The sequence below is a fragment of the Candidatus Aquiluna sp. UB-MaderosW2red genome (assembly GCF_900100865.1).
Taxonomy (GTDB): Bacteria; Actinomycetota; Actinomycetes; order Actinomycetales; family Microbacteriaceae; genus Aquiluna.
In genome coordinates this window covers 397,822-455,492 of the sequence record NZ_LT627734.1, presented here as the reverse complement: position 1 = coordinate 455,492, position 57,671 = coordinate 397,822, and the positions used below count along the sequence as shown (strand labels likewise).

Sequence of the window (57,671 nt, the reverse complement as noted above, 5' to 3'; positions counted from 1 at the left end):
AGGGCCGCCCCTGCCGCAATCGGGATGCCGCCGGCAACAATGCCGTTGGCTCCCAAATTGCCGGTTTCGACATCGGCGATGTGCATACTGCCCCCGCGGCCACGGCAGTAGCCACTTTGTTTGGCTAGTAGCTCGGCCATCATCCGAGTTAGATCTGCACCCTTGGCGATGCAGTGGCCGTGGCCGCGGTGAGTACTTGTTATGTAATCGGTGGGCAGTAAAGCAGCACAGACCCCCGTTGCAGAAGCTTCTTGGCCAATCGATAGGTGCATGGTTCCGTGCATCAAGCCCCGGGCAAATAGCGCATCCACCGCCTCTTCAAATGACCTAATGGCCAATAGTGACCCGAGGGCCGCTTTGGCGGCAGCTGGGTCCTGAGAGATCAGGCTCGCTTCCGGTGAGATTAGGGGATTTATCGCTGCCATTTCGCATCCTCGCTGATTTGAGATTGGTGTCCAAAGTAGCCTGAATCTCTCACAAATGCCTGTTAACAACAGCAATCATCACATACGTGAGCCAGCTAGAAAGGGGGCCAATGGCCAAGAATATGACAAATGATTAGAGCGCCAGAAACTACAGACTTGGCTAACTAGCCCGCATCGGCAATCAGAGCCAAAATCTCAAAGTCTGGCTCGTAACTAAAGGTCCCAGACCAGGAACCGTCAAGCGCCCCACCAGACACAATCAACCCGTCCTCAATCACGACCTCAAAGGGGCTTGAAACATCATTGGAGATAGAAAGACCAGTCGGTGTCACCAAGACCTCCGAGCTGCCGTCTTGGCTAAATAGCCAAGCGGCATAAACGGTGAAAAGCTCTTTTTCTTCAACCGGAATTGCGTCATCGAAGGTGAGGTTATAAAGCGCTGCTACAAACACCGGGTTAGCAGGGTCATAGCTAAGGATATATTTATCCTCACCAGATAAAACAGTCTCGGTCATCCCAGCATTTTGAAAGAGTTCATAGCTTGCCTCAACGGCCAAAAGCGCCAAGCCCATTTCATCTGCCCCACTAGGTGCCACAGTCCCTGAAGAACTCTCAGGGACTGTCTCTGAGGCTGCAGAAGAACTTGTCGTGTCAGTAACAGCGCCGCAGCCCGTGAGGGCTAGGAACACAGAAACAACCAGCGCACTTGTGGCAAAGACTTTGATTTGAGATTTGAGCATTGCATAAGCCTAATAAACCCAACTGAGGGATTGATGGGGCGGGGACTTGATAAAGAAAAAGGGCTGCCGACCAAATTCTGGTCGGCAGCCCTCTTGCATTCAAACTACCTAGTCAATGTTGTAAGCGATGAAGATGTTCACTGCCCTGAACCTTGGCCCTATTCCTGCAGCAGGTAAACTGCGGGTCTCGATAATTGCATCAGAAGCGAAACGCTTTGCCAGATCACAGGCTGCGTTTGCTCTCAGGTTTGCCAACTTCTTGTCCTGGGCGCTTGGCCTGGATGCAGAAGTGAAGCCTCGGCAAACCACTCGGTTCACATCCTCGAGCCTAATTAGAGTTTTAGTGATGCCAGTTCTGGCAGCTCTAGGGAGGCTGAAGGAGTCACCCCCAAAGTTGGTATATCTAAGGGTTCTGGTTCCTATGGTTTTGGGCAGCGTGTCAGTGGGAGGAGTTTGGTTTCCAATATCCCCCGCCTTCAAGATGATAAAGGCATTGATATTGGTGATCATTCCACCACCTTCAAAACCAAGCCGCAGATCATATTTACCTTCGGCCAAGGCCGGGAGGCTAAGAATCAGCTGCCCCTTATCGTTTCTGGTGAAGGTGATTTTGGTCTCACCGACCCAGACGTCTGTGACCAGCGACAACCGAACACCATCCAGCACAACGGTCGCAGGCTTATCACCAGGCAGCTGCCTGGCCGAGAAGTCTGTAATTTGTGGGCCGGTATAAGGAGCTGGTGCTACCGAGGGCGCTGGGGTGACCGTAGCTTCAGGAACAATAACTGGCGCAACGTACTCCAAGATGCTCAACATTCCCCTGGTGGTGGGTGCGTCACAGTTGCCATCAAGAAATAGCTCGTATTCGTATTCGCCGATATCAAGTGGCAACTCGAAGACCACCGAACTCGAAGTCACCTCTTGGCGAATCGGATTGGGTTCATTGATGCCATCCAGAATGATCAGGTTTGCAAAGCAAATCCGATTCACAGGAGCAATACCGAACCTAAAGACAGAGTCAGCGCTTATTACATCTTCTGGGAGGCTGGTTGTGATGGGCACATCCGAGCTCACCGTCGATAATGCTGGAACCGTTAGCGTTGGAGAGCTCGCCGGATAAACAAACCGGTAGTTCGAGCCCGGATTTCCGCCGCCACAAGTGATATTGAGCACCGTTCCGCGCGCAGTGTCTGGGTTATAGCCAGAACCGCAGGTTGGCGCAGTCACATCGGAGCTGTCCTGGCCATTAGCAAAACCCGTGATCTGAGGGGTTGGGTAGGTGGGTACCCCAGATCCGTATGGAACAACCATGGTTTCCGCAATCACCGTGAGCACACGGGGCACAACCTCAAGGGTTCCAGCAACAGTTGTGATATTGCTTGAAGCAACCCCGGAGATCGTGGCAGACAATGTAATAGCAGTGCTAGAAACATTCTGATTCGCAGAAGCACCAGCCGAGCTTATGGAAACCGATGGCGTTGGACTGCAAGCACCTTCAGAAATAACAGACCCCGTAGTCACCTTCATCGTGCAGATCCAATCGGCATCACTGAAGGAATAAAGGTTGCCGTAGGTCTTTACCTGAGATTTGGCCGCAATTATGTAGGTCAATTCAGACACCGTCAGAACAGCGTTAGAGCCGGTAACCAAATAGTTTCCAGTGGCACCGATACTCCCAGTGGTTGCCGCTGCCGGAATGATATTCATCGCTCCAGAGCCGGTGTAGGCCGAGGATGCAACTGCTGCAGTACCAGTTTTGGGAGTGTAACCCAGGGTGAAGTGCACCACATCACCAGCCAATATCGAACCGCTAGTGACCATGACTAAAGCGCTGTCAGTAGACAGGGCAGTCGCGGGAGTATCAGTTGTTGGTTGACCTGAGAAGATCGCCTGGTCTTTCGCCCTTACGGTTATTGGCCGTTGTGAGACCGAGTAGGTGCCATCGACGTAAACAACCTTGATTCCAATACCAGTTCCCGATGGGCCGGTGCAGGATGTCTTATAGGCACCCGAAACAGCAGCAGAGGTTGCTAACACATTAGCTCCGTCGGAAGTTACAACAGCCTTGCACTGGACCTCCGAGAGCCAATCCGAAGTTGGCAACGATTCACCGGTGACCACTTTTGTGAACCCAATAGATGGCACTGGCTCGCCGTAGACGTGAGTTGCGTTAGCCGCTGTGATTGTCACGGTTGGTGCGCAGCTGAGCGTTCTATTGGTCTTATCGGTGATTGTCCAGGCTGCGCCACTGGCCGCGACGGTCGCAGCAAGGTCGAGCAAGGAAGCGTGTGCGGTGTCACAAAATGCGGTCTTATCGACAGCACCAAATACCACGCCGGTTAGCGCCCGACTTGCTTCCTGCTCAGCATCGAAGCCTATGATCACAGTTCCGTAGTTATCGTCACTCAAGCCGCTATAGCTGAACATGTTTGCGGCCGTTGTGAGAACGGGTATCTCAAATGCAGTTGCGCTGTTGAAGGCGGTTGCAGAAAAGAACATGCGGTTCATGTTTGAGACCTTGGAAGTCACCCAACTGGTTAGCACCTGATTGAATGAGGAAGCACCGGAGAACATGTCTTCCATGGTGCTAACTTTTGACACATCCCATTTTGAACCAGCAGTGGGCAAAGGCTGATTAAAGGCTCTGGCTTGAGCAAACATGCTATCCATTTTCAACACCTTGGCGGTGTTCCAGTCCTGTATGGCAGCTGAACCACCGTTATTAAACACAGTGGCACCCTTAAACATGCCGGAAAAATTCTCCACATTAGCGGTATCCCAGGTGCCAATGTTTTGGTTGAACACAGCCGCACCGTTGAACATGTTCTGAGTTTGGGTCACCGAACTGGTTTTCCACTTATTGCCATCGGTTGGGATCGATTGGTTAAAGTTCGCAGCCTTTTCAAACATGGAGGAAGTGTTTGTGACCAGAGCCGTGTCCCAGTTTTTGATTGTGTCAGCGTTGCCGTTATTGAAAGCAGTTGCACCATTGAACATGTTGCTCATGTTGGTGGCCTTGGCGGTATTCCAATAAGTCGAATTTGTACCAATGTCTTGATTAAAGGCTTTAGCCCCGGAGAACATGCCGGCGAAATTCACCACGTTATCGGTATTCCAGAGCTTCACATCGGCGTCGTTGAACACCGCAGCCCCTAGAAAAGCGGATTCGAGTGTCGTTACGCCCGCAGGCAAGACTGCAGGCACGTCATTGAGGATCGTCGCATTATTGAAGGCGAAGCTCAAATCGGTCAAAGTGGCTGTCGCGGCACCCCACTGGATGACTCGGCTAAGTCGATCTTGCGAGATACTCGCATTTCCAAAGCCAGCAAATTCACCACAAATATCAATAGTGTAGGTTCCTGCAGTCGGATAGCTTTTGCTGAAGGTGAAATCACCAGTTGCCCAGCTCGCAACCGGGGACTTTGTTCCATTTCCCCAGTCGACCACTACCGGTTTGACTACTCCCGGAGAGCTTGCAGTGGTGAGGTCGAGCCGCACGGTCGTTCCGGCGGTCACTTGATAAACAAGTTTGGTTGGGTTATCACAAAGCGGCGGATCGGGTAAGGCCCCAACCTGAGTCTGGAACGTCGTTCCAAATTCACTCAGTTCTCCGCCAACCAAAGTCGCGACCCGAGTTTCGTAAAGACCGTCACTTGGCGGGATTAGGCTTGCTGTCCGCCCACTTGTGACCTCTTGAAGCACCCAAGGCCCACCGTTGATTCGATACTCCACACGGTAACTAACACCGAGAGTGTTCTGCGGAAAAATTGAAGGGAACTGGGTCGCAACATTCCCTCCGTAAAAGCTACTTCGACCAGAGCCCGCAATTATAGGAATTGGGCAACTTGCAGCCGGCAGGATTCCATTTGCAGTGGTCGACATGGCTGAATCAAGCACCTCCGTCCTAGAAGCAAGCGTCTTAGGATTCAGGCTGTCGACGTTGTAGGTCGTTGCTTGAAAGTAGAGTTTTTCTGAATCTGCCGATAATCCCCGAAAGTTCTGTGTTGCGTACTCCTTAAGCATTTGGCCCGCTTCAGATGTTTTAGATTCACCGCCGCGAGGGTATCCAGGCAGGTTCGCGGGGGTCATAACTTTGGTCCAAATCTTCGAATTAATCGAACTGCTGAGCCCGGTGGTCCAGTAAACACTCTTGCCAATCACCGCTATGCCGGATGACCCATTTGCTTCAGGACTAGCACCTGAAAGCTTAGATTTTGAAAACAAATGAGCAGTTTTGCTTAAAGCGGCAGGCACGATTGCCGCGACTCCTTGAGCGTTCATTCCACTCACTGGAACGGCGTAAACGTCGCTGTAATAGCCAGCTGCGTCTGTGAAGCCTGTCCGATCGCTTGCAATAAACAGGTAGCCAACGCCTTCGAATCTACCGAACGCCATCTCGCCATCCACTTTTGCAATATCACCCTTGTCAATGAATGTCTTCTGATAGTTCTGGGTCAAAGTGTCATACCGAGCTATGCCGGTGTTGTTCCAAGCGTAAACATATCTCTCATCCGCAGTGACCCCCATGCCAGGGGTCGGAAGATCTCCGATAATTGACTCGGTAAGGACATTTCTTGATGCATCTAGTGGATAACGCCTGAGTTTTTGGCGTCCTCGATCCGCAAAATACATCTGATCACCTACGATTGCCGACTCTCCATAAAAGGCAGCCTGCACCGCAATCTGAGAGGACTCAGATCTGATTTGCACTTTTGGGTCAGTTTGAATACCAAAGAATTGAACCTTTGGAACCTGAGTCAAAGTGAACCCGGAATTCACATACAGGCACTTACCGACAAAATCGACAGTCACAATCACCAGGCCGGAGCCGCCGTTGCCGCCAGGGGTCTTAGCGGGATTATTGCAGCCAGAGCCCGCACCTCCACCTCCACCTCTATTGGCTTCACCGGCAGAACCGGTTGTGAAGCTATTGGATGATGATCCAGCTCCCGGGCCACCGGCACTCGTGGGGTGCCCAACGCTAGTTCCGCCACCACCACCAGAACCTACTATGACTCCAAGCATGGTAAGCACCTGACCTGGTAGGCCAGGATTTGGCGCGTCTGAGCAGGTAGGGCTTGCTCCACCTCTGGCGCCTGCAAATGACTCGTCGCCAGCTGGAGGCGAACCGTTCGCTGGGCCACCTAAGGAGGTGTTGGCATTAGTGTCCGTGTAATCCCAACCAGGAAAACCGCCATTGGACTGGATTATTGAGGAAGAGCTAATTGCAGAGACTTGGCCTGAACTGGCGTTAAACTCATCGGGCACGCCAACTCCACCCTGACCAACAACTATTCCAAGCACACGAGAAGAAGGTAAAGCTTTGTTGTTCGCTAGGTATAGAGCACCACCGCCGCCGCCGCTGCCATTATCTGGCCCGCCTCCTCCGCCGCCAGCCAAAATGGCCGCCGAGAACTTAGTGGCCGAATTTGGAGCGCGCCAACCACCGTTCTCGGTTAGGTAGGAACGTGGGAAGGTGAAAACCTGCTTGCCGTTGTGCTCTTGGTAGGTCTTGACATCGGGGAAAGTTGGAGCACCCTTAATGGCTAATCGGTAATTGAAATTAGTTGTAGCTTTTGCGTCGAAAACAAAGCCCCCGCTTGCGGACTTGTCATTAAAGTCATAGTGGGCCCTGAGAGTACTCGGGGTAATCCCCGTGGCATCCCAAGCGTGCATTGATTTCTGAATGTCATTTTGGCTTAGAACACCGTTCCAAACCTTGACCTGATCGATGCCGCCCTTGAACCAATTCTTTGCAGTGGGTCCGCCAGTGGCGCCGATAGAAAAGGCCGTGCCTGTGGCGTTAGCCAGCACAGAGAAAGCGTTATCGCTCTGGCCAACCTGTTTCCCATTCAGCCATATGGTTGTTTTTCCTCCGGTCACGCCAACTTCGGAAGTGACCGCTATGTGAGACCACTGGTTGGTTGGGATGCCACTGCCCGGCAAGGCGTCCAGGTCCGTATTCGCGGTGCTAGAAGAACCATAGTGAATCCCATAAGTCCCATTGATAACCCTCAGGCCGAAATTAACGCGATTGTCTTCACCTCCACCAATTTTCTGATTTTGAGTAATAACGGAGTAATAATCCTGTCCAGTTCGAATATCTGCCGGCCGCACCCAAGCCTCCAGAGTAAATGCCGTAGCGGGGATAACAGCCTGGTTATCGATGCCCCTGAAGTACTGAGTAGTGCCATCTAGGTCCGCATAGTAGTCATAATCATTCTTCAAACCAGCTGAGGTCTGGGCTTGAGCCTCTGGAACACTCGGCACCAGCAAAAACGCAGAAACAATTAGGCTCATCATGGCCATAACCGCAACGGTTGGGCGGAATACTGGTCTGCGCAGTCTGAAAGAAGTCATTTTTATCCTTTTTTATACAAGTTGTCAAAATCCTGCCACAGGGACTTTCTGCCATAGCCCCAGGCTTCGGATATCCGAAGCCTGGGGCTATTTGGATTCAACAAACCGCTCTAAACGGTTGAGATAAAGGGCTGGGGCAGCTGGAAACTCAGCGCCAGAAATGAGGTTAGGAATTAGAGCTGTTTGGAAGCCCGGCAGCGCGAAAGAACCTGGTGGCCGCCTCAACCCTTGGGTTTACGTCTCCATCGGTGTCGATTCCCAACACCTCGTAAATACCTTTTAGCGACTGCTCGACCGCTCGAGAACTAGTATTTCGTTGTTTCGCTATTGCAGCATTGGTGAGCCCCGAAGCGGTCAGCCGGAGAATCTCGATTTGGTGGGCGCTGAGTTCGGCTAAGGGTCTTGATTTGTCTTGGTCTTGCCTCAGCTCCTTCCTACCTGCAATCACAGTTTCGATTGCAGCAATGAAGGCACTCGGGTCATCAATCAAGTCTTTTCTCAAAAACCCGCAGCCAACTGGCAAATCGCTTTTGGAATAACCGGCTGTTCTAAGGTCCGGATGGTTCGTGAGGACGACCAGGGCTACCCCGAATTGCATTTTGTCCATCACAAATGCCAAGTCAACCCCCGAGGGCCCTGGCCCCAAGTTGATGTCCAAAATTGCGATATCTGGATCAAACTTTTTAATAACATCCAGTGCCTGCGCCGCAGAGGAGGCTTGTGCGACCTCAAAACCGGCTTCCTCGAGCGTCAGACACAAGAAGTTTCTAATCAGCACCTCATCTTCAACAATCAAGACGCGCCGCACATAGGTCTTCATTGCCAAATGATAAACCCAATCCCTAGGCTTAGGTGCCATTAACCCGGTGGCCCTTGTCTAAGACTCGCAACTCAAGCAACAGCACTGCGCCAAGGAAATAGACCCGAATCTCGCAGCCGAACCCGACAGCGTTGCCAACGCGCGCTGAATGAAAACACATTTCAGCAATTAGTATCAGGCCAGACTAAAACAGGATTCAGTCCTTGGAATATCCTCGGCAAAGAGCAGGTATCGCCAGAGGGTTTCCACAACACTGAACAGGGGCGCTTAGCGGGGTTGGGCAAGTTGGCTGAGGTGATAACCGAGCATGACTGCCGCCACTTGCATCGGCCTAAGTTGCAGCTCGATTCTGAACCGATCGGCAAAGTTGATATCTACTCGGGGCGGCATGCCTATCGCCAAAACGGAGTCGCCCTGATTCCCCTTGCCCTAATGGGAGAATAAGAGCATAACCATTTGCAATCTCCTGGATTGGATGGTGAAAACCGATGACTTCTGGTGCAAATAGAGCCGATGTTAATGCCAGAGGTGCACTTTTTCAAAAGCTAAGACCAAAATGTATTTTGCCATCCAGTATTCAGAATGATCACCAACTACTACCTACCCGATTCGGCAAAGATGTTGCCCCCTATTCGAGCATCCAATAAACCAGCACTAAAACCAAGAGCCTTTGGACACAGCTGCGCCCAAAGGCATGTTATTAGATGGCAGTTGAAGATTGTGAACTTTTAGGAATCTGCCGTTACCGCGCCCTCAAATTGGCCCGATTATGCGGGACTTCCATCGAAGTTAGACACGCAGATCCTTATTGCCTCCGGGTAGTCGCATCAGAAGGATGATCGAGAGCATGGTGAGACCAAGCAACACCGTGGCCAGCGCCGCAGAGGTACCGAACTGGCCCCTTACTACCTCGACATAGATACCGAGCGACAAAGTCTGGGTGGATGTTGTGTACAAAAATAGTGTCGTGCTGAGCTCTGTGATAATGGTCACCCAGCTGAGCACCGCGCCCGCGAGGATTCCTGGCGCAAGTGCGGGCACAATGACTCGCACCAGTGTTCTGAATTTCGAGGCACCGAGGCTAATCGCCGCCTCTTCAATGCTCGGGTCGAGTTGATACATAATCGCCGTTGTAGACCTCACAGAATATGGCATTCGCCTAATTACCAAGGCGAGCACCATGATCGCGAAGGTGCCAGTGAGAAGAAACGGCGGCTGGCTGAAAGCCGTCACGAGAGCTATACCGATTACCAACCCGGGCACCACGTAGGGAATCATCGTCATCGTGTCTAGACCATTTGAAAGAGCGCCCTTGCGCCTCACAGTGAGATATGACACGAACACCGCAATAATCACGAGGATAAAGAGTGCCGAAAGTCCGATTCTAAAAGTATTACCAACGTAGCGAAGGATGGCGTCCGAGGAATCCGAGTAGTTATCAAAGGAGAACCCGTCGACGAACTGCCCGAACAACGTGTTGCGGAACGAACTGATCACGACAACAACAAGCGGCGCCAACGCGAGAGTGAGGAACCCGTAAACGTATAGGTGTATGAGCCAGCCCCTCCAGCCCGGCATTGGCTTTGGCACTATGGGAACCGCAGCGGTCATCGAAATCTGCTTGCGCCCAACAAAGTACTTCTGCAAAAGGAACACTATGAGCGCCACGATGATGACGATTACGGATACCGCTGCGGCGAAGCCTGTGTCATTGCTTACCTCGCCGACGAATGAACTGTAAATCAGCACCGGGACCGTTCGAAAGCCCTGTCCGATAAGAATCGGCGTGCCGAAGTCGGCGAATGCCCTTACAAAAACGAGCAGGCTGCCTGCGAGGACTGTCGGCCAAAGTAGTGGCGAGATCACCTTGAAGGCGCGTCGCAAACCAGTAACGCCCATGCCTTCGGAGGCTTCGAGCAACGACACATCGATGGTTCGCCATGCCCCCATAAGGTAGGTGAAAATCAGTGGAACTAGCTGCAGCGTAAGAACAAGAACGATTCCACTGAACCCATAAATAGGAGGAGGTTCAATGCCAAAAGTATCTTCAACCCAATTTGTAATCAACCCGTTATTGCCTAAAAGCAGGATCCACGAGTAGGCGCCGATGAAAGGCGGTGACATCATCGAGGCGAGAATCAACATCTGGGCGGTACGGTTGCCACGGACGCGGAACATCGTCATGAAGTAGGCCATTGGGAACGCTATTGCGAGCGCCAAGACAGTTACAGATACGGTAACCAGAAGACTGTTTGTCAGGGTTTCGTAGTACAAACGCGATGAGAAAAACTTCTCGAATCCAGCCAGCGAAAACTCGCCCTCGCTAGTAGCACTCCTAATTAGAACTGTTACCAGCGGCCAGATCACCATCAGCAAATAACCGCCGGTAAGCGCGACCGCTATCGTTGTCCAACCGTCGAACTTACCCCGTGCTATTTTCACACTGTGGCTCCACGCATAATCGACATTCCGCTATCGAAGTCGAAATAAGTCAACAGGTTCGTATCAACCTCAAGAATGACCTTCTCGCCTCGCTCCCACCTAGAGTCGCGTCGCGAGAATTCTAGGAACTCAATGATTTCACCCGTTTCGAGCTTCGCCCGCACTTGCGAGTGCGAACCAAGGAAGGACTCTTCCATAACTTCAGCGCTGAGGCCATCTTTACCAGCACGCACCGCCTCGGGGCGCACCGAAACATGTATGCGTCCAGAGGCCTCGGTGCCAACGATGGAGGAAACATCAATCGAAACTCCCTCGCCAAGATCCACCATCGTGGCTCCGTTTCGGCTGATAAGTTCCCGCTCAATCAGGTTGGTCTTGCCAATGAACTCAGCAACGAATTTGTTCGCAGGGTTTCGATAGATCTCTGCGGGTGAACCGACTTGTTGCACCACGCCCAAGTTCATGACCGCGATGCGATCCGAGACTGCCATCGCCTCTTCTTGATCATGAGTGACATAGACCGTGGTGATCCTCGCCTCTTGTTGGGCGTTGCGGATGACTTCGCGCATTTCGACGCGCAACTTGGCGTCAAGGTTAGAAAGTGGCTCATCCATCAGCAACACTGCAGGGCGAATCACTAGCGCCCGAGCCAGTGCTACACGTTGCTGTTGGCCACCAGACATTGCTCCAGGAAGGCGGTCATGGAGAGCGGTAATGCGCATCGACTCAAGTGCCGATTTCACCCTCTCCCCACTTTCTTCACTACTGACCTTGCGGGTCTGCAAGCCAAAGGCAACGTTCTTCGAAGCTGTCATCTGAGGAAAGAGGGCGTAGTTTTGAAACACCATCCCGATGTCTCGTGATGATGGGGATTGGTCGTTTACTACCACCCCGTCAAACGAGATGGTGCCGGATTCAATCGTGTTGAACCCGGCAATCATTCGTAACAAAGTTGTCTTACCGCATCCGGAGGGCCCTAGCAGGGTGAAAAATTCTCCTTCGAGAATATCTAGGTCAAGGTCGGGTATAACTACCTGCCCGCCATACTCCTTGAGCAGCGAGCGCATTGCAATGCTTGTCATGTTGTCTAGTTCCTATGTGAGTCTAAAGAGCCTTACTGATTCTCGAGGATAGTCCGGTACCGAGCGATGATCGCATCGCGGTTCTCGGAAACGTAAGCTCCATCCTCCTGAATAGTCGGGATTTCGGTTAGTGCCGGCAAGCCTGGCTTCGCAATGCCATCCCGCAGTGGGCGGCCAGCGGTCTCTTCAGCAATGATCGTCTGTGCCTGCTCCGAAATCACAAAGTCAATAAATGCCTTGGCTGCCTCAGGGTTTGGCCCGTCCTTGATGAGCTGAATCGTTGCTGGGAGAAAGGCTGCGCCTTCTTCGGGGTAGACAATCTCAACTGGTGCGCCACTGTTCACAAGGTTGAGGGAAAGCGGTTCGTATGTAAGTCCAACCACGTACTCACCGTTAACAACATCCTGGGCGACCTGGCTCGATGAGCCGATTGAGATGCCATCCAGCTGGGCTACAAGTGCCTCAACGAAACCCCAGGAGGCTTCGGATTCGTAGTCTCCACCAACAGCCTTCAGCATGTTGGTCAACTGAGCGAATGCGGAAGAAGAGTCAGTGGGGTCTCCGAAGGCAATCTTGCCCTTCAGTTCTGGCTGGAGTAGGTCGGCATAACTGGAGATCTCTATCCCAAGCGCTGCAGCCTCTTCGGTGTTAACCAAAAGGTTGGATCCGTCAGCTTGGTAAGGAGTGAAGAAGCCGGTCATATTCTTTCCCCCGTCGACCATGGCACCGTCCTCGGAAGATGTGTACTCACCCCAAAGGTCAAGGTTCGCACTTGCCTGCGCAGCGCCACCGCCAAACAAAACGTCTCCCTGAGGCCTTGCCGCCTCACTGCGAACTCGTTGATATAATTCACCGGTTCCAGCAGTGATCAACTGCACGTTAACTCCGCTTTCTTCTTCGAACAACGGAATAAGGCTATTTAGCATTCCCTCTTCATTCGGCGTGTAAATAATTAGTGTTGTACCAGAAATTCCGCTCTCTACGGGGTCAGCAGTGCCCTGTTCAGGATCGACGGTAACGGAAGAAGAGCAAGCCGACAGCGCTAGAGCTGCAACTGCTACTAAAGCCAGGCCTAAGGTAGTTTTGCGTCTCATCGGACATTCCTCTCAATTGGGATGTTTCAACCTTGAAACATCGAATTAAAACACTGCGTTTCAAATTGACACGCTACCACACATGCACCCGGGGTCAGCGCCCCGCCCTCAATGTCATAGAAAGATCTCGGGGCGCAGCACATCCCGAGTTGGCAGCCACAAGACTCAAAGTTCTAGAGGCCGCCAGCAAGGACAAAGAAACCACGGCTTTTATAGTCGCCAGGTATATCTCACTGCCGGCTCAGCAGGAGCTAAGAAAGTTAGGGATGTCCTTCGCTGATGCGACAGGAAACATATTTATCGCTGCCCCGCAGATGGGTTTGCTAATTAGCAACCGCGGTATGGACATGGATCCTTGGCGAAAGCCTGGGCGACCCAAAGCTTCGCTCACGGGAGTCTCAACTGAATTAGTTATTCGGGCATTGGTAGATAAAAAAGAGCCATATCTCACTGCCGAACTAGCTCGGGAATCTGGCACTTCCAGAGGAAGTGCCTATTGGGTTTTGGACAGGCTTGAGGAAGTTGGTTTCATTACTCGCGATAAGAAACGCTCGATAGAAAAAGTTGAGTGGCAAGAACTACTCAGAGCTTGGTCCACAGAAAGTGATTTCTTTGCAACAAGCTCGACCACAAGCTACATAGCCCCCAGAGGCTTAGAGCAACTGCTGTTAGATCTGAAAACAATCGATAAAGATCTCTATGCCGCCACAGGCACCATTTCGGCAGCTGCCTATAAAAGCTCCACCGACTTATACACAGCCATGCTCTGTACAACCAACCCCGAGGCACTAGCCAATAAGTTAGGCATTAGACAAACCAACCGTGGAGCCAATGTGATGCTGTCCTATCCAAATTCAGATGGTCCCTTTCAAAGGACCACTGAATTTGAGGGCCTAAGAATAGTCAGCGCTCCACAGACCTATCGTGACCTTATGAGCGGCCCAGGTAGAAACCCAGAAGAAGCCAAGAACTTATTAGATTGGATGGTACAAAACGATGGTATTTGGCGCAAAGAGCACTGATGTTGTAGCCAGGCGTACGCTCTTGGGAGCGCTCGAGACTTTGCCACCGCATCTTGACTCATTGATCCTGGTTGGCGCTCAAGCCGTTTACCTAAACTCCAATCACATCGAACTACCGTTAGCCCCTGCGACCTCAGACGCTGATATTGCTTTTGACACTAGAAGCTTGGAAGTAATCCCTGAGATTGGAAAGCTGCTAAAGCAAGCCGGCTATCTAGAAAATGCGCTGGCGGCAAAAAACCCAGGCCACTGGATAAATGCCGAAGGGGTCCCCTTGGACCTCTTTCAGCCACGAATTATCAGTACCCGAGGAGTTAAATCTAGAAGTGCAAATCTCGGACCGCCTGACCAAGACCCGCTGCGAATAATCGACGGTCTAAACAGTGCGTTAGTCGATAATTCAGTTTTGACTGTCAACTCGTTTGAAACCCAAGACATTAGAAGCTTTGAAATAAAAGTGGCCGGACCGGCCGCTTTGATCATCGTGAAAACCGCAAAAATCAGTGACCGACTTAGGGGAAGCGACCACACGCTCATAAGTAAAGACGCCCACGATGTTTATCGGCCACCACTAGCCAAGGAAACCCAACTTCGAGGCCAACCGGGTCAGCACCTTCGCGAAGATCGCCAATGGGGTTTTGCAACCCAACTTTTTCTTCGCCATATCTCAAAACTAATCGGTCCCCGAACTCGAAGCCGCCGGTTCCAGGTTCTCCAGGGTTCAGCATCACCCCGCCACCCATGAAGGTTTAGAGAAGCTGCAAAGGGGTCTCATTCCAAAGCTTCTGCCCGATAATCTCCGATGATTTATAGGAGGGAATGTCCTTGGTGAAGCTAATGTCCTTAGGGAAAGCCTGCAGATTCAAGGCCACCACGCCAGAGGTGGCAAAAAGGCCAAATATTACGGCAAGGACAGCTGCTTTACGCATGCAAACTACCTCCATAACTCGACGAGCCGGAATCATCACCCGAACTATTGAATGCGCTTCCTAGCTGTCATATCCCTAGCAAAACGCTGGAATCCCAAACCACAGCCCGAGTGCATAAAAATAAATAACAGGTATCCAGGGGACACATATCATGACCCAGAACTTTCAGTTGTTATGGCAACCCGAACAACTAATACCCCGCCCGAATTAAAGGGTGTTGGTCTTGAATCGGAGAGCTTGTCTCGAAGTTTGCAAAAACCAGCACTGGGCTTCACAAATCACTTGTCATACGGGGTAGAAATAGTTAACCCCTACCGAGTCGGGGATTTACTTTTGCTAGAGGCCAGGAAAAAGCTTGCGGTGCAGCGCCTAATTGAGCGAGAGGCTCAATGAGGCGGTGAGCTCGGTGGAGCCAGATTCACTTGAGAGAGCGTGCTCTTTGGAGAGCTCTTGAATCGAGCTAAGGCCGTAGCCGTAGGGCTGGGCTTTGCCAAGCTTGCCATTGTCTCGGACCGCTATATAAAGCTCTCGGCTTTTGGGGTCTCTCGGCTTAGTGCTCAGGCTTACTTTGGCCCGACTTGCCTTCCCGTGCCTAACCGCGTTTGACAAAGACTCCCTGACCACCTCGATCGCTGCTGCGCTGCAGAAGGGGTCGGACTCAAGTTCATGCAGCACGATGGGTGTGATGTAAAAATCAATCTCCAGCACCCCGCGCCAGAGTTCTTTGATGTCCTTGGTGAATTTCCCGAAGTCGCTCTGCTGCAGCTGAGTCCCCAAGAGGGTTTCGCACTCTTTTTTTATCGCTTCTAATTCCACATCGGTTGGAGCTCGGTCTGATATTTCAAGCCGCAACGCAAAGACTCGAAGTCTGGACTGCAGATCAGAGTGCACAAAACGAGCGATCCTTCTTCTTTGAACCCCGTCACGCTGAGTCAGTGATGCGGTTTGCCACTCGAGACCCTCGACAACCTCGGCCAACTTATGCAAGTTGTTTTGTGATTCCACACTCAGTGCCCTGGTGACGGCTATTAGAAATGCGGGTATGAGAACGTTTACCGAAAGCGTCAATATGATCGGCAGCCTCTCCTGGTCGAAAGGCCCAGACAAAAGCACTGTTTGAGTAGAGCTAAGCAAGCCGGCTGCCAGCCATACCAGAAGCGCTTTTGGTCCAAAGACCCGAAACTTTTTAGCCAGCACAAACGTCACCGCAATTATCCCTGCGGTCAAAACAGAGTCAACAACACCCATCCAGCCGCCCTGCCAAATTCGCGAATATAGCGAACCCAGCACCGCCAAGAGACTCACCCCCAAAGGGTTATAGGGGGTTTGGTGCAGTGCTGTTTTCAGAACCGGTCCCAAAGCGATTCTTCGCTTTGGGACTTTGTGCTCAAGTTCAAAATTAGGTGCGAGGGAAATACCTGTCACCAAGGGCCTGATCATGGTGTCCAGCGCGTCGTGAATGTCTTTGGCCGAGCTGCCAGGTTTCAAAGCTTGGCTCAGAGTCCCAGAGATCTGCTGCATTAGCTCTTGCTGGGTCTTTTCGAGTTGGGACTGCTCTTGATTTCTAAGCAATTGCAACTTCTGAATTTGTGCAGCGAGTTCTTCGTAACCGGACCGATAGCTTCGAACCCGATCCACCAATATGGCCGAGACTGAAAACCAAACCAGAATCAGTAAAGCGCCCGAGGTCATTCGGTTTGAATAATCAGCTTGGGCCGTTACCCCTAGGGCCTCAAGCCCAAATGAAACCGAGAACCCTCTGGCAGCACCCGCTGCCAAAAAGACCAACACGGTTGCAATTGGCCTGGGCTTCATGGCAACTTTTCGCAACAGCGTGTACTTACCCAGGGCCAACACCAACCCGGTGACAAGGTGACCAATCACCCCCACGCTAATTCCAGCAAGAGCCGTGGCGCCAGCTAGGTAGCCCTCTGGGACCCAGGCCCAGGTGAAAAATATGCTGATTGGTGACAGCAGCGCCCAGGCCAAAAAGGTTATGCCGTTGGGTCCGCCGATTCTTCGCCAATTTGCCATCTAGGGTTTACCTCCCCTAAGACCCATCCCCAATGAATAGATCCGGGCTGCTGCCACTCGATTCGAACCACCACTGTTTTTATGCAATTCCAAGGCCATGTAAATCCGGTGCACGCTCTGCTCAACGGCCCGCAGTCCAACTTTTCGTTCAAGGGCTATTTCTTGGTTATTTAGACCCCTTGCCATCAGCGCCAACACGGCCAGCTGACCCTTGGTTAGTTTGCTCAACACAGAAGGCTTGATTTCCCCGGTGACCTGCCGACCCGTCGACATCACGCTATCCAGCGCCTCCACCACCGTATTGATGTTGTGTATTTCTCGCTTGCTTAGATATCGCAGGTTCGGGGCCGACTTGAGTTCGGAGGCGGTCGGGGTGTAGTTGGTGAGTAACACAAAACCCATCGCTGGATTGATTGCAGCTAAAGCAGCAATCAACTCGGTCCCTGATGGGCCTTCTCCAAGGTCGAGATCCGCCACCACCGCATCGGGGTCGTTTTTTTGAGCGATTTGTTTGGCACTCAGGGCATCATGAGCAACAAATGTCTTGAAACCTGACGCGTCTAGGCGCTCTGCCAAAAGAGTCGTGATTATCGGCTCGTCATCAACCAACAACACCGTTCGAACAAAGTTCTGATCCATCTGGTCATTATCTAGCATCCACACCACATCTCCCCGGGGTTTCTGAATGCCGCCGATGGTTTGTCAGATCATCGAGTCAGAACGCTCTTTGTCATCCGCTTCACACCATCAACAAAGATATCCACCTTCACGGTGACTCCCTTTCTCGGAGTAAGCCTGTCAAATCGATTCAGTGTGTTTCCATCAGCTAAGTCCTGACCCCAGATGCCGCCAACCTTCCAGGTGATGCGAGCCTGGTCAAGACCAAGTGCATAGACAACCAGCTTGCCGTTGAAGGAGCCGACGTTGACCTTGCCTTGTTCTCCAAGTGCTTGCTCCAACACAACCTCAAAGGAATTTTGGTGGGTTACCACTCCGGAACTAGAAACCAAGATTATGTTCTTTGAACCAATACTCAGCTCAGGAAGTGTCACTTCAATCACGTTGTCTGACTTAGAAATAATGGTCAGGGCTTTCCCATCCACGGTCAAAGAACTAGTGCCGCTTAGTCTTTGACCCGATATGGTCAAAGACTTACCAGCCGGGTTGGAAAGCTGAGTACTTGATACCGACATGATTATGGGACCTGAGTAGGGCGCAGGAGGGCTAGCTGCAGGAGGGCTAGCTGCAGGCGAGCTAGCTGCAGGTGTGCTAGCTGATGTGTTGCAGGGATCCGCGCTTGCCTCATGCATCAAAAATGGCAGCCCCTCATTAACTGAAGCACAAATGCCCCAGATGCTCTCATTGACCGGAGTTGGGACATCACTTGTCAAAGAAAAAGCTGCCCAGCCTGGCTGGATTTCCCAGCCGGCCGTCTCGAAGGTTTGAATGTTCTTCATAGCTACCGCACCCGTTGCGGTGACGTCGTAACAGTTCAGGGTTGGTGAGGTGCAAGTGCGTGTGGTGTCGACTCCTAGAAGATAGCTTTTTATAATGTCAAAGTTTGCTACGAATGCACCAGCAAACGGTGCGTCTTTAACATGCGTTGCTGGAGAATCAAGTAACACCTCAACTGCTGCATAGCTGTTCACAATAATGCTACCGGAGTCAGAATTTAGAGTTCCCACGAAGGAGCCGATGCTCATCGGGCTGGAGTACTGGCTACCCTCGGCATCGCTGATGGTTCCGATTGCATAGCTGTTTGAAATTTTTCCGCCGGCTTGGTTCCCGACGAACCCACCGATCTCATTGATATCATCGCCCACTAAATTCAAGTTGACTTTGACAGATACGAAGTTGATTTCACCCGATACGAGCATCCCTACTGCCCCTCCGACTTGCGCTTCACTAGTGATGCTCCCAGAAACAGACGCCTTGGTTAGGGAGGAGTTGCCGGTCATTTGACCGATTAGGCCACCGTGCTTACTCGCGCTACCTCCAGTCGCGCTCATGTTTAGGTTCGACACCACGCTGTCTGTAATTTTGCTGTTGGAGGATTTACCAACAATGCCACCGAGATTATCGTCACCCTCCATAGTGAGCTTTGATATGGCGCTGTTTGAAATGGTGCTGTCGCTGGAATTACCAACAATGCCACCGAGATTATCGTCCTTGCCCTTAATGGTTAGGTTTGAAATGGCGCTGTTTGAAATGGTGCTGTCGCTGGAATCACCAACAATGCCACCGAGATCATCGTCACCCTCCATAGTGAGGTTTGATATGGTGCTGTTTGAAATGATGGTGCTGTTCTCAGAAAACCCAACAATGCCACCGAGATTATCGTCACCCTCCATAGTGAGCTTTGATATGGCGCTGTTTGAAATGGTGCTGTTGGAGGATTCACCAACAATGCCACCAAGATTATCCAAACTGGGGGCTGAAATTTCTCCTGTGAAGCTCAGATTGCTTACATCGCTCTGATTGAGGTTTCCAACGACTCCACCAATGCTGGAGGCTTGTTCGCCTTCTAAGATTATGTTGCCAGAGGCCAACAAATTCTTGATTTCTGCTTCTGAAACATTGCCAAACAGGCCTGCACCGTCGCTCGAGCTGCGACCAAACTGGTCACCTAAGTCGCCGGTAACACTGATACCCGAGATGGTGTGTCCACTGCCGTCGAAGATGCCAGTGAAGGGCTTTTCATTTGTGCCAATTGGGTTCCAGGACCTTCCACTGAGGTCCAGGTCTTGGGTTAGCTTAAATTCAGTTGAAGGATCCGAAGAACAGTTCGCGACCTGTGCAAGGAGATTTGCCGAGTCAACAACATAAGGGTCTGCAGTTGTTCCTGAACCCTCATAGTTGCAGGAAATGACGTTGAGCGAGATGGTTCGGCCTGTGTAGAGGTGAACGTCAGGACGGTCCAGTTTGATACTCACCGGGTAGCTGCCTGCTGGAAGAGTTGCTGAAACCGTCAGGCTAATTTCGTTGTTCACAACCGAGCTAACCCTGAATAACCCACTCGGGTCGCTCTGAATCGAAACAACGCTTTTCTCAACCGCTGGGTATCCAGTTCCGGGAGTGAGCTTGACCGCTACTTTTGCTCGGTCTGAGGGGAAGAAGAGTACAGACTGATCCTCAAAAGTCATTTGACACGGACCGGTGCCATTGAATTGGGAACCAGGGTTCTCGTCATAGCTGAACTGCCTGGAAAAAAAAGACATAGAAACCGGCAAGCCGCGGTTTACCTCGTCACAAAAAATAAACCGAGTGGTATTCGGGTCGATGGTGTATCCGTCTGTTATTGCATTAGGCCAGTAACTGTCGAGCAGGGAAGTTGATACTTGAGACACCTGACCTTCAATGCCAGTCTGATCTACAACCCCGCCTAACACATCTATTGCAACGCGGATCCCGCTGCCGCCCACCTTTGGCAATTTGCCAGAAGCATTGCCAATGAGTCGGTTACTATAGCTAGCGCTTGAGGAGACACTTGCTGACAAGTAGCTGTTTCTCACTGTAAATTCTTTTTCTGTGGGATTATCGAAGCTACCCAAAAACCCGCCTACATACTTGGCTCCACTTACGCTTCCAACCACAGAGCTAATGTCAATGTTGGCGGTGCGGGACCCCCCATAAATTAGATGACCGACAAGGCCACCGGTTATTTCCGCGCTGGAGGAAACTGTACCGTCAAATCTCAAGCCTGTTGGAATAGCTGCGGCCCCCGCAGACTTGCCAATCAACCCGCCCGTGGCTGAACCTGCGGCGGCTTCTCCAGTTACCAGGACACTGCCCGAGGCGCTGAATGTTGTGAGAGAGCTGAATTGGTCGTTTATGAGATTGCCAGCTAAAGCCCCGACAAACACCTGGTGGGTTGGATCTGCCACGGCCACTCGGAGGCTAACCCCACTAAGAATTATCCTCCTAATTTCCGGGTATACATCAGTCCCAGAATCAGCTAGTCCAAAAAGGCCAAACTCCGATGAGGCCGTGGTTCTGGCATCGATAGTCAGATTTTTTATCAGATAGAGGCCGCCGTCATAGTTGTCATTGAATGCGGTTGTGTGATTGCCAATGGGGGTCCAATTTGAGATTGAGCCTAAATCTACGTCAGCAGTTTGCTGGAAGAAAAGGTCATTTCCGGATCCGTGGCAGTTTTGCACCATCACAAGATCTTCCGGCGACCCAACTAGATAAGGACTCACTGAAGTACCCGCACCCGCAGCAAAGCTGCAGGGGGCAATCTGGCTAGCAGCGGCCGGCTGCAAAGCGACAAAAAAAGACCCCATCAGCGCCAGGGCAGAACCCAGCGCCACTAATCTCCTGAACTGTTTAGCCATCAACTTGAAAAACCCGCTCTCACCTCTTGTGTCAATTCCAGAGTCTAGATTGGGTCAATTTCTGGGCTCCGATACAGTCGTGTTTACCGAACGTTTATGACTTCCAACTGCTCATGGATCAGCATGTTGGTTGCCGGTTCAGGACATTCTTTTGCAACAAGGCGAAGAACGATTCCATAGCTGCGTTATCACCAGCTGCACCTACTCGACCCATCGAAGCGACCAACCCGCACACCTCCAGAGCCCTCTGGAATTTCTTACTGGGAAACAGACCACCCCGCTCCGTGTGAACCACACACCCGGTTACAACACCACGTCCGGAAACCGCATTGCTCACAGCATCAACTGCGAGGCGGGTTTTAACCGTCACGGACACTACTCCTGCGTGGTGACATAACCGCCACGCGGGCCCCATCAGCGACTAAGCGGTAACCGAACTCAGGGTCATCACCATGGGCAACCCGGAGGGTTGCCATCCTCCTGTTACGCAACGATTGCACTATCCCGACGGGTTGCCACACCCCGGTAATCAGCGCCACGAGCAAGCTTCAACACCCGACACGACACTGCGACAGGGATCCCGTCAACAGTGAGCTCACTTACGAGCGGGTAGAGCTTTTCCCGGCAGGATGCCTTGCGAAACACACGCCAAAGCGCGACGCGACACTTCCGTTTCTTGTTCCAGCAAACGAATATGTTTATTGGCTTCACGCAGTTGGGCAGGCTCTGCTGAGCTGATTCTAGGTTTCACACCCTTTTTAAACCTCGGCGCGTTTCAACCAGGTTGACGGCGTGATCGGGTGAACCCCAAAATCATGGGATGTAGCTTGAGCCTCCCGGGGCTAGCTATTAGCGACCAACCTTTGCAAAGAGCACGGCGGAGCGGTAAAACTCACCCACCCCCTTGCCTGTTGAGGCTAAAACTTTGGTGCTGATGCCTGGGAGCGCTCTTTCCACAAAAGCACAGGCCGTCCGTGCTCTTTCGAGTGCTAAGCGACGGTCTGCTTGAGCCGCTGGGACACCTGAAGTGCTGCCAACGCAGGTTATGTGCGTTATGCCTGGGTTCTTATCCAGAAAGGCCCTGATTGCATTGGCATCCTGCACTGGCAACCTAGAGCTTCCGCCACCAAAGACTGAAAAGCGTTGCTTGGTCAAAACAGTTTTCACAACAGGAGCTTGCTCCCCTGGGCTTGCCGAAGAGTCACCCTCATTCTTTGTTGGGGCACCTTGTTTCACGGTGAGTGCATTCTGATGAGTCAGCACCCCGGAGGATGAGGTGTAGATAAGCGAATAAACTCCAGGCTCTAACTTAGGGATTCGAAGCACAATTTCAGTTGCTGACTTAGTCAGGATTTCCAGCTCTCTGCCCAGAATCTCAACCTTGGTTATCCCATCGAGTCTTTGACCACTCACTCTCACGGTTGTCGCTTCTGAGCCAATGGTGCCTGGTCCTACAAGCGAAGTCACTGGCCCCGAGTATGGGGCTGGTGCAACAGTCGGGGCTTCTGAGCCAGAGTCGCCCGAACCGCCCACTGAGCTACTGTCTGAGGAATCGTTTCCTGCGCCGCTGCCCGAAGAGTCGCTCCCTGCGCCGCTGCTTCCGGGAAGGTAATACCGAAGGCGGATCTGGCCAGAGTTTCCGTTTCGAGCGATACGGTCTAAAGAAGCACCAATACCGGAGGTGCCCCCTCGCCCGAGACCATCTGGAATACCAAGCTCGGTTTTATACGCAAGGGTACCGCCCCGTGAAACCGTCGGCACTGCCAGAGTCCAAATCGCATTTTTCTGCACTGCCGTCAAGTTAGTGCCCGCCGGGAGAAAGGAATCCGCGGAGAAAGGCGACTTTTCAAGATCTTTTGCACCGCCAGGCCCACCGGCACCTGCACCATAAAGATATAGGGAAGAACTTGGGTTACTCACAGCAACGGCAGCACCGAGAATATCCGCCCCTACAAAATCCTTTGAACTACCCGATGAAAGAGTAAATGTTGTCGGTGTGCCAATAACTGTGACAAAGGAGCCACCGCCACCACCTGATGCCGATTCGATGAGTTGATTCGAGCTTCCTGCAAATCTGGTGACGGAGGCGGGGGCTCCTTGAGCGCCGATGCCTAGATCTTGACCTCCAGATCCACCGTCTCCAACTTTAAGCTTGAGCTCGAAAGAGCCGACGTCAGCTCCCTTATCAAACTCCACAAGCTGGGCCTGTCCAGCTCCTCCCGCAGCATATCCATAGAACACAGTATTTGCGGCATCCCTACCTATTTCCCCGAAGTAACCGCCACCGCCTCCACCAACCAGCAGTGCGTAAACCTTTGTTACGCCCTCTGGAACAATAAAGTTCCATTCTTTGACGCCCACATTCACCACAGGGGAACCTACGACAATTTCACAAATCTCAGTACTGGCAAGCACATTAGCAGTCGAGCCACTGGTTACATTCGGATTAGAGGCCAGAGTTGCAGGTGAGCAGTTTGGAATGCTAGCCGAGGCGGGACTCACTACCCCGGCTATTGAGGTGCTAGCAACTAACACCGCAGAGAGAATCGCAAAACCTGCAACTCTCTTAGTATTTGACAATCTGTGCCTTGGAATTGAATTCATGATGAATCTTTATTGGCCGTCAATTCGCGCCCAGGCAAAGTGTTCGGTTGGTTGCACAAACTGCTGCCTCCGACAGGCAGGCGACCACTTAGGCCTCAGTCCTAAAGTGTCAGCACATACGACTGATGTCTACCATTTTGAAATGTGGGCTCAGCCCAACTAAACCAAACGAAAGTCGCTATTCGCGAGCTCAGTCAGTGAGCTAAGTCCTTATTTGGTCACAATCAATCGTCGCCGCACACGCATTTAGTTAGACAATCACCCGGTTGATCCGTGTGAAATCGAGTCTGCGAAAAAGCCAATTGGCTTTGGTCTGCAACGAGTGAGCTGAACACGAGACTTGAAATCCAAATGAGGAGCCCTAACCAAAGGGGTTCAGTTCGACATCGACCCAGATTTCTTTTACTGAGCTAGGCCAGCCTGCTACTTAGCTGCCATCCCTCTTCCAAGCAGAGTTACGGCCCTGTAGAACTGCCCAACGCTCATGCCTACGCTTGTGGAGATCCTGACCTGAGCAACCGGTAACAAATTCTTCACGATACTGCAGGAAAAACTCTGAGCCCTCGTCGACTTGGGTGAAACCAAGTCGACAGACTGGGGTTTAGATGTTTCGCATGTTCACAAGCTGCACTGACTCGCTCGCACATAAGCAGATCCAGCCGAGTTGACTAAACCTCAAAGCGGATGCCCGTGCAAATGAACTTCCCGGCATCAGGGCGAGTGGCCACAGCCCTTTGAACCGGCACCCTCCGCTGATTGCTAAGAGGCAGCACTAGCTAAATAACTAGCGAGCCTTCTCTAATCAGTCACATAGGTTGTTTCAGCTTGGGCTGTCACTAACCGAGGGTCAACACCGCAGTCGAGACGGGAGGGCAAAACACCTTTCCGAGCACAGTCACCACAAGCAAGAAACTCTCTCCTCAAAAGAACGAAGTCTTGATTAAATGACTAACCCCCAAGCCCGAAGGCTTGGGGGTTAGTGGTTAGGTTTTTACTATTTGGAAAACGTGTTACTTGGTAACAACGCTCTTGGCTAGCTTCAAGACTCCGTCAACATAAATGTCAACCTTGATGGTCTTGCCAGTTGCGCCAACCACACGGTCGTACCTCTGAAGTAGATCAGAAGTTACAACCTGAGTAACCCACTTGCCAGCGATCTTGTAAGAGACCTCCGAGCCAGCTGCGTTCAATGCGTAGACAACAAGCTTGCCGCTGAAGGTTCCAACGTTAACCTTGGTGTCAGCTACTGCTGCACCGATCGTGGTGGTGCTGGTGGTGTTTAGGTCCTTCGCGTCAACGAAGTCCTTGTCGGCGTTCTGGTCGTATGACACGGTTACAGAAATTGTTCCTGTGTCATTCGCACCTAGAAGAACGCTGAACTGTAGCTCACCATTGGCGTCGGTCTCGGTTGGCAATGTGCCAAACACGATTCCAGCACCGGTGTAGGTGACCTTGATGCGACCAGCAGCAGTGTCAACTGGGTTGCCTAGTTCGTCGGACAGCTTGGCCTTCACCTGGAAGGTTGAGGCTGGCATGACATTGGCAGGTGTCGTTACTACTAGAGTCGCGTCGCCAGAAATGCCGGTCCAAGTTGCCTTCACGGTGCCGGTTAGGGCTCCAGATGTGAAGGTGACGGTCTTTTCGCCCGAAATGCGACTGTACGCCTCAACGGAGAAGGTTCCATCGTTGGTTAGGAGGGTAATTGAGTCAATTGCCCACACGTTACCAGACTTGAATAGCACTCCAGGAGAAGCAACAGTAATGGTTGCACCCAGTTTCGCAGCACCAGTTGTGGTGCTAGCGATTTTTCCACCAAGTACTGCCTTTGTTGCTGCAGTGTAAGTACCAGCCACTTCGCCGAAGCGAGTGTCCGCTGCAACTAGAGCCTTGGTGGTCACTGCAGCGGTGAGGTCAGCAACGGTGCCAGAAGGCAAGGTAGCTGCATCAGCGTTGAATGTGAACACGTCGGTCTGGGTTGAGTACTTCAAGGTGATGCCATCAAGGTCTCCACTACCTACGCCAGCCCAGTCGTTGACAGTTCCGTCATCTAGAGCGGACCAAACACCAGCAGTCGACTTCTTCTGGAAGCTAACAAGAATCACGGTGTCGCCTGTTAGACCTGCGTCTGGAGTAGTAACAGAAGCAGCTCCAGCAACGATTGCTACGTTGTTAGTAACAGAAGCGCCACCCTGAGTTGCGGAAACAGCTAGACGGTAGATTGCTCCGTCAGCGGCAGTACCCCACTGGTCAAGAACCCTAAGGTTCATGGTGTGGGAGGCACCGGTCACTACTGCGCGGTTGCGCACGGAGTTGGGGGAGTTAGTGTCAGCAACATCGTAGATGCTATAAACAGCAGAAGTCCAAGTTGAGGTCAACCGAGTTGCAGTTACGTTTTGAACGGTCGCGTCAAACACAATCGCTTCGTTAGCTGCAGCCGAGCTGTTGGTCACAGCAAGTGCAACCTGGCCAAGTGCGTCAGTTGACAAAACCTGGCTTGAACCAGTTGTGACGGTGGTGCCGTTTAGAGTAACGGTTCCTGCCGAAGTAACTGTGGTTGTGACTCTAACCGAAACGCCAGCGCCAACCGCATCGCCGTCTTCATTGAAGACAGACAGCCTGTAGTTTGCGGCATTAGTTCCAGTCTTCACTGCGGTACCTGCACCATTAATGGTTGCGGATGCTACACCTGTGAAAGTAGGGGCTGTGACATCTGCAGATGCAGAGCTAGCTCCTACGGTCGAGGATACTTTTGCACCAATTGAGGTAAGCGCGTCTGTTGCTGCTGCATTGTGCTTAAACAGAAGGACCTGACCCTGGTAAGCGCCAGTAACAGCGAAGTCGCGAAGAATCTTCGTGTTAACAGCTGTTACAGACATCGTTACCGCAGCGTCAGCGATTCTGACTACTGCATCAGTTGCTTCATTGGCGGTGGTCACAGCATAAGTGAACGTTGTGGCACTTGGAACAGAAAGCACCTTCGCAGTTGCGTTGTTCACACGGGTGTTAGCAGTCGAACCTGTAACAGCCACTACGTCGCCAACCCTGAGTGCGTGAGTAACAGTGGTTGTCAACGTTACAACGTTGCTGGTGATCGAGACAAAGTTTGTCGCCGCAGCAATCTGTGCAACAGCGTCGGCAATATCCCAAGCAGCACTGTTCATGTTAATAGATGTGGCAGTGAACTTTTTGGTTGTGTTGCTGTAGGTAACAGTTGCAGAAGGTTCTACTTCAACCGAACCTGGTCGCTCCATATTTACTTGGACAGCAGCAGCAGCTGAGCCTCTGTTGTCGGCACCGGTGAGCTGAGATCCATTCAATACTGGACTGAAGGTTACTTCTGCGGAGACGGTGCTGTCACCAACTGAAACTGGGTTCCAAGCTAGGGTCGGCGTAATGGCGGACGATGCCAAGAAGCTAACCGTTCTCTCTGGGGACTGGTACTCAGTGGAGTCAATCTTGCCGTTGTCATTCGTGTCAACCCAGGCCGTAACGGTAACTGTCTGAGTTACGTCTTCGTCGGTGGATGCAAGAACGATCGTTTTATCAGCGTTATTAGTTGCAATCTTAGTGTCTAAGATGTATGAACCTGATGCAGGGGTAGAGGTAAGAAGGAAAACATCGCCAGCTCCACCGGTAGGCACGTCACCAGAAGCAGTTGGCTCCGCGTAAGTAAACGTGTTTACAGTTGGAACCGACGCGATGGTTACGCGTGCAGTATCAATTCCAGCGTCGGCTGCGTCAAGGATTACCTGAACTTCGTCGCCAACCTTGAAAAGGTGTCCGGCCGCTGTAATGGTGACAACATTGCTCGCGTTTGCCGCAGCAGTTGAAGCGATTGAGTAGCGGGACGAACCGACGTAAGCTACGTCTGTCTTACCTAGCGCATCAGCAACAAGGAACTTCAGGTACTTACCTGAGCCCAATACTCCTGTGGACATGTTTGCGGAAAGCTTAAGTTTGCCTCCAGCGATCATGTTGTACTCGGCACCAGTTGTTGGGCTCAGCGATACGTTTCCGTCGCTAATTCCAACAGCCTGAGCTGGCAAGCCAGCAAAGCCGAATGTCAGGAGAGATGCAGCTGAAACAATAGCAAGACTCTTACGAGTCAAATTGTTTTTCATGATTCTCTTTCATTCTTGGTTTACCCACAGACCATTGGGTCTGCAGGATGCAAGAGATAGTTACCACCAACCAAGCAGGAGATATCTAACCCTTACAGTTCAAAGGTAACGGACATACTGTTCGGACATTACGATGTGTGCGCATATTTATAAAAATAGTTTTCTCGGGTTTACCTGGACTTAGGTACTCCCGGGGAGTCAAACAAGCTTTGCGTTTAAAACAAAACCAGCTCAAATGCCGGCTTGGCTCGGCCCCACAGGGCCAGTAGGCAGGCCATCCTGGTCGGAAATAATCCGACCAGGTTCTATACCGAACCCAGTGTCTATATCAAACCCAGTGTCTATACCGAACCCAGTGTCTATACCGAACCCAGGGTCTATACCCAACCCAGTGTCTAAACCAAACCAGTGTCTAAATCAAACCCAGTGTCTATCCCCGACTAGGGCAAGTAGGTAATTACTAGCATCAGGCGTTTAGGGGCCTCAATTTGAAAGCTTCTGGGTCATTCGCATTGGTCAGAAGGCTTTTCAAGTTTTAGAAATGCCTGGGTGTTTTTTGGAGAGACCTCAACAATCAATTTGCGGCAATAGAAGCTAGTTCAAGTAAGCCAAGAAAATAAAGACAAATCATTCGAATAACTAGGTAGAGGTTCACTAACGCCACTTGAACCCACAGCCTCATAACTAGAGACCGCGTTAGGTTCACAAAAGGGTCAACTGTTTAACGCTACAAGGATGATGATCCTCCGAGTTGGAATTGCAACAGCATGCCTACAGCTCAAACAGCTACCGGACAGCCTTTTAGCTAGAGGGTCTCGATGGCACTGACTCGGGTAGTGCTAGACCCAGTGATTGCGGATCTGCCCATTAGTTTGCGCCGAACAGTCATAAAAGGCCCCTGCGCCTGAAAAGGCGTAGGGGCTAAAAAGACGAAAAGGGGCTAAGTAGGTGTCACGCAGGCGTGACACCTAGTTATCGGATCTGGCTCCATCGGTCTTCTGAGTTGGCCGCCTCGATGGCGGTTTTGAAGAAGTCATCGAAGTAGCGGCCGTTGTCATACCAATCAGCAGAGTGCTTGTTGGTGCGGGCCTTGATTGTGAAGCAACCGGTTCGAGTCAATCTCCTGATACGCGGATCGCCCGAAGCATCACCTCTTATCCTCGTGTCATCACGCGTAGTTATCGTTGAGTCATGCTTTGATGTCAACTAACAAACACCAGAGGGTGCGGAGGAGACCAGGTCACCATGATCTTCAAGCAGAGAACTGCAGCACATCGAACCCGGACGCCGCGCACCGAAGGTGGTGGCGCAGTGGTGGCTCTGAGGGAGCCTGACCTCTATAGCTCGCTCTGGAAGGGCGCATATGAGCTCCGCGGGGGCATGGATACTTCGCAATACAGGCACTTTGTCCTGACCCTACCTTTTGCGAAGTACGTCGCTGACAAATCCAAGTCTGACAAATCCAAGTCTGACAAGAACAGCCTGATTGACGTTCCTTCTGGCGGGTCTTTTGACAATCTAGTGACCTTCAAGGGTGACAAAGAGATCGGCGACAAGACCAACAAGGCAATCAGCAAGCTTGCCGAGGGCGATGGCCTACTCGGTGAGGCCTACGAATACCTGATGCGTCACTTCGCGACCGAATCTGGCAAGTCCAAGGGCCAGTCCTACACGCCTTACTCCGCAACGGTCTATGACCCGACTTGGGGGTCTGGGTCGCTGCTATTAAGGGTCGCTGATGCCACGCCACACGGTCTAACGATCTACGGCCACGAGAAGGACAACGCGACCTGGGCCCTCGCCAAAAAGCACCCTGCGTGCCTCGAGTGCATCGTCGTTCATGAGATGGCCCGCTTTCACGAGCGCACGCACGGCGACTCTGCGGTGATCGACCTAGGCGACGGCGTGCTCAAGAAGATCGCCCGCGAACTCGCGAATGCTGTTCGCGCCAGCACGACAATCGCCTGGAACCTCAAGGACAGCGTACGCGCCGCTGTGCGCGCGAAGGTACGGCGACTACTGGCGAAGTACGATTACCCGCCAGGCCAAGAGGACAAGGTGGTCGAGCTCGTGCTTGAGCGGGCCGAGTTGTTCGCGGAGGGGGAGGCATGACCGACCTCTTCGAGCGTGGATATCTCCGGGATCACTTCGACCGTCTAGTCCGCGACGCCATAGCTTGGTTTGAGCGGAAGCCGGAAGACGAAATTCTGAGTCGATCGACTGATGATCTCCTCAAGGAGCTTCTTGACAGGTCGCTTTTGGCGCCGCTGGCTATTGGACCTGAGCCCATCGACGGTGGGATCGCGGAAGGCACCGTTGATGTTTCAGATGAGTGGGGCCGTGACCGCAGAACTGTGAAGCGTCCTGTGTTCAAGCTTCACGCCGAATACGAGTTCGATGGCGAGGAAGACCTGCTTTATTACAAGCCCTCTACCTCGCTGGCGTTCACCAGGATTCAGGCAGACGTTCGAGATGGGAGGCTGACCGTTCGCATCGTGATGGACGCAGGTCAAGGCGTCGATGCGGAAGCAGCTCGTCGCGGGTTCGAGCAGGAGATCGACAAAGTCCGCACGAATGCGGGCCATTCAAGGAAAGATGTCGAGGGCTTCAACTCATCCCTAGCGACGAGGCTTCGCCCGGCAGTGGAGCGGCGGAAGTCGCTAATTCAAAGCAAGCGAGACCTCGCCGGTGCTCTGGGCTTTCCTCTAAAGAAGCGGACTAACGCACCTGCGTCATTGCCACTGCAACGAAAGGTGCTGGGTACTCAGCGGACCGCTCCGGCGACCCCGCGTCAACCATACAAGGACGAGTGGGCGCTGACTGACGGGCAATATGAAGATGCCATTCAAGTCATTGGGTCGGCAATGCTGTCTATGGAGCGAACCCCGTCGGTGGTCGCAGGCAAGGACGAGGAGGAGCTTCGCGACTACATCTTGGTCATGCTGAACGGCACGTTTCAGGGCGCTGCAACCGGAGAGACCTTCGTCAAGACCGGAAAGACCGACATCTTGATTCGTGTCGAGGATCGGCACGTCTTCGTTGGTGAGTGCAAGTGGTGGAAAGGAGCCAAAGGACTCGGCAGTGCTATCGATCAGTTGCTTGGCTATCTCCCTTGGCGTGATGAGAAGGCCGCCCTGATCGTCTTCATCGACAACAGGGATGCCTCCGCGGTCTTCGATAAGGCTGAAGAGGCGATCAAGGCTCACCCCGCCCACAAAAGGGTGGGTAAGGGCAGTTCAGACAAGACTAAGCGTCGTAACTTCATCCTTGGGCATCCCGAAGATCGGGAGCGAGAGATCCAGCTGGCCGTGTTGTTCGTAGTACTTCCGAAGGGGAAGGCGGAGCAATTATGAAGATCACTACGATTCGACTGGCTGGGTTCCAGTCGTTTGGGCCTTCTCCGACAGAAATACGCCTTGATGATCTGACCTATCTGATTGGTCCGAATGGCTCCGGCAAGACCGCTGTGTTAGAAGCGTTGGCGCGGCTGTTCGGAACATCTCAGACGCTGCGCTGGGTGCGCCCCGAGGACTTCCATTTCCCAATCGATCCTGCGCTCGATCGCGAGCGTGAGCTGTGGATCGAAGTTGATGTCTACTTCCCAGAGACTTCGGACGGGAGCGTCCACCCCTCGGTCCCACCCTTCTTCGGTCATATGGCGATCGACGATCCCGGTTCGATACCGCGTATTCGGATTCGTCTCACTGCAACACTGGATGACGACGGCTTTGTCGACGAGAAGATCGTCTATGTCACCCAGGTAGACGCCGTCGGACAGCCGACAAAGACGTCAGAGATGCCTAGGCAAGAACGTGCGGCAATCGAGGTGCACTACCTGCCCGCGAGGAGAGATCCTTCGGATCACATCTCCTACACTCCAAGCTCGCTGGTAGGACGCCTCCTGCGTGCGGCGGATTGGTCGGTGGAACGTGAATCCTTGTCCGACCTCAGCGATGACATCACCGCCTCGATGTCCGGAAACGCCGCTGTTGCCAGTCTTGTCGAGACAATTACGACGTCGTGGTCCGGACTTCACAAAGGACCTTTCCTGAAGGATCCGAAAATTACGTTCGGGCGTGGCGAACTTGAGGGGATTCTCAGTCAGCTGAGCATTTCCTTTACGCCATCGACGGATGGCGGAGTCTTGGCGTTCGAGCGGCTGAGTGACGGCCAGAAGTCGCTTCTTTATGTCTCGCTTGTCGTTGCTTCGCTCGGCGTCGCACGCGACGTCCTAGCTGGGACGAATGCTGCCTTCGATCCAGATAAGTTGCGGCCACCAGTCCATACGATCATTGCGATCGAAGAGCCCGAGAACAGTCTGTCCCCCCATTACCTCGGGCGAATCATTCGTCTCATCAAGGAAACGACCGCGCACGGCGATGCGCAGGGCATTCTGGCTACACACGCACCCGGCATGTTGAAGCGGGTCGATCCAACGGCAATTCGCTACCTCCGACTCGACGAGAGCCGCTCGAGTCAAGTCCGAGAGATCGCTCTTCCGAGCCTAGGGACGGACGGCGCGAAGTTCGTGCGCGAAGCCGTTAAGTCGTTCCCCGAGCTCTACTTCTCCCGGTTGGTTGTGCTTGGCGAGGGAGACAGCGAGCAGATTGTCATTTCACGCATCCTGGCGGCGGCGGGAATCGCAGAAGACGATGCGTCTGTCTCGGTCGTGCCATTGGGTGGGCGTTTCGTTCATCACTTCTGGAGGCTGCTCGATGGACTCGACATCTCGTACCTGACGCTGCTCGACCTCGACGCGGGGCGTTGGCAGGGTGGATGGGGTCGGTTGAGCTACGCCGCGAAGCAAGTCAACGACGTTCGAGACGGAACTTTCGTCCAGAAACAACTCGATGGAATCGCAGATTGGAATGCTGACAAGCCATTTCCAGACTACAAACTAGGCGATGGCGGATTGGCATTACTCGAAGCTCAAGGCGTCTTCTTCTCGGGTCCTATCGACCTCGACATGATGCTTCTCGAGGCTTACCCCGACGCCTATGGCGCCGCGCCGGAAATTCCTGGGGGTGCCGACATTGCCGCGGTGCTCGGAAAGATGCATGCCAACGATGACAAGCTCCGTGACGAGATCCGCAACCTCTTCATCAGCTATCACAAGCTCTTCAAGCGCGGCAGCAAGCCCGCAACCCACATCAACGCGATGGCGGCGCTTTCGGATGACGACCTGCTTGATGGCCTGCCTGAAGTCTTGAAGCGACTGGTTGAGGCTGTGCGGCTGAAGCTCGCAGCGATTTCGGAATGATCGTCCCACAAGACTGGGCGCCTGCGAAAGGCGTGACGCTGGAGCCCAACGCTCTAAGTGCTGCTACCGAACGCGTCGACAACGTAGTTGTTTCTGCGGGTCCAGGCGCTGGAAAGACCGAGCTGCTTGCCCAGCGAGCAGACTTTCTCCTGCGTACCGGAGTTTGCCCCTATCCTCGCCGCATCTTGGCTATCTCGTTCAAAGTGGATGCCGCCGCAACGCTGAATAAGCGCGTGCGGGAACGGTGCGGTCGAGACTTAGCCTCACGCCTGGACAGCGTCACATTCCATGCGCTTGCAAAGCGCTTGATCGACAATTATCGGCCACTTCTCACCGGTTCGAAGGCACTTACTGCCGACTATGCGATTCACCCCTATGACCGGATACCGGGCCGTCAAATCACTTTCGATGATCTAGTCCCGCTTGCAATCGACATTCTTCACTTAAGCCCCCACGCCCTCGGGGGGCTCCGTCAGACTTACAGCCAAGTCTTCCTCGACGAGTTTCAGGATTCTACCGAGAGCCAGTACCGCCTAATCAAAGGGATTTTCGCAGGCACGTCTACGCGCCTAACTGCAGTGGGCGACACGAAGCAGAAGATCATGTCCTTCGCTGGAGCCGTTGACGGGATTCTGGAGACGTTCGCGAATGACTTCAACGCCACCAGGCTGTCGCTGTACCAGAACTATCGATCAGCCCCCCTAATCCGCCGGATGCACAACCGCATGGTCTTGGTCATGGACCCTTCAGCGGCCCTGCCGGCAGGAGAGCCGACCGGCACACCTGGCATTGTCGTGAAGCGTTCGTTTGACACTGACAACAAAGAGGCTGTGGCAGTGGTTGACCTCGTGGTGCGGTGGATCGCCGAGGGAACTCCTCTCAGTGAGATTGCAATTCTAATTCGCAATCAGCCCCACCTCTACGGAGCGAAGATCCAGGCCGAACTCGCCGTTCGTGGAATCCCCTCTCGCAATGAGGCGGCACTCCAGGACCTTGCCGCGGAACCTGCATCGAGCCTGGTGCTTTGCTTGTTGCGCGTTCTGGTGCTCGACCGCGATCCGAACGCCTACTCCGAGTTGACGAGACTGGCGGCACGGCGTGGACTTTCGGATGAGGGTGGGCGTCGCTACGACAGCAAACGGAAGCGATTCGTCTCAGAGAAACGCAAGCTCGTTCGCTCAGCGGTGTTTGACCGGACAGCATTCGCCGACTGGCACGCTATCATGGAGGAGTTCCGGACGTTAGTCACGGAGCCCGTCATCGTGGCACTGGCACCAGGCTATGAAGTTGCCAGTCGGTTGGCGGAGGTCACGTCGAAAATCGACACGGAGATCGAAGTTGCACTGAGTGCGGCGGGTTCGATTGAGGATGCGCTCAAGAGGCTTTCCGACGTCGAGGCCGTGCGCCTTCTCACGATCCACAAGTGCAAAGGCATGGAATTTGCGAAGGTGGTCGTCGTTGGCGTCGAGACGCAGATGTTCTGGGGAAACGACGCCAAGGCCGAGTTCTTTGTTGCGATCTCCAGGGCAAAGGACGAACTTCACCTGACTTCATCAGACTTCCGCGCGCGACCAGCTGGGCACCCAGGAAGGTGGGCAGAATCCCGAACTCAGCACAATGAATTCCTCGGCTATGCAGACGAGTAGTGCAAGAAGCAGCCTTTCGGAGATCTACCCTGAAGAGGGATGTTTGATCAACAAAGTGCGTTCTCGTTATTCAGTTCGTCCACCCAAACAACGTACATACCCCAACATCATCAACTTCGTCGTGAATGGATTGATCGTCACGGCTTCGCATTCCCCATGCTGAGTCCAACCGGGCAGATCCTGATCCATGACTTCTACGAACCTTCGAAGCCACTCACGGATGTCCAACTACGAGCGCACCGTGCGGCAATCACGAAGCTGCGGGCATCACTTCCGCATCAGGGAGGCAAAGCATTCGTGCGCATCGCACCATTTCTTGATGTCGTCCCTGCGCAACTTCCGTCACCTGGCCGCGGCAAGCTATACGTAGCGAAAATCGCGATTCTGGTGACCCCACAGATTGATCCCGCAAGGCTCGCCAAGATTCTTATCGAGGTGATGCGCGAACGGCTTGACCACAATATGTAGTGGTTAGTATGTGAATCGGGTCCAATATATTGATAATGGGCGTATCGGCCGTAAGGAAGACCTAACTAACGCGTTACTCTTTGAGCCGTGAAGAGAACGCATTTGCAAGGAGCAAATCATGGCAGATCGACGCGCATTCATTAGTTTCGATTTCGACCACAACGAAGAATCTCGCCGGCTATTCGTCGGACAGGGCAAGGAAGATTCACCAACGCCACTCGTAATCCAAGATTGGTCATCGAAGACGGCTCTCGAAGAAGACGAGTGGGAAGAAAGGATCGCGGCAAAGACCGCGGCGTGCAACATGGTTATCGTCCTAGTCGGCAAGTCCATGGGAAGTGCCTATGGCGTCTCGGCTGAGATCGCAATGGCGAAGGACAAGAACGTTCCAGCGTTCGGGGTCTGCGTTGACGGAGCGAATTCATCTAGGACTATGCCGTCGGGTCTCTCGAATGGACGAGCGATTAGTTGGAAGTGGGACGCGATTGCCAACGCGATCAAGCAGATGATGGGCGAAGGGAAAAATGCCTAGACAACGCCGTGCACTCGTCGTTGGTATTGACGACTATTCGTTCGCGCCCTTGGCCGGTTAAGTAAACGACGCCAAGGCGATTTCAGCGCTGCTTAGGGGGAACCACGACGGCTCTCCTAACTTTGAAGTGGTACTTCGGACCTCAGAGCACGGCAACCAAATCACGAGAGCTTCTCTTCGACAAGATCTCGAACAGCTCTTTGCACCTGGTGAAGCTGACGTCGCACTCTTCTGCTTCGCTGGCCACGGGACCGAGAACGACCTTGGTGGCTATCTAGTAACACAGGACGTCGCGAACGGTGACGAAGGGGTCAACCTGAGTGACGTGCCTACTCGTGCAAATAATTCGCCGGCAACTGAACGGGTCATAATTCTAGATTCGTGTACAAGCGGCGCAGTGGGTGCCTCGCCCTCGCGCAACAACAACGAGGCCAACGTCAGCGAAGGTGTATCGTTTTTGACGGCATCACGTGCCGGTCAAACTGCGGCCGAAGGCAACGGCAACGGTATCTTCACTGAGCTGGTATGCGGCGCACTCGAAGGCGGTGCGGCCGATGTTCTTGGTGATGTATCAGCGCCCGGCATCTATTCGTGCGTTGAGGAAGAACTTGGCGCGTGGGACCAGCGTCCTCTCTTCAAAGCGAACCTGAGCAAGGTCGAGTCGCTTCGAAAAGCATTGCCGGCCGTGCCACTTGCCACTCTTCGAGAGTTTCCAACATGGTTTCCCAACGTAGCGGATGAGTACCCGCTCGATCCGACGTACGAAGACACCATCGTGGGCTTCGATACTGCTCATGTCACAATCTTCAAAAAGATCCAGCGCTGTCGCGACGCCAAATTGATCGAAGCCGTTAACGAAGAGTTTCTTTATTTCGCGGCCAAGAACAGCAAGTCCTGCCGACTGACGATGCTCGGACAGCACTACTGGAAGCCGGCGAAACAGGGGCTGTTCTGATGGCTGGCGATCTGAAAATCGGAGTCACCGGTCATCAAGTACTTACGGAAGACACCGAATTGATGGTGCGCGACTCGATAGCTGCCTACCTCGGCACCAAGACTGACGTCGTTGGAGTGAGATCGCTGGCAGAGGGAGCTGACCAAATCTTTGCTGAAGAAGTGCTCAAAGCTGGTGGCGAACTTGAAATCGTCATTCCGTCTGATCACTATGAAAGCTCTTTTGAAAGCACCGCTGCGCATAGCAATTATGAGCGTGTAAAGGCGATGGCGAAAACTGTGATCCAACTCGAGTTCGTCAATCCTTCGCAGGATGCTTATTGGGCGGCTGGCAACAAGATTGCTGACGTGGCCGACGAGTTGATAGCAGTACGGGATGGCAAGGAAGCCGTCGGACAGGGCGGAACAGGGGATGTTGTTCACTATGCCCGGGGCATAGGTAAAAAGGTCGTGATCGTTTGGCCTGAAGGCGCAAGCAGGTTGGCCAAGAACTAGCTGCGTCCTAGTTGGGCCCGGATCTTTACACCGGACTGGCGGAGAGCGTGGATAATCGTGTGATTATCGAATCTGAGCCGCTTGCCGATTCTGATGCCTGATTGTCCGGCCTCGTGTAGCTCGATCGCCAGAGTCAATTGTTCCGGGCTGATCAAGCCAGGCTGCACAATCTCCGCACCTCGTGCCTTTAAGTGCTTACGAACAGTGTGATTGTGGATGCCGAGGTGTCGAGCGAGGCCTTTGACTGACTTCGTCTCGCCATAGAGCCGGACCAACTCATCTACCTGCTCGGGCCGCAGTTGCGCCGCGGAGGCAGGGATTCGACGTCCGACCTCTGGTAGGCGATGCTCAAATTCTGTCCGGATCCGCACATCCATAAGCGTTTTAGTAGTTATGCAATGTTTGGAATAACTTTGCAAGAGCCGCACCAAACATAAGTATTATTCATGTTTACAGAGGCAGATGTCCATCATCGGCTTTTTGTTTGGAGAGTGACGCGATTCTGGGGCAATCGGCCCCGTTGATTGTTTCTAGTTTTCGTTAGGTCTCTGGCAGTGTCTGTTTGAGAATTATTATCAATAAGCATCTAATTGAAGTAGATCAAGGTAAGCCTCTGATCAAAAAACTAATGAGCGCCTTAAGCGCAGGCGAAGCCCGTGAACCTACAAGACCTAATCAATCAAGGAGACCAACTACTAGACGAAGAAGCCGGCTCTTCACTTGTTCGTTTTTGGCAATCAGAATCACTAGAGACAATTAAGGGACACGGTGAAGGTGCGGTCGGTGCTCTTGAGGGGACATTTCGATACGCGATGATCATGCGTAATAAGCCCGAAAGCCAACGTCGGCAAGCGGAGTCGATCAAGCGATCTCAGAAACTGATGCGGGTGCTTTAAGGTCGCAAACCTCGACCACAAGAAGGAGTATCCCCGGCAGTCGAAGAGAGCACCAAGGCATCACTTTCAGACAAGTTCTCAGGCACGAACATGACCTTTCATGGACCAGTTAGTTTCGGTGACAACAGTCCTGCAAATCAAATCGAAGTACGTGAAATCCTCGTGGCAAGGCTGAGCCAGGCTGAAGCAACGCTGCCCGAGGGTGATGACAAGAAGTCCATTTTGGAGCATCTAAAAGCTCTGACTGAGAACCCAACCTTCGCTGCAATCGCGGGCAGCACGCTGGGTGCAATTCTTGGTAGCTTTCTTCGCCCGCCTAGCGCATAACTCAATAAACTATGGAGAGAGTGAAACAACCTTCGTTAAGGTCTGGTTCCGTAACGTTCTCAAAATCGTGTGATGACAAAACCCAAGCTTCTCGCCAATAGCCGTGCTTGGTTCGCCAGCTTCATACATCTGCTTAGCTAACTTCTTCTGCGCTTCGGTCATCGGCTTTGCAGAGCGCACACGAATACCGCGTTTGCGAAGATGCTCACGAACGGTCGTACGGGACATGCGAAATTCTCTGGCAACCAGTCGCGTGTTCTTCGTCTCGTTATACCTGGCAACAAGTCGATCGACCTCATCAGAGCGTAATTGCATAGCCAAAGCAGGAATACGCCGTTCAGGCTCTGGCGTGCGGTGGTCGGATTCCGCCCGAACCCGTGCGTCCATAAGCGTTTTAGTAGTTATGCAATGTTTGGAATAAGTTGGCAAGTGCCGCACCAAGTGAGTTCATCTCAAAGTGCAATCCATCAATCGAAAGAGCAACCGATTTTGTTTGCTTCAGCAGGGATGAATCATTTTTCTTGGCTACAACGAACTGATGTCATAAGCACGCAAACTTTTGTCACCCTGAGATGGTGCTTTAGAAACCTTCAACCAGTCATTGACTTTGTGCTTAAACCCTGGGCAATTATTCTCGATGCGCCTCACACTCGGCATCTTCATCTTCTTGGCTTGCCAAGGGATCATAGCTCTCAGTAGTAGCAGCTAATACGCGACTTGTCCGGTGTCATTTTTGTGCAAGAGCGACCGACATCTGGTGATGCTTCTCCTGACGTAACTTACTTCAAGCATCTCAGGGTATTGCAACCTTCAAGACTGGAGACATGGCAAAGAGCTTTCCTGGGAACTAGTTAGCTATTTCATTCTCTCAGTGCCGGATCCACGAAAAATTGCTCACTGGCAACCCCTCGTGTTTTCAAACTGCAGCCTGTCCCCGAGGAATCATGTGAAAGATCGCATAAGGATGGTTTGGCTTCCAATCCTTTCTTGCCGGACGTCAGCGTCTATACCTGCGCGGTGAGCGCTTGGATCTGTTGCTGGATTGCGGCGGAATTCAACGGTTCGTTCTTGCGAATGAGCCTGGCTTTGGCAGGTTTGTGTACCATTCCCGAATCGTCGAGGACGCGCTGGAATGGCGTCTTCGGGGTGTCGTAGGTTTTCGTCATCTTGTCGCCGTTACGGGTCTTGGAGACGAGTTTCTGCTGCGGCCCGAAGTGGTTGGTCAGCAGTGTCTGCAGTGCCCAGATCTGGTTCAACAACTCCAGCTCGCTGGCACAACTTTGTTGAAAGTTATTGCCTAGATTGATCCAGCACCGGCAAGGACAGGAATCCGGCAAGGCGTATATCTTGATGGCTCAGTTCCGGATTCTTGGCTAACTCCCCTCAGGGCTCAGTGGCTCAGCTTCAAGCCGAGCATCCTGGCTTTTCCAGAGGCTAGAAGCCATTGACACGGAAGTTGTTGTTGGGTCCAGAACCGCCTGTTGGGCTTGGGGGGTCGGAGATTTTGACGAAATTCCCTACACTTTTATTCAGCGAGCCGGATCAAGCGTGAAACTGAGGGCGTCAAAACAGTGACAATCACGCTTGAAACCGAAGACGTCACAATTATTGAAGGCATACCGGTCACAACACAGACCCGCACCGTTCTGGACATAATGCGCGAAGGTTTTGACCTTGGTGGTGTGGGCCAAGTAATCAACGAATTTGGCTTTGAAAATATTGACTTCGACCGGGTGAGGGCTAGCTCTCAAAATCTGCAAATGTCCTACGGTCTAAGTAAAAGGCAATTCATCGCTCAAATTAATGACTTCGAAACAAGAGCCAAAATAGTGAGACTTCAGAGCCTCGGTCTTATAAATTCGGATTAACCCCTAAGAGCTCCTTAGCGAAACACGAGCAGCTGTGGATAAACAAAAACAGGATTTTCAATTCAGAACTAAATTTCCAAGTTCATGATTGGAAAAGGACCTAGTAATGGCATCCAACTACTCAACTCCAGCCGCGGCAGCATTGGGTCCCATGTTCGTTGTGCTGAAGATCGCAGGGGCGACTTATCTAGTCTGGTTGGGTGTGAAGATGTGGCGTCGGCGATCGTCAGTTACGACGACGGCCACCGGTGCATCGCCGAAAGTCAGGCCAATGCGTGCGGCAGTGACAGGTTTTGCGTTTGGGCTGAGCAACCCTCAGGCCATAGTCTTTTACGTCGCATTGCTGCCAGCAGTGATCAACCCTGGGGCCAGTGCGGGGCTGTATGTCGTTCTGGGAGCGGTGTTATGCACTGTGATGATGGTTGTCGCAGCGGTCTACATCACCCTGGGCTCACGCGCCCGAAACCAACGTTCATCTAAATTGCTCCAATCTATCTAGCCGAGAGTATCAAATACGGTGGTGGCTATTCATAGATTTCTCACACAGGTATCTCGCTTTTGCTTCCCTTGTAAATCAACGCCTCGCCAAAGGGCGGATGTGGTGTCGCAAATACGGTCGTTTGCGGACACCGGCGATCTCCGCTCAAAGAGCTGAGTGGTTGAATGGGTGAATGTTTACAACAACTTAGAAACGACCTGGTGCAATATGTGACGACAAGTTGCAGATTGCGAAACCTGTCCTTGCAGTTTGTGAAATGTGTCGTAGTATAGAGATTAACCAGAGGAAATGACGACCCCCCGGGAATCAATCGGCTAACCGAAGTGGTTCCTTGAAAGCCTTAATTGGTGAGTCTAAAAGCCCTTTAGGGTGATTTCAAAAAAGCCCCTGTTAGCAGGGGCTTTTTTTATTTGCTCACCTCTGCTCTACTACTCAGCTTTTCTCATTGTTGACGATCGTCCTCAAAAGACTGCATGCTTTCCAAATTACTCGGCAGCTCTGTAAACGAGTCATGTCTTACAAGCTCGACACTTGCAATGTTTTCCTTTGCCTCTGATGCTATTAGATACTCCGTGGCCCCATTTTCTAGACCAGCCACAAACAGCCCGGTGTCGCCAATAATGTCTCGAATAGGGCTAATGATCTCACCAGCCAAATCGGTGTACGTGTCTTGGTCCATTTGATCTAATACCTTGATGAGATTATTGATCGCACCCATAGAGCTCGAAACTTCATGTATGTAGCTAAGACTTTTGAGCTTTTTCATGGGCGCAGCCTTTTCCCACTTGTTTTCCCAAAGAACCTTATTGTGGCAAACCTCATTGCGTAAAGCGGCCACGTAGTGCAAGTCGGCTGCAAGCATGGCAATAGTCTGGCTAACTGGTCCTCGCTGATCAACCATTGGCCGGCCCAATTTGCTACTGAAGCTCAGGCCAGCTTTCCGTGCACCTGAAACTGAAGTACTAAATGCGGTTGCGGTTAGTAGGGCCAATTTTTGGCCAAAACTGTAGGGCAGTAGCCCCTTAAAGTCGTCGTCGTTGCGCCAATAATCAAGGTCTTTACTTTCTACCAAGGCACGAGTGGAGCGTTCCCTGCCGTTCCCATAAAATTCACTCTCCAGGAATCTTTTTGTGCGGTTTCCCGCTCGGTACGCCTCGGACAACTCATATTCCAATCGAAGCTCTACATGCAGGCAGCCCGCTAAAACCAGCAATCTGAGAGCTTTTTCCTGCTCGATAATTGTATATATCTCCCGAAAGTCGGTCTCTCCGCGGAATTCACCAGCTGAATCTAAGGGCTCCTGCTGAAATGGTCGGAAGAAGTAACCTAACCGCAAGGGCCCCAAGTTCCTCATCCAACCCTTGAGAAGCCCCTCATCTTCCTTATTAACGACCATTTTTCGGGCCCTAAGCCCGGCAATCTCATCGTCTAAAGTGCGTGGCTTCAAAGTCGAACCTTTCTGTCTCGAATCAAAAAGCGTTTAGCGCGACCGACCCGAATTGGGAGCCTCAATGTCTGGTTCGGCCAGGACAGCGAACTCATTGGCTTTGGCAGCGTATAGATGCAACGGGTAATCCCAACCTTCATCTTTTATTTTGCGCATTACGAAGGTTAGCCCACTCATGAAGCTATTTTCCGAGTTCACGAAGTCAAGCAAAATCTCCGACCACGCCTCGCCGATTTTCATGGCCCGACTAGACTCTTGCTGCTTCCGAAGGTGAATCTCGATTTCATGGGTGTTGTGATGAATCAGGCTCGTGTAGCCAGGTTTCGTCGATGGCGCTGACCGCCTCGAGGAAACGTTGTCGCACCTCATTCATTTACCCACCTGAGGCGATGACGGGGGGTTAGTCCGCAGCCAGTCCAACACTTCGTCGGCGTGGGTATCGGGCGGGAAGACGGGGTAGAAGACGTGCTCAATGATGGTGCCTGTGAGAACGAGGGTCAGGCGCTTGTAAAACCTCGAGTTGTTCGCCTGAAAGGTCGGCAGGTCCAGTGCCTCAGCCAGGCGCAACTGTGGATCAGACAGCATCGGGTACGGCAGCTGCAACCGTGCCACCAAGTCCTGCTGGTATCGGGCATCATCGCTAGAAAGTGCCAAGACCTGTTCGGCGCCAGACTCACGTAGCTTGGCGAAGTTGTCGCGGAAGCCGCATGCTTCCTGACTGCATCCTCGCGCACCCGGTATCTGATCCCAGCCACGTGGCATATCCACGGCGGGGTCCCCGGTCAGCGGGTACACAAATAGTACCCATCGGCCATCGCTTACCTTGTCCAGTGTGATATCGCGACCCTCAGTGGTCGGGAACGTCACTGCCGGCACACGCAGTCCCGGCAGGTGTCGGGCTGCGCCATCGTCATGCGGTGCCGGGAGATTATCGGGTAGAGGGTCAGCAGAGGGCAACATGTTAGAGGTCTCCTTCGAGGTTGAGTGATGGAAGCCGCGGACCGCGGCGGTCTGGATCGCGTTGAGCAGCCGCTCGCGGTCACCGGTGAGCTCGACTAGCAAGCGGTCTAATTCGTCTAGCTTGCCTTGGTAGGTGGCTAGAGACTCTGGGCAGTCATCACTGTGCCCGTGACCGGCGCGCAAGCACTCCACGAACGGGCGGGTTTGCTGCGCAGTCAAGCCCAACGACATCAACATTCGGATCTCAGAAGCCAGTCGCACATCCTCCGGGCTGAAAAACCGGTACCCGTTCGGGTGGCGTCGCGGCTGCACCAAACCGAACCCTTCGTAGTAGCGCAATGCCTTTACCGACACCCCGGCTGACTTGGCAGCTTCACTCGCCCACATGACTCACTCCCATCGATAACTCAAGACTAAACCTGGCCCTGTGGGGATGAGTCAAGAGCAATTACAACTGAAGTGGTATCTGGCAGCAAAACTCTAAGAAAAACCATTCGAAACGGGGTCTGCTATCGGAACTCTCCTGGTCGCCTTTATGGCTCCACCTTCAGAAGCCAGCTACTATTCGAGAACCAATCCCGGTAGTGCGGCAACAAGGCAGGAAGCCGCTGGCAAGCTACCCTGCGCTGACAGAGGCCCCTTCCTCCACTGTCTACAGAGTGACTCGGCAACTGTCGCTTGCTCTGGTTACCTCCGCCATGAAAAGCCCTAGTTCTCTGCGCCTAGAGCGCACTCGCTCTACTATCGAGATAAAAAGCTCACTTTCGTGGAGCTACAACTGCAGGTGAAGACGCAATGCGTCATCAAGCTGTGACATGACCTCCGCAGGAGCCCGCCCGAGGATCGCGCCGAGTCGCTCGATGGGGATCGAGCGGACCTGCTCGGCCTGGGCCTTAGAGTCCCTGGGTAACCCGGTGGCAGCTTGGGGCAACAGAACCTGAAAAGGGAAGATCTGGTCGGTGTTGCTGGTGACCGGTACTACGGTGATCACTCCGCGGCCAAGCCGCGCCGCGATAGAGTTCGCGCGATCGTTGCTGACAATCACTGCCGGACGTCGTTTGTTGGCCTCGCTTCCGCGCACTGGATCCAGATCCACAAGCCGGATCTCACCGCGCAGCATCGGCGATCCCGTCAGCCACGGTCACACTCCACGCCGCTTGGTCACCTGATGCCTCCCACTGAGTCCAGGCCGCTTGGTAATCCTTCTCCAGTTCGGGAAGGCGCAGCATGCGCACGGCATGGTGCACAGCGGCAGACCTTGAGGCAAGGCCGGCAGTGCGCGCGAATTCATCGAGGATAGCCACATCCTCTTCGGGGAGACTAATGCTTATCTTCATACCAAAATACTACCACGGTGCTACCTCACTCTGCGGCTGTCTCGGCTGCTGGGCGAGCACTGTCGAGCATGCCGATCCTCTGCAGGCATCCGTCTCGAGCTGGAAATCGGCTCTTAGCAGCGCCTTATGAGGCACCAACCTAATCCTCACACTCAAAGAATCTGAGGCATCTCGAACTGGGCTTGGCCTTCTAGATAGTCGGTCGCGGTCGCGCTGCTCTCCGGCTTCCAGGCGAAATGGCTGGCTGGTGACCTGCCGCTCATAGAGTTTGCGGGTGTATCTTGCAATACTTCGCACATAATCACTAATTATATTAAAAGTATGGAGTAGAACGTGGGACGCACACGAGTTGGAATGTCCGCAGTAGCAGAGAATGCACTTGCTGTGCTCGGCAGCGAGGTTCGCTTGGCGCGCATGGGGAAGAAGATGACCATCGCAGAGCTTGCCGCCCGCGCCGGTGTCTCGTCGCGCACGGTATCCGCCATCGAAGCTGGTGCCCCTGCGACAGCTGTTGGCAATGTATTCACTGTCGCGCTGGCCGTCGGATTCCCGCTGTTCTCTATAGAAGACCCCAACGAGTTTGCTGCCCTGCGCCTTCGCGGTGAAGAGAAGATTGCCCTGCTGCCGAAACGTGTCGACCACCCTCGAAAAAAGGATGACGATGGCAACTTTGACTTCTGATCTCATCTACGTCTGGGTATGGCTTCCCTTAAGACCGAACCAATTCCTGCCGGGGTGCTTCGCCAAAGTGGCAACTCGCTGAGCTTTCGCTATGGCAATAAGTACCTGCAACGACCTGACGCCATGAGCCTTTACGGGCCAACTCTGCCGTTGACCAATAAATTCACTGCACCTTTTGGTGGCCTTCTGGCCCCTGGCCCGATTCGCGATGCCGAACCGGACTCGGGCATACGATTTGAGTGAGATGGCCCGTGGGTTTCTAGAAGTTGAGAACAACTAGTGCATTTGGGAGTTTATGAGCTTTGTTAGAGGTGAACTCAACGCTGAGGTGCCTTCGCTCGGTTCGCACTCTTCTCTAAATAGTGAGTCAGCCTTGTCGAGCCAATGCGCCTGGTTCTTATACGTTTCTTTATAACGCTAAAGGCGGTTTTGTCGCAGTGCGCTACTCTCCTATTTTTCGATTTGTCGCAAAAAGAGAACCGCCACACACATACTAAATGGCGAAATGTCACACTAAACGCCAATTTGTCGACTGAATTGGTTTATCACCAAATTTCAAAACTGCCCAGAAAGACTCGGTTGGATCTGCCCATGAAAAATGGCTAATTGGTTACAGGGGCTCCCTGAGAAGGCACAGAGAGAACGATATTGTGGTCAAGCACGACACGTTTGAAGATGGCAAGTTTCCAATTTGGGCAGCGGTGGAGTTGCTGGACTTTGGCAACATCTCCAGGCTGTTTGCGGGTCTGGATGAACCCGTTGCAACAGCAGTCGCAAATGAGTTTGGAGGTGGGGCGAGATTCATGAAAGGTGTTGTTCAATCCCTAAATAACCTCAGGAATCATGTGGCGCATCAGTCAAGGCTCTGGAACTTCCACTATCCCCAGAACCCTCCCTCACGTCAGGCATTATTGCCTAAAGACCTAAGGCACCTGCAAGGCTTAAAGGACTATGAGCGCCGCAAGCTATGCCACCAAGCTTGATGTTAAGTTCGGTTTTCATCTGGTTTGGCTTCTGATTTGACAGTTGGGCTTCTTGGAAAGTGGCTTTTTTTACTCACGATTTTTATTCATCTTTTTTATCCATGGCGACTTGTTTCTCGAGCCTGAGGGAGTATCCAAGCTCTGACAGGACATTATGAGCCAGTCTCAGATTCACATCTTCTTTGCCGTTTTCAACTGAACTCAACCATTTTCTTGAAACTTGCAGGCGCTGTGCCAACTGCTGTTGGGTGAGACCAGATTCTTTGCGCGCCTGACTCACAATAAGACCCAATATCCTGGGCGTAAATCTCATGAGGCCCCCTGTAACTTGTAATAAACAATAACAAATGTAACCAATAGTGCGCAATGTCATTTGCGCACTGTATTACTCATTCAACTTTGAACTGATTGCGATGTGGAGCTGGGAGCTGGATTGTTGGGGGCTGCCCCCTAGTAGCTAATGACTTTTGCCCCGTTGGCCTCCCTCTGATTGTCTAAGAGTGCGAGCCCAATAAGGGGGGCTGTAACATGTCAATTCTTTGGATCAACCGGAGCTAACGCCAACAAACAAGTCGCCTGCCAAAAAATCTTGACTGTTTTGAATATTTCGAATAATATTGCATCCATGGACACCTTTAGCCCGACCGCAGAAGAAATTGAACTGCTCGAACGTTATGTCTTTACCAGCTCTCGAGGCCCAAGACCTCAAATACCAAAGTTAGTTTTGTCTGATGGAACCGCCCTGGAGCTTTCTGCCCAAGTAGCAAAAATCCTGAGATTGATTGCCGAGGACTTTAGCGCGGGAAGATCGATTTCGATTATTTCACATCAGACAAAACTCACCACTCAGGAGGCTGCTGATTTCTTGGGGCTTTCAAGGCCAACACTTATAAAGCTGCTTACCCAGCACCTAATACCCTTCGAGACCATCGGCAGACACAGGAAGATCAATTTCGCCGATGTTCAGGCTCTGCGAGAGAAACTGGCCAGCTCTCAAAGAAATGCAATCACAAAGATGAGAGAGCTATCAGACATTGAGCTGGATTCAGAAGAAAGCTTGGCTAACAATCCTTTGATTAGGGAATAGCTAGTTGTTCACGGCTTTAGTGGACGCGAACGTTTGGTATTCAAAGCTCCTTCGGGATGCTCTTCTTGAATTTGGACTAAACCACTTTTTCCAACCACGGTGGTCACAAAATATACTTGATGAAACCCAAGGGGCACTTGAGCGACGATTCCCAGGTTACGGTCTGTCATTCAAAAAACAGGCTGAGTACATGAATTTAGCCTTTCCTGAGGCAATGGTCGGAGACTTTGAGCATCTGGAAACTGGGCTGCAAGAAGTTCACGAAAACGACAAGCATGTTTTGGCTGCAGCCTTAGCTTGTAAAGCTGGCGCCCTAGTGACATTCAACCTTAAAGATTTTCCACAAAACTTATTCGAGGTGCACGGCGTCCAACTCGTCCACCCGGATGATTTTTTACTAGATCAGGTTGATTTGAATCCCCAAATCGGCCTGCTGGCGATAGCTAAGCAGTTGGCAGATTACCGAAGGCCCCATATCGGAGCACTCGAGCTCTCTACTAAGATGAAGATACTTCGATGCCCTGGATTTGCAGAATTTGTCGCCGAGCATTCCGATAAAATTGATTATCACGTGAGCTCGCTTCGCGAGAACCCGAGTCAATAGTTAGCTCTTCGTAAATGCCGTCCCATGGCTTTGCCAAAATCTCAAGTTTCTTCTATAACTCTGCAGCCCTTCGGGAAAAACTCCCCCACCAAATAAAAGGAAGCCACAACCTGGGGCAGCAAAGAGTTATGGCTCCAAACCTTCCTTGGGCCTAAAGACGGAGGAAAGAAACATTTTTCTTCCAGCAACAACGACTGCGGCATGCTCACCTTTATTGACGATGAATTCAAAGAAGGTATCCGCAAGGAGACCGGCTTGAAGCCCGAGTGGGCGGCGGAGTCTTTTAGTGACATCGCAAGCGATGTCCTACAAAGCATCTCGAGGATAAAGGCTTCGCCCTTTATCCCTCACACCGATGCTGTCAGAGGTTTCATCTTCGATGTTGCCTCTGGACTGCTGGACGAAGTGAAGTAGCAAGGCCCACAAGAACATCTACAAGGCTGAATCAAACCGGTCCTGGGTTTTCTGGGGCCCGTTTTTTCATTCAACACAGTGGTAATTGCTAATCAGCAGGGTTTAATTCCCATGCGGCTAGTGGTCAAACCCAAGAAGCGAGTCATGCAAAATGGCGGTGGGTAAGATAACAAAAGATTCTGCGTTCAATTTCCACTCGGCTAGCTGGTTTAGCTCTCCTAAATGGCAGCTTGATCTAAAAGCACAATTGATCCACGAGGCCCTGCGCGACAATTTTACCAGCCTCAATGCCTCCTTACGATTGTTTAGTCGGTTAAACAATCGTAAGGTAGGACTGTGCGATTGAAAAAGGACATTGGGGGCTTGCCTTGAGTTGGCCTAGGTATGAGTCGGAGCAGCTTTATTGGGAGCCTGATTCAAGCTATCCGGTGTCAAGAAGACAGCTGCTGCGTCATAAGGGCCCCTACTTCGGGGCAGTTGCCCCGCTAATTGCTAACCGACAGGTTTTACTTTCCAGCGGCCTGTTGGCAATTGCGGATGAAGCTGTCGTTGAGTTAGCTCGGTTTGATGTTGAGGTGGGGCAGATGGTTGCACCTTTTTCGAGCATATTATTGCGCTCAGAGGCGGCTTCCTCTTCTCAGATAGAAAATCTGACGGCCTCACCGGCGGCAATCATTCGGGCAGAGCTAGGGCTTAAAGAAACCGTGAATTCGAGCTTGATCATTAGCAATCAAAGAGCAATGAGTGCAGCGGTGGCAGCAAGTGCGTCACTTAGCCTAGATAGCTTGCTGGAGATTCATCGGGTGCTACTGGAGAAATTTGATCCGGTGAATGCTGGCAGGCTGCGAGATGTGCCGGTTTGGATTGGCGGGGATCCCTATGGCCCACACAAAGCCCAATACGTTGCCCCCGAGGCCTCTAAAGTGTCCGAGCTCTTGGATGATTTGCTTGCATTTTGCCAAAGAGATGACCTGCCGGCCCTGGTGCTGGTGGCAATATCCCATGCGCAGCTTGAATCAATCCACCCCTTCACCGACGGTAATGGTAGAACCGGCAGGGCATTGGTGCAGGTGCTTTTGAATCGGTTGGGTGTTACCAACTCGGTTATGGTCCCGGTTTCTGCAGGGTTATTGAAAAACACCGCTGCCTATTTTGGAGCGCTGGATGAGTATCGAGCTGGGAACCCAGAGCCGATAGTTGAGGTTTTCGCAAGGGCATCGCTACTTGCTGTATCCAACGGCAGGGTTCTGGCGCGTCAACTCTCAAGCGTTCGAGATTCTTGGAATCAAATACTTGGCGTCAGGTCTGATGCTGGAGCTAATCGGTTGCTCGATCAATTATTGGCATCCCCGGTGATAAATCGGTTACGCGCAAAAGAGTTGCTATCGACCACAGAAGCCAACGCTCAGCTAGCAATTGACAAGCTGGTGGAGGTGGGGATCTTGACTCAGCAAGGATCTGGCCAAAGAAATCGAGTTTGGCAGGCCGAGGCTGTCCTAACTGCCCTGGATGATTTCGCTTTGAACCTTCGTCGCTAACTCAGGTTCAAGCCCAAGGGGCTCAAACCTCTACTGGGCAGCTGTTCATCTGCCAGCTGGCTCTGTTGACAATTAGATACCTGATGGGAAAAATGCCAAGACCACGGTATTCCAATAATGTCCTGCAGAGCATCTCGAGGATCAAGTCTTCACCTTTGATCCCTCACACCGATGCTGTCAGAGGTTTCATCTTTGATGTTGCCTCTGGACTGCTGGAAGAATTTAACTAGCAGGGGCCACAAGAACATCTAGCTGGCTGAATCAACCTGGGTCCTCCTGGTTTTCTGGGGCAGGGTTAATTCATTCGCTGTCGTTTCCAACGATCAGCACCGCTAAGCCAGCGGCTCGCAAGATCGAATTGATCCGAAACAGAAATTTCATGTGTTTCTAGTTTCTTATCAGAAAGGCGATTTTGTCCTATCGCCTTGAATCGCTAAGTGCATTTAGCAAGGCGTTAGTTGTTGGGTGCGCACTATCAGATTCGGCTCGAATTTGATTGCCGGCATCGCTGAATGCCTGTAGAAGATTTTCGTTGGTTTCTTTAATAACTGATTCTGCCCAGTCTGAATCTAACTTGAGACGCTTGGCTTCAAAGATTAGATCTGAAAAAGTGATTTCGCTGAATTTATACTTTGAATTAATGCTCATTGCTGATTTTTGTGGGAGCCCGTAAAGAACCGTGGAAGAAAGATCGTATAGCGGAGCCAAAGAGACCGACCGCTGGTCCAGAATCAGAGAATAATTCTTGGCATGTGCATCGGTGCAACGGGCTGCCACATTGAACACCAAAGCTCGAAAGAACTCTGCTGCTACCTTTTTTTGCTCTGTGCTTCGGTAAATTCCCTGAAAGAGCCGGGAAATTTCTCCAACGCCTGGACCGCCATCGTCTCGTTGATATTTTTTAGATGGAGGCACTGATAGTGCCTGACACAGGTCTTCCTGATGGACCCTTTCAAGAACACCCTCGGGTGTCTTTTTTCGATCGTAGCGCTTGGATATGAAAACCTGGGTGGCTCCAAATTGAGATATCTGGGTTTGGGCAACATTGAGCCCTAAATAACTTGCGGCCAACATCGTCTGGTGCTCCACTATGTCTAGGTTTTGCCACCTATCGGGCACCGGCTTGATTATGTGCGTGGAGATATCTTCACCGCTGGGTGTCTGCCACGACCCATCTGTATTCAATCGAAGGGCAAGTTTGGCCTGAGCCCCTGCGAGGCTCAAATTGATCTTTGTCGAAGTACCGACCGTGCCATCCTCATACTCGTTTATCTTTTCCTTCAAGATCGTTTCAATGTCCGACTCGCTCAGTAAGCGAGTGCTCTCCATGGGCTGTTCCACGGTGCCCGAAGTGAACTCCAGCGCACCGGCTACCTCTTGGCCCACGTGTTTCAAGAGACTAAAAGGGTTTCTTTGATTGGCTCCGTACCTTTTGGCAATTGATCGCAAGGCGTTTTCGTTGTCTGGCAGCAGGCCTTGCAGAAACGGAAGGGCTACTTTCTTCGGATATTCGATTTGTCCAATTGGCATTGACAGCGAAATAGGAGTCTGGTCTTCCTGGTAACCGGGGTCATATTGGATGGTTATATTTCCAGAGCGAGTTTGACTAACGACGCCACAAGATATTCCGTTCAGCTTGATGTTGAGTTCAGCGTTCATCTGACTGCTGGCTTCTTATTCGGCGCTAGGGCTTCTTGAGAGCTAGCCTCTTTTTCATCCAGCGAGACTTGTTTTTCGAGCCTGAGGGAGTATCCAAGCTCGGACAGGACATTATGAGCCAGTCTCAGATTCACATCTTCTTTGCCGTTTTCAAGTGAACTCAACCATTTTCTGGAGACTTGCAGACGTTGCGCCAACTGCTGCTGTGTGAGCCCGGCCTCTTTGCGAGCTTGGCTAACCACAAGTCCCAATATTCTGGGCGTGAATCTCATGAGGCCTCCTGTAACTTTTATTACACAATAGCAAATGTAACCATTAGTGCGCAATAACAAATGAGCACTTTATTGCTCATTTGACGACGGACTGAAGCGCTTGCACCCCGCAAATCACAAAATATCCTTGTTGAAACTAAGGAGTGCTCGAAGGATGCCTTCCGGGTTGCGGTTCAAGCGGCTGACAGTGTGCTTAGGGCTTCCCTTTGGTCACTTGCCCAAGAGGCCTGATTGTTCCAAGCGGGCTACTGAGAACCTTTTTAATTCTGAAATGCGAAATCTTAGGTTTGCCTGAGTCCTTGGATATTTCTGCTACTAACCATCCGGCCCTGCTGATGGCATGGCCGGATTCCCTGTCAGCAAAGGCGGTGTTGATCTGGGCAAACTCATACTTTTTCACGAGCTTGTCGAAGGGGAATGGTCCTTTTTGGTAGAGCGAGATTAGCTTAGGGATGAAGGTTTGTGGCACAGCGTCACCTTCGATAACCCTGCTGCTGCCGGCGTCGTATTATGAGACGATTTGCCAGCGGGCGGGTTCTAATAACTCACACGGTTGGCGCTGATGCCTGGGCTCTAAACAACGGAACCCTGAAAGCTATCCAAGATTCCGGTGGTCTATTCATGGACTGAACCCGGTATCGCACCGTTGCCTCAGGCGCAGGAGCACGCGAGTCTTTACCCCAAGATCTCACAGAACGCCAGGTGCAGATTCTGATAGACATGGCTCATGGCAGGACCAACTTGGTTATCGCCCAGCAGATGATTCTTAGTGAATCGACCATCAAACAAGAATCGGTAAGGATCTGTCGTGCCCTAGGGGTTGGCACAAGACAGCAGGCTGTCTTGAAGGCAAGAACCCTGGGGCTATTGCCTGATGGCATTGAGATTAGGGTCTAGTTCTAAACTGACAGGCTTCACCGTCTCGTGAGTGCCTCAAGCGGCGCATTACATGCGCCCAGGACTAACCGACTCCACCCTCTCCCTAATAATTTTCAATTGTGCAACGAATTATATGGAATCATCTAAAAACCCTCATCTAGATCTGAAAATTAGGACGCAGTGCGCCATCAAGCTGACCCATAGGGTTCGCGGGGTCATTCCTGAGGATCACTGCTGAACGAAGTTTGTGGACGCTATTTCCGAGCACTAGCTCCAAATTCGAAGGCCGAATTTTAAATCGCAGCAGACGCACAGCATGGCGCAAGCCCGCAGACCCCTACTGGGGGCTTCAAGACCTCAAGTGCCAACGCTGCAATTGACACAAACCCGAAAGCTGGCTCTTGCCCACCAAAAACACCTGTCTTCAAGATAGGTGCCGGACCAAAAAGCTGCACACTCTTAAGCACTAGATGACAGTTAAACTACGGACCTCCTGCAAAAGCAGGAGGTCCGTAGTTCTCGAGCTGGGTATTTGTGCTTACTTTGTTAACAGAGGAATAGTTGCCTGGAGCGCACCATTTATGAACACCCTAACCTGAATTCGAACCCCAACGCCCGTGAACTCGACGTGGCGATAAAGGTTATTTTTTGCAGCAGGTATTGACTTCACAATCACCCAATCCTTGCCCACCTTCGCGGATAGGCGCTGGCCCTGATGATTCTTTGCATAAATAGCCACGTAGCCCTTGAAAGACCCGGCGTTCACTTTTGCACCCGGCATGGCAAGGCCTGATCCAGTTTCTCCCCCAGGATTTTTCGGAATGTTTCCAGGAGTTCCAGGTGAAGTGGGTCCTGTTGAGCCACCTGCCCCAGATCCTCCTCCACCAGACCCTCCAACTTGCGAAGAGGCACTAGAGATTTGAAACGACTGGGGTCGTGGTTGAGCGGCGCTAAAAGTATTGTTTCCCGGCTGAGAGGCTGTCACCGTGCAACTGCCGACTCCCGAGAAGCTCAAAAGCGATCCCGAAACTGAGCAAGGCCCAGAAACCGAGTAACGCACCACTAAGTCAGAAGTGGAGGTGGCGGCTAGGGTCATTGCTCCAGGAAAAAATTTATCACTGATGGGCGGAAAGGTAATGGATTGAGCGGCCTTTATGGTGATTACCCGGGTCTCAGTTCCCGCGCTGAAGGTCGAGTTTGCTGGGATGGTCGAAGTCAAAGTGCACGTTCCCGAAGCCACTGCAAACACCCGACCGGCAGAATACGTGCAGGCGTTAAGTGGCAATGCCGCCACTGCAACTGCGACTTGCCCTCCAGATGGGGCCGTGGCAGTTAGCGAAGCATCAGTTCCGATGTCCATCGAAGTCAGATTGGATGGGCTGAAAACTGGCTTATTGGCGAGTGCACCCGAGGAAATTACAACAGGAGTGGAGGCAATCGAGCGGGCACTGGAACCTTGCCTATTGGCTGCGCTTACTCTCAGCGTATAGGTGCCTGATGTCAAATTGCTCAGCGTCAGACTCGTTGAAATTGCGGGGCTGGGAGTGCTTGGGGTGCCGACATCGTCACCGTCGTTATTCAGCAAGAAAACTGAATAAGAGGTGATGGCATCACCATTTGACACGGGCGCTACCCAAGAGACGGTTATCGAACTCCCAGCGGATGAAGCAGTGGGGGCCCCGGGCACGATTGGGACTGCCGCAAAAGTAATCGAATCAAAGACTGCCTGCTCGGATGCTCCAAGACTACTTACCGCGACAAGCCTAAAAATGTAGGCCTGGCCCGCATTTAGGTTGGAGGTGGTAAAAGTGTTTAAATTCGCGGCCACATCTGCGGACGTGAAGCCTGAACTGCTAATTACATACTTGGAAATAACCTGCCCTCCGTTGTCAGGAGTGCCCCAAGTCAGCGTGACTTGACCATTATTTAGAGTCGGGGCGTTCACAGTGGGTGCAAATGGAATACTGCGAGCTTCAAACAAGAACGAATCCGAAGCCGTCGTTGCACCAGCATTGTCCACGGCTGTCACTATCACGCTGTAATCTGCGCCGCCAGTCATGCCTGCAAGAACTGCCGTGCAAGCAGTACCTGCGCAACTCAGAGCTGACCCGTTGATGCTTGTGACACCAGGTGCAGTTGCTGATACTGCGTATGTGAGGGCATTAGAGCTCCCGGTCCAAGTAACCGTAGCGCTGGCCTGATCCGTTGCAGTTCCGGCTGGAGAGGTACTGCTCACCGCTAGGTTTGTCGGCTTTGCGGGGGCAGAATGTGCGGGAGTCGCCAAGGATGCAATGAGACTCAAAAGTGCAACTACAGCAAGCTTTTTCATTGCGTTACTACCTCACACTCAGGGTGAAGTTTTGAGTGATTGGCGCACTAGGTGTTGCTGCACCCAGTGCTGTACCTAATACAGACACAGGCACGAGAACAGACGCCAGCGGGGTTATTTCTCCTGGAGCATTCACTTGAAACACGCGAATTTTCCAGTCGTACGTCGGGTCAAGATCCAGTCCGTATTTTCCGAGCGAGTCGGTTACCGCCTCGCGAGTTTGACCAGATACCGCAGCCCCACTTTCAACATTGAAGGCCTCTGCAAACACAATCGCACCGTTCAAGCCCACAACTCCACCGGGTCTAAACACCTGCCCCGTTAGATTGCCAGGACTCAGCGAAAGTGTTAGGGACTTATTTGTGACCGTGCCATTCCCGCCGCAAGCGGGAATTGACTTGGTTACGGCGCTCGAAGAGTCCACAGTGAAAATACAGTCAATCCTTGAACCCTGCGATCCGGGGCCCGGGTGAATTGTCAGCCGATAGGTCTTACTAGCATCCAGAGCCAAAGCTGCGATTCCAGCTCGATCAGTTCCCGATCCCGCAACCCACTTCACCGGCGCTAGGGTGGAGGGATTTACTTCTTCGGCACTTATATAAGACCAGCGAGCCGGGCTTGAGCCATCCTTTTGCTTTATCGTCAAGATCAGGTTAGGCGTGCCAAGGGCAAATTTTGCGGTTGTCAACTCCTCGTAAGTTTTAGATTCATAGGTGGCTCTTGAGAAAGCCACTCTCTGGCCCCAAGGAGCCTCCACTTCAACGCTAAACCTCTTGGTGGGATCGCTCGTCAACGAATCTGGGACGTTGAATTGAGCAATACCTAGGGCATTCGACTCAGCACTGCCAAGCCAGCGCTTATAGCCAGTCTCGTGGACAAATAAGCTAACCCATGACTGCGGAGCCGCTTCACTATTTGGGAACGTGACCCCCACCGCTGTGTTAGGGCTAAGGGCAGTAACGGGGCCAAGCTGCAATGGTGTTGCAAGGTATGGCTGACCGGGAACTAACCGGGGTAAGGCACTGCAAACTGGTTTTGCCTCGCCTGCCTCACAATTCCAACTAACCGCTGTCGTTGAATTGCTTGGTGGGTTGAAGTTAAAGTGCAGCCCGAAGTTACCGGCGATGCCCTGATTGCGATCCGCAATCTCAGCCGAATCAATCAGTAGCGAAATTTCACCAGTACTGCCAGAATTCGCCCAGGTGTGCCAGTTTCCATAAGAAACCCCAACGTGAGTGTTCAGCAATGGATTGCCTGCGGAGTCCTTCAGCGTAAATTTAAGGTTTGGCTCCCGAAGCTTGAGTTCAAGCTGCCCTTCTGAGACACAAGGCCCAGTCACCGAGGATCCGATGACGTTAATTTGGCATTGTTGGGACCTGGCAAGATCATTGCCGTTCCAAGGTTCGCGGGCATAAATGTAGTACGAACCATCTGGAAGGGTAATTCCAAACTCCCCGAGCTGGTTGGTGTTTGAGCCATACTCCCACAGATCCCAGCGAGTAGTGAAATCGACTGGAACGACCTGGCTGTCGCGCACCCCGTCGTTACCTTTACCAACAGGCATCTTGACGCTTCCCTTGACATTCGGTGCGTTCAAAATGAACGGGAAGTACCCGCCACTCAAAATCAAGGGGTGACTGTCAAACCCACCCTCGGTAGCTGAGACTTTGACTTCTCCAGCAGTATTGACCTGTGCGAAGAAGGTTTTTCGGGAGAGAAGACCTGGATTTGGCCAAGGGGGATTCACTGAGATTCGGTAGTTCCAAACAACACCCGAAGGCGGAACTCCCAAGCTCATTGAGGTCTCACCCAGAGCGTTGGAACTTGACCCGTTGAACCATTCGTTGGTCGTTTCGTTATAAGCATCAACCCAAGCTCTAAAAGCGGGCTGTCCCGGGGTAGATGAATTAATCCCCGGCTGGTAAACGATTGCTTTGAAGTTTGGGACGTCCAATTGAATCTTGTCAACGAACTGCGCAGACACTGTTTTGGCTGCTATTTGTGTCGGTGTGTATAGCTTTTTGGTGGACGTGAAGGCACCACCAAAAGCATCGCTTCTCACCTGAGCATCCACCCTCAAGGTGGTCGATAAGGATGGAACATTGATTCTAGCTTTTCCAGAGGAATCAGTGGTGCGGCCCCCGAGCCAACGCCCTGTTTCATCGTCAAAAATACTCACCCAAACATTCGCTGCCGCTTTACTGCCGGCCATGAATTCCAACTCAACATTGGGCAATGATGGCTTAAGCACGATTAGGCGGTCATCAGCTCTTAAGCCATTGACAATTGCACCAAGCTGAGCTTCGATGGCGGCGGCCCCCTCGAATCTAGCTTCGGTGAACTCGTAATAGCCGTGCGGGTTGATTGTCAAAACAGAGGAAGAATTAAAGTCAGTGAATCCAGCCCACTTCGAGAGGCTGAATTTGCCTTCCGAGTTGGAATTTGCGCAGCGACTCTGGTTGCTATTGGCCTCACTTTGCCAGAGGCAAATAGACACATTCCGAAGCTTCACAGTGGGGTCGAGCG

General features: G+C 52.2%; 51 protein-coding genes and 2 pseudogenes (2 of these 53 only partly in view). 23 read left to right on the top strand and 30 right to left on the bottom strand.

All coding sequences use genetic code 11. The annotated features are described in order from the left end of the window. From BLP47_RS02305 to BLP47_RS02275, 9 genes are all read right to left on the bottom strand, one after another. Positions 1 to 425, bottom strand: the 5' end (the start) of a protein-coding gene (locus BLP47_RS02305; protein ID WP_091849983.1) for a thiamine pyrophosphate-dependent dehydrogenase E1 component subunit alpha. 583 nt of this gene lie to the left of the window's left edge; 425 of the gene's 1,008 nt are visible here — the first part of the coding sequence; its start codon is at positions 423 to 425; its stop codon lies off the left edge, out of view. A 164-nt stretch (positions 426 to 589) separates the two neighbouring features. Then, positions 590 to 1,165, bottom strand: a complete 576-nt coding sequence (locus BLP47_RS02300) for a hypothetical protein (RefSeq protein WP_091849981.1) — start codon at positions 1,163 to 1,165, stop codon at positions 590 to 592. A gap of 108 nt (positions 1,166 to 1,273) precedes the next feature. Further along, positions 1,274 to 7,525 carry a BspA family leucine-rich repeat surface protein gene (locus BLP47_RS02295; protein WP_091849978.1) on the bottom strand — a complete coding sequence of 2,084 codons (6,252 nt, stop codon included), beginning with the start codon at positions 7,523 to 7,525 and terminating at the stop codon, positions 1,274 to 1,276. A 166-nt stretch (positions 7,526 to 7,691) separates the two neighbouring features. Continuing rightward, a complete protein-coding gene (locus BLP47_RS02290) occupies positions 7,692 to 8,345 on the bottom strand; it encodes a response regulator transcription factor (RefSeq protein ID WP_172807168.1) in 654 nt (217 codons plus the stop codon). A 28-nt stretch (positions 8,346 to 8,373) separates the two neighbouring features. After that, on the bottom strand, positions 8,374 to 8,505 hold the full coding sequence (locus tag BLP47_RS08610; protein ID WP_256381064.1) for a hypothetical protein: 132 nt from the start codon (positions 8,503 to 8,505) through the stop codon (positions 8,374 to 8,376). A 107-nt stretch (positions 8,506 to 8,612) separates the two neighbouring features. Continuing rightward, positions 8,613 to 8,735 carry a hypothetical protein gene (locus BLP47_RS08605; protein WP_256381063.1) on the bottom strand — a complete coding sequence of 41 codons (123 nt, stop codon included), beginning with the start codon at positions 8,733 to 8,735 and terminating at the stop codon, positions 8,613 to 8,615. A gap of 399 nt (positions 8,736 to 9,134) precedes the next feature. Continuing rightward, positions 9,135 to 10,787, bottom strand: coding sequence for an iron ABC transporter permease (locus BLP47_RS02285; RefSeq protein WP_197672388.1), 1,653 nt, complete (start codon positions 10,785 to 10,787; stop codon positions 9,135 to 9,137). Further along, a complete protein-coding gene (locus tag BLP47_RS02280) occupies positions 10,784 to 11,869 on the bottom strand; it encodes an ABC transporter ATP-binding protein (RefSeq protein WP_091849974.1) in 1,086 nt (361 codons plus the stop codon). The genes BLP47_RS02285 and BLP47_RS02280 overlap by 4 nt, the downstream gene beginning before the upstream one ends. Positions 11,870 to 11,901: 32 nt before the next feature. Further along, complete coding sequence (locus tag BLP47_RS02275) at positions 11,902 to 12,963, bottom strand: extracellular solute-binding protein (RefSeq protein WP_091849972.1); 1,062 nt, start codon at positions 12,961 to 12,963, stop codon at positions 11,902 to 11,904. Positions 12,964 to 13,112: 149 nt separating this feature from the next. On the opposite strand from BLP47_RS02275, the gene BLP47_RS02270 reads away from it, so the two are divergent. After that, positions 13,113 to 13,985 (top strand): hypothetical protein, encoded by an 873-nt coding sequence (locus BLP47_RS02270; protein WP_091849970.1) that lies wholly within the window; start codon positions 13,113 to 13,115, stop codon positions 13,983 to 13,985. Next, on the top strand, positions 13,960 to 14,730 hold the full coding sequence (locus tag BLP47_RS02265; RefSeq protein WP_091849968.1) for a hypothetical protein: 771 nt from the start codon (positions 13,960 to 13,962) through the stop codon (positions 14,728 to 14,730). The genes BLP47_RS02270 and BLP47_RS02265 overlap by 26 nt, the downstream gene beginning before the upstream one ends. 4 nt (positions 14,731 to 14,734) lie before the next feature. On the opposite strand, the gene BLP47_RS02260 is transcribed toward BLP47_RS02265, so the two are convergent. Continuing rightward, entirely contained in the window at positions 14,735 to 14,914 is a 180-nt protein-coding gene (locus BLP47_RS02260) for a hypothetical protein (RefSeq protein WP_157671411.1), read from the bottom strand. Positions 14,915 to 15,088: 174 nt separating this feature from the next. Here BLP47_RS02260 and BLP47_RS08505 point away from each other — a divergent pair, with 174 nt between their 5' ends. Next, a complete protein-coding gene (locus BLP47_RS08505) occupies positions 15,089 to 15,307 on the top strand; it encodes a hypothetical protein (protein ID WP_091849964.1) in 219 nt (72 codons plus the stop codon). Here the strand turns inward: BLP47_RS08505 and BLP47_RS02250 are convergent. From BLP47_RS02250 to BLP47_RS08435, 6 genes are all read right to left on the bottom strand, one after another. Next, on the bottom strand, positions 15,284 to 16,948 hold the full coding sequence (locus BLP47_RS02250; RefSeq protein ID WP_091849963.1) for a hypothetical protein: 1,665 nt from the start codon (positions 16,946 to 16,948) through the stop codon (positions 15,284 to 15,286). The two genes, BLP47_RS08505 and BLP47_RS02250, sit on opposite strands and share 24 nt — an antisense overlap. Next, entirely contained in the window at positions 16,949 to 17,587 is a 639-nt protein-coding gene (locus tag BLP47_RS02245) for a response regulator (RefSeq protein ID WP_172807167.1), read from the bottom strand. 68 nt (positions 17,588 to 17,655) lie between these two features. Then, positions 17,656 to 21,285, bottom strand: a complete 3,630-nt coding sequence (locus BLP47_RS02240; protein WP_091849959.1) for a GLUG motif-containing protein — start codon at positions 21,283 to 21,285, stop codon at positions 17,656 to 17,658. An 849-nt stretch (positions 21,286 to 22,134) separates the two neighbouring features. Continuing rightward, positions 22,135 to 23,865: a hypothetical protein gene (locus BLP47_RS02235; RefSeq protein ID WP_157671406.1), complete on the bottom strand. Its 1,731-nt coding sequence runs from the start codon at positions 23,863 to 23,865 to the stop codon at positions 22,135 to 22,137. 1,034 nt (positions 23,866 to 24,899) lie between these two features. Next, positions 24,900 to 28,010, bottom strand: a complete 3,111-nt coding sequence (locus BLP47_RS02230; protein WP_091849956.1) for a hypothetical protein — start codon at positions 28,008 to 28,010, stop codon at positions 24,900 to 24,902. Between the two features lie 972 nt (positions 28,011 to 28,982). Continuing rightward, complete coding sequence (locus BLP47_RS08435) at positions 28,983 to 29,129, bottom strand: hypothetical protein (RefSeq protein WP_157671404.1); 147 nt, start codon at positions 29,127 to 29,129, stop codon at positions 28,983 to 28,985. Between the two features lie 192 nt (positions 29,130 to 29,321). Here BLP47_RS08435 and BLP47_RS08550 point away from each other — a divergent pair, with 192 nt between their 5' ends. From BLP47_RS08550 to BLP47_RS02190, 8 genes and pseudogenes are all read left to right on the top strand, one after another. Then, positions 29,322 to 30,122: a type I restriction enzyme endonuclease domain-containing protein gene (locus BLP47_RS08550; RefSeq protein WP_157671402.1), complete on the top strand. Its 801-nt coding sequence runs from the start codon at positions 29,322 to 29,324 to the stop codon at positions 30,120 to 30,122. Continuing rightward, positions 30,119 to 31,363, top strand: coding sequence for a hypothetical protein (locus BLP47_RS02220; RefSeq protein WP_091849952.1), 1,245 nt, complete (start codon positions 30,119 to 30,121; stop codon positions 31,361 to 31,363). The genes BLP47_RS08550 and BLP47_RS02220 overlap by 4 nt, the downstream gene beginning before the upstream one ends. Beyond that, positions 31,360 to 33,270, top strand: coding sequence for an ATP-dependent endonuclease (locus tag BLP47_RS02215; protein ID WP_091849950.1), 1,911 nt, complete (start codon positions 31,360 to 31,362; stop codon positions 33,268 to 33,270). Before BLP47_RS02220 ends, BLP47_RS02215 begins: the two co-directional genes overlap by 4 nt. Before the next feature lie 32 nt (positions 33,271 to 33,302). Then, positions 33,303 to 34,916 (top strand): ATP-dependent helicase, encoded by a 1,614-nt coding sequence (locus BLP47_RS02210; protein WP_197672387.1) that lies wholly within the window; start codon positions 33,303 to 33,305, stop codon positions 34,914 to 34,916. 156 nt (positions 34,917 to 35,072) lie between these two features. Then, the gene (locus BLP47_RS02205; RefSeq protein ID WP_157671400.1) at positions 35,073 to 35,384 is read left to right on the top strand and encodes a hypothetical protein; all 312 of its coding nucleotides are present in this window, start codon (positions 35,073 to 35,075) and stop codon (positions 35,382 to 35,384) included. Positions 35,385 to 35,502: 118 nt separating this feature from the next. Then, entirely contained in the window at positions 35,503 to 35,916 is a 414-nt protein-coding gene (locus BLP47_RS02200; protein WP_091849944.1) for a TIR domain-containing protein, read from the top strand. A 73-nt stretch (positions 35,917 to 35,989) separates the two neighbouring features. After that, positions 35,990 to 36,871: pseudogene (locus tag BLP47_RS02195) on the top strand (caspase domain-containing protein); the annotation flags it as partial. Further along, on the top strand, positions 36,871 to 37,365 hold the full coding sequence (locus tag BLP47_RS02190; RefSeq protein WP_091849940.1) for a hypothetical protein: 495 nt from the start codon (positions 36,871 to 36,873) through the stop codon (positions 37,363 to 37,365). The pseudogene BLP47_RS02195 and the gene BLP47_RS02190, both read left to right, overlap by 1 nt. Here BLP47_RS02190 and BLP47_RS02185 read toward each other — a convergent pair. Then, positions 37,362 to 37,736: a hypothetical protein gene (locus BLP47_RS02185; RefSeq protein ID WP_157671398.1), complete on the bottom strand. Its 375-nt coding sequence runs from the start codon at positions 37,734 to 37,736 to the stop codon at positions 37,362 to 37,364. The two genes, BLP47_RS02190 and BLP47_RS02185, sit on opposite strands and share 4 nt — an antisense overlap. A 285-nt stretch (positions 37,737 to 38,021) precedes the next feature. Here BLP47_RS02185 and BLP47_RS02180 point away from each other — a divergent pair, with 285 nt between their 5' ends. After that, on the top strand, positions 38,022 to 38,261 hold the full coding sequence (locus BLP47_RS02180) for a hypothetical protein (RefSeq protein WP_091849936.1): 240 nt from the start codon (positions 38,022 to 38,024) through the stop codon (positions 38,259 to 38,261). A gap of 90 nt (positions 38,262 to 38,351) precedes the next feature. Next, positions 38,352 to 38,588 (top strand): hypothetical protein, encoded by a 237-nt coding sequence (locus BLP47_RS02175; RefSeq protein WP_091849934.1) that lies wholly within the window; start codon positions 38,352 to 38,354, stop codon positions 38,586 to 38,588. 9 nt (positions 38,589 to 38,597) lie between these two features. Here BLP47_RS02175 and BLP47_RS02170 read toward each other — a convergent pair whose 3' ends face one another. Beyond that, positions 38,598 to 38,816 carry a hypothetical protein gene (locus tag BLP47_RS02170; protein ID WP_157671397.1) on the bottom strand — a complete coding sequence of 73 codons (219 nt, stop codon included), beginning with the start codon at positions 38,814 to 38,816 and terminating at the stop codon, positions 38,598 to 38,600. 776 nt (positions 38,817 to 39,592) lie between these two features. Beyond that, positions 39,593 to 39,844, bottom strand: coding sequence for a hypothetical protein (locus BLP47_RS02165; RefSeq protein ID WP_157671396.1), 252 nt, complete (start codon positions 39,842 to 39,844; stop codon positions 39,593 to 39,595). Positions 39,845 to 40,159: 315 nt separating this feature from the next. On the opposite strand from BLP47_RS02165, the gene BLP47_RS02160 reads away from it, so the two are divergent. Further along, positions 40,160 to 40,456 (top strand): hypothetical protein, encoded by a 297-nt coding sequence (locus BLP47_RS02160; RefSeq protein ID WP_091849928.1) that lies wholly within the window; start codon positions 40,160 to 40,162, stop codon positions 40,454 to 40,456. 88 nt (positions 40,457 to 40,544) lie between these two features. Next, a complete protein-coding gene (locus BLP47_RS02155) occupies positions 40,545 to 40,955 on the top strand; it encodes a LysE family translocator (protein ID WP_091849926.1) in 411 nt (136 codons plus the stop codon). A gap of 442 nt (positions 40,956 to 41,397) precedes the next feature. On the opposite strand, the gene BLP47_RS02150 is transcribed toward BLP47_RS02155, so the two are convergent. The 6 genes from BLP47_RS02150 to BLP47_RS08425 form a co-directional block, all read right to left on the bottom strand. Then, positions 41,398 to 42,402, bottom strand: coding sequence for an Abi family protein (locus BLP47_RS02150; RefSeq protein ID WP_091849923.1), 1,005 nt, complete (start codon positions 42,400 to 42,402; stop codon positions 41,398 to 41,400). A 33-nt stretch (positions 42,403 to 42,435) separates the two neighbouring features. Beyond that, on the bottom strand, positions 42,436 to 42,642 hold the full coding sequence (locus BLP47_RS08430) for a hypothetical protein (RefSeq protein WP_157671394.1): 207 nt from the start codon (positions 42,640 to 42,642) through the stop codon (positions 42,436 to 42,438). Between the two features lie 129 nt (positions 42,643 to 42,771). After that, the gene (locus tag BLP47_RS02140) at positions 42,772 to 43,749 is read right to left on the bottom strand and encodes a redoxin family protein (protein ID WP_091849919.1); all 978 of its coding nucleotides are present in this window, start codon (positions 43,747 to 43,749) and stop codon (positions 42,772 to 42,774) included. Between the two features lie 385 nt (positions 43,750 to 44,134). After that, entirely contained in the window at positions 44,135 to 44,482 is a 348-nt protein-coding gene (locus tag BLP47_RS02135; protein ID WP_091849917.1) for a type II toxin-antitoxin system PemK/MazF family toxin, read from the bottom strand. After that, positions 44,469 to 44,699 (bottom strand): ribbon-helix-helix domain-containing protein, encoded by a 231-nt coding sequence (locus BLP47_RS02130; RefSeq protein ID WP_091849915.1) that lies wholly within the window; start codon positions 44,697 to 44,699, stop codon positions 44,469 to 44,471. The genes BLP47_RS02135 and BLP47_RS02130 overlap by 14 nt, the downstream gene beginning before the upstream one ends. A 9-nt stretch (positions 44,700 to 44,708) precedes the next feature. Continuing rightward, positions 44,709 to 44,996 carry a hypothetical protein gene (locus BLP47_RS08425; RefSeq protein ID WP_157671392.1) on the bottom strand — a complete coding sequence of 96 codons (288 nt, stop codon included), beginning with the start codon at positions 44,994 to 44,996 and terminating at the stop codon, positions 44,709 to 44,711. A gap of 36 nt (positions 44,997 to 45,032) precedes the next feature. Here BLP47_RS08425 and BLP47_RS02125 point away from each other — a divergent pair, with 36 nt between their 5' ends. The 3 genes from BLP47_RS02125 to BLP47_RS02115 all read left to right on the top strand — a co-directional run bounded on the left by BLP47_RS02125 (position 45,033) and on the right by BLP47_RS02115 (position 46,363). Continuing rightward, positions 45,033 to 45,380, top strand: a complete 348-nt coding sequence (locus BLP47_RS02125) for a helix-turn-helix transcriptional regulator (protein WP_197672386.1) — start codon at positions 45,033 to 45,035, stop codon at positions 45,378 to 45,380. 18 nt (positions 45,381 to 45,398) lie between these two features. After that, positions 45,399 to 45,623, top strand: coding sequence for a hypothetical protein (locus BLP47_RS02120; protein WP_091849911.1), 225 nt, complete (start codon positions 45,399 to 45,401; stop codon positions 45,621 to 45,623). Positions 45,624 to 45,916: 293 nt separating this feature from the next. Beyond that, entirely contained in the window at positions 45,917 to 46,363 is a 447-nt protein-coding gene (locus BLP47_RS02115; RefSeq protein ID WP_091849909.1) for an Abi family protein, read from the top strand. Between the two features lie 82 nt (positions 46,364 to 46,445). Here the strand turns inward: BLP47_RS02115 and BLP47_RS02110 are convergent, their stop codons facing one another. After that, the gene (locus BLP47_RS02110) at positions 46,446 to 46,676 is read right to left on the bottom strand and encodes a helix-turn-helix domain-containing protein (RefSeq protein ID WP_157671388.1); all 231 of its coding nucleotides are present in this window, start codon (positions 46,674 to 46,676) and stop codon (positions 46,446 to 46,448) included. A 312-nt stretch (positions 46,677 to 46,988) separates the two neighbouring features. On the opposite strand from BLP47_RS02110, the gene BLP47_RS02105 reads away from it, so the two are divergent. The 4 genes from BLP47_RS02105 to BLP47_RS02090 all read left to right on the top strand — a co-directional run bounded on the left by BLP47_RS02105 (position 46,989) and on the right by BLP47_RS02090 (position 50,006). Further along, positions 46,989 to 47,450 carry an excisionase family DNA-binding protein gene (locus tag BLP47_RS02105; RefSeq protein WP_091849905.1) on the top strand — a complete coding sequence of 154 codons (462 nt, stop codon included), beginning with the start codon at positions 46,989 to 46,991 and terminating at the stop codon, positions 47,448 to 47,450. Between the two features lie 19 nt (positions 47,451 to 47,469). After that, the gene (locus tag BLP47_RS02100; RefSeq protein WP_249883411.1) at positions 47,470 to 48,054 is read left to right on the top strand and encodes a PIN domain-containing protein; all 585 of its coding nucleotides are present in this window, start codon (positions 47,470 to 47,472) and stop codon (positions 48,052 to 48,054) included. A 201-nt stretch (positions 48,055 to 48,255) separates the two neighbouring features. Further along, the gene (locus BLP47_RS02095; protein ID WP_197672385.1) at positions 48,256 to 48,468 is read left to right on the top strand and encodes a hypothetical protein; all 213 of its coding nucleotides are present in this window, start codon (positions 48,256 to 48,258) and stop codon (positions 48,466 to 48,468) included. 368 nt (positions 48,469 to 48,836) lie between these two features. Beyond that, complete coding sequence (locus BLP47_RS02090; protein ID WP_157671386.1) at positions 48,837 to 50,006, top strand: Fic family protein; 1,170 nt, start codon at positions 48,837 to 48,839, stop codon at positions 50,004 to 50,006. Between the two features lie 417 nt (positions 50,007 to 50,423). On the opposite strand, the gene BLP47_RS02080 is transcribed toward BLP47_RS02090, so the two are convergent. Both BLP47_RS02080 and BLP47_RS02075 read right to left on the bottom strand, forming a co-directional pair. Further along, on the bottom strand, positions 50,424 to 51,665 hold the full coding sequence (locus BLP47_RS02080) for a HipA domain-containing protein (protein ID WP_091849899.1): 1,242 nt from the start codon (positions 51,663 to 51,665) through the stop codon (positions 50,424 to 50,426). Further along, entirely contained in the window at positions 51,662 to 51,937 is a 276-nt protein-coding gene (locus tag BLP47_RS02075) for a helix-turn-helix transcriptional regulator (protein WP_091849897.1), read from the bottom strand. The genes BLP47_RS02080 and BLP47_RS02075 overlap by 4 nt, the downstream gene beginning before the upstream one ends. A gap of 696 nt (positions 51,938 to 52,633) precedes the next feature. Between BLP47_RS02075 and BLP47_RS02065 the strand changes: the two are divergent. After that, positions 52,634 to 52,834 (top strand): annotated as a pseudogene (locus tag BLP47_RS02065) (LuxR C-terminal-related transcriptional regulator); the annotation flags it as partial. Between the two features lie 520 nt (positions 52,835 to 53,354). Here the strand turns inward: BLP47_RS02065 and BLP47_RS02060 are convergent. Both BLP47_RS02060 and BLP47_RS02055 read right to left on the bottom strand, forming a co-directional pair. After that, positions 53,355 to 55,145: a fibronectin type III domain-containing protein gene (locus BLP47_RS02060; protein WP_091849892.1), complete on the bottom strand. Its 1,791-nt coding sequence runs from the start codon at positions 55,143 to 55,145 to the stop codon at positions 53,355 to 53,357. Positions 55,146 to 55,152: 7 nt separating this feature from the next. Beyond that, positions 55,153 to 57,671: the end of a carboxypeptidase-like regulatory domain-containing protein gene (locus BLP47_RS02055; RefSeq protein ID WP_157671384.1), read on the bottom strand. It continues 3,547 nt past the right edge of the window; 2,519 of the gene's 6,066 nt are visible here — the last part of the coding sequence; its start codon lies beyond the right edge, outside the window; its stop codon occupies positions 55,153 to 55,155.

Excerpts from the sequence above, each read along its gene's own strand:
- BLP47_RS02300 (WP_091849981.1), bottom strand. The coding sequence starts at position 1,165 with ATGCTCAAATCTCAAATCAAAGTCTTTGCCACAAGTGCGCTGGTTGTT.
- BLP47_RS02295 (WP_091849978.1), bottom strand. The coding sequence starts at position 7,525 with ATGACTTCTTTCAGACTGCGCAGACCAGTATTCCGCCCAACCGTTGCG.
- BLP47_RS02290 (WP_172807168.1), bottom strand. The coding sequence starts at position 8,345 with ATGAAGACCTATGTGCGGCGCGTCTTGATTGTTGAAGATGAGGTGCTG.
- BLP47_RS08610 (WP_256381064.1), bottom strand. The coding sequence starts at position 8,505 with ATGTGTTTTCATTCAGCGCGCGTTGGCAACGCTGTCGGGTTCGGCTGC.
- BLP47_RS08605 (WP_256381063.1), bottom strand. The coding sequence starts at position 8,735 with ATGCCGCCCCGAGTAGATATCAACTTTGCCGATCGGTTCAGAATCGAG.
- BLP47_RS02280 (WP_091849974.1), bottom strand. The coding sequence starts at position 11,869 with ATGACAAGCATTGCAATGCGCTCGCTGCTCAAGGAGTATGGCGGGCAG.
- BLP47_RS02275 (WP_091849972.1), bottom strand. The coding sequence starts at position 12,963 with ATGAGACGCAAAACTACCTTAGGCCTGGCTTTAGTAGCAGTTGCAGCT.
- BLP47_RS02265 (WP_091849968.1), top strand. The coding sequence starts at position 13,960 with ATGGTATTTGGCGCAAAGAGCACTGATGTTGTAGCCAGGCGTACGCTC.
- BLP47_RS02260 (WP_157671411.1), bottom strand. The coding sequence starts at position 14,914 with ATGCGTAAAGCAGCTGTCCTTGCCGTAATATTTGGCCTTTTTGCCACC.
- BLP47_RS08505 (WP_091849964.1), top strand. The coding sequence starts at position 15,089 with ATGGCAACCCGAACAACTAATACCCCGCCCGAATTAAAGGGTGTTGGT.
- BLP47_RS02250 (WP_091849963.1), bottom strand. The coding sequence starts at position 16,948 with ATGGCAAATTGGCGAAGAATCGGCGGACCCAACGGCATAACCTTTTTG.
- BLP47_RS02245 (WP_172807167.1), bottom strand. The coding sequence starts at position 17,587 with ATGGATCAGAACTTTGTTCGAACGGTGTTGTTGGTTGATGACGAGCCG.
- BLP47_RS02240 (WP_091849959.1), bottom strand. The coding sequence starts at position 21,285 with ATGGCTAAACAGTTCAGGAGATTAGTGGCGCTGGGTTCTGCCCTGGCG.
- BLP47_RS02230 (WP_091849956.1), bottom strand. The coding sequence starts at position 28,010 with ATGAAAAACAATTTGACTCGTAAGAGTCTTGCTATTGTTTCAGCTGCA.
- BLP47_RS02220 (WP_091849952.1), top strand. The coding sequence starts at position 30,119 with ATGACCGACCTCTTCGAGCGTGGATATCTCCGGGATCACTTCGACCGT.
- BLP47_RS02215 (WP_091849950.1), top strand. The coding sequence starts at position 31,360 with ATGAAGATCACTACGATTCGACTGGCTGGGTTCCAGTCGTTTGGGCCT.
- BLP47_RS02205 (WP_157671400.1), top strand. The coding sequence starts at position 35,073 with ATGCTGAGTCCAACCGGGCAGATCCTGATCCATGACTTCTACGAACCT.
- BLP47_RS02200 (WP_091849944.1), top strand. The coding sequence starts at position 35,503 with ATGGCAGATCGACGCGCATTCATTAGTTTCGATTTCGACCACAACGAA.
- BLP47_RS02190 (WP_091849940.1), top strand. The coding sequence starts at position 36,871 with ATGGCTGGCGATCTGAAAATCGGAGTCACCGGTCATCAAGTACTTACG.
- BLP47_RS02175 (WP_091849934.1), top strand. The coding sequence starts at position 38,352 with ATGACCTTTCATGGACCAGTTAGTTTCGGTGACAACAGTCCTGCAAAT.
- BLP47_RS02170 (WP_157671397.1), bottom strand. The coding sequence starts at position 38,816 with ATGTCCCGTACGACCGTTCGTGAGCATCTTCGCAAACGCGGTATTCGT.
- BLP47_RS08430 (WP_157671394.1), bottom strand. The coding sequence starts at position 42,642 with ATGAAAATCGGCGAGGCGTGGTCGGAGATTTTGCTTGACTTCGTGAAC.
- BLP47_RS02140 (WP_091849919.1), bottom strand. The coding sequence starts at position 43,749 with ATGTGGGCGAGTGAAGCTGCCAAGTCAGCCGGGGTGTCGGTAAAGGCA.
- BLP47_RS02135 (WP_091849917.1), bottom strand. The coding sequence starts at position 44,482 with ATGCTGCGCGGTGAGATCCGGCTTGTGGATCTGGATCCAGTGCGCGGA.
- BLP47_RS02130 (WP_091849915.1), bottom strand. The coding sequence starts at position 44,699 with ATGAAGATAAGCATTAGTCTCCCCGAAGAGGATGTGGCTATCCTCGAT.
- BLP47_RS02120 (WP_091849911.1), top strand. The coding sequence starts at position 45,399 with ATGGCTTCCCTTAAGACCGAACCAATTCCTGCCGGGGTGCTTCGCCAA.
- BLP47_RS02110 (WP_157671388.1), bottom strand. The coding sequence starts at position 46,676 with ATGAGATTTACGCCCAGGATATTGGGTCTTATTGTGAGTCAGGCGCGC.
- BLP47_RS02105 (WP_091849905.1), top strand. The coding sequence starts at position 46,989 with ATGGACACCTTTAGCCCGACCGCAGAAGAAATTGAACTGCTCGAACGT.
- BLP47_RS02095 (WP_197672385.1), top strand. The coding sequence starts at position 48,256 with ATGCTCACCTTTATTGACGATGAATTCAAAGAAGGTATCCGCAAGGAG.
- BLP47_RS02080 (WP_091849899.1), bottom strand. The coding sequence starts at position 51,665 with ATGAACGCTGAACTCAACATCAAGCTGAACGGAATATCTTGTGGCGTC.
- BLP47_RS02075 (WP_091849897.1), bottom strand. The coding sequence starts at position 51,937 with ATGAGATTCACGCCCAGAATATTGGGACTTGTGGTTAGCCAAGCTCGC.
- BLP47_RS02060 (WP_091849892.1), bottom strand. The coding sequence starts at position 55,145 with ATGAAAAAGCTTGCTGTAGTTGCACTTTTGAGTCTCATTGCATCCTTG.